This window comes from Actinomyces haliotis (genome assembly GCF_015355765.1).
Taxonomy (GTDB): domain Bacteria; phylum Actinomycetota; class Actinomycetes; order Actinomycetales; family Actinomycetaceae; genus Actinomyces; species Actinomyces haliotis.
In genome coordinates, this window is the sequence record NZ_JACWNA010000001.1 from 1 (window position 1) to 57,671 (window position 57,671).

Annotated in this window: 40 protein-coding genes and 1 tRNA gene; 17 read left to right on the forward strand and 24 right to left on the reverse strand. The window is 72.6% G+C overall.

What is annotated here, in order from left to right:
* On the forward strand, positions 1 to 109 hold a 109-nt coding region (locus tag IXW69_RS00005), incomplete at its 5' end, for an integrase core domain-containing protein (protein WP_194784358.1).
* A gap of 127 nt (positions 110 to 236) precedes the next feature.
* Here the strand turns inward: IXW69_RS00005 and IXW69_RS00010 are convergent.
* From IXW69_RS00010 to IXW69_RS00055, 10 genes are all read right to left on the reverse strand, one after another.
* The gene (locus tag IXW69_RS00010) at positions 237 to 1,034 is read right to left on the reverse strand and encodes a family 1 encapsulin nanocompartment shell protein (protein WP_194784359.1); all 798 of its coding nucleotides are present in this window, start codon (positions 1,032 to 1,034) and stop codon (positions 237 to 239) included.
* Between the two features lie 6 nt (positions 1,035 to 1,040).
* The gene (locus IXW69_RS00015; RefSeq protein WP_194784360.1) at positions 1,041 to 2,225 is read right to left on the reverse strand and encodes a Dyp-type peroxidase; all 1,185 of its coding nucleotides are present in this window, start codon (positions 2,223 to 2,225) and stop codon (positions 1,041 to 1,043) included.
* An 85-nt stretch (positions 2,226 to 2,310) separates the two neighbouring features.
* Positions 2,311 to 4,626 carry an ArnT family glycosyltransferase gene (locus IXW69_RS00020; protein WP_194784361.1) on the reverse strand — a complete coding sequence of 772 codons (2,316 nt, stop codon included), beginning with the start codon at positions 4,624 to 4,626 and terminating at the stop codon, positions 2,311 to 2,313.
* A 65-nt stretch (positions 4,627 to 4,691) separates the two neighbouring features.
* Positions 4,692 to 5,951 (reverse strand): bifunctional glycosyltransferase family 2/GtrA family protein, encoded by a 1,260-nt coding sequence (locus tag IXW69_RS00025; protein ID WP_228524375.1) that lies wholly within the window; start codon positions 5,949 to 5,951, stop codon positions 4,692 to 4,694.
* Between the two features lie 103 nt (positions 5,952 to 6,054).
* On the reverse strand, positions 6,055 to 6,654 hold the full coding sequence (locus IXW69_RS00030) for a hypothetical protein (RefSeq protein WP_194784362.1): 600 nt from the start codon (positions 6,652 to 6,654) through the stop codon (positions 6,055 to 6,057).
* On the reverse strand, positions 6,651 to 8,087 hold the full coding sequence (locus IXW69_RS00035; RefSeq protein WP_194784363.1) for a DUF58 domain-containing protein: 1,437 nt from the start codon (positions 8,085 to 8,087) through the stop codon (positions 6,651 to 6,653). The genes IXW69_RS00030 and IXW69_RS00035 overlap by 4 nt, the downstream gene beginning before the upstream one ends.
* The gene (locus IXW69_RS00040) at positions 8,084 to 9,097 is read right to left on the reverse strand and encodes an AAA family ATPase (RefSeq protein ID WP_323745082.1); all 1,014 of its coding nucleotides are present in this window, start codon (positions 9,095 to 9,097) and stop codon (positions 8,084 to 8,086) included. Before IXW69_RS00040 ends, IXW69_RS00035 begins: the two co-directional genes overlap by 4 nt.
* Positions 9,094 to 9,567 (reverse strand): hypothetical protein, encoded by a 474-nt coding sequence (locus IXW69_RS00045; protein ID WP_194784364.1) that lies wholly within the window; start codon positions 9,565 to 9,567, stop codon positions 9,094 to 9,096. The genes IXW69_RS00040 and IXW69_RS00045 overlap by 4 nt, the downstream gene beginning before the upstream one ends.
* A complete protein-coding gene (locus tag IXW69_RS00050) occupies positions 9,564 to 10,421 on the reverse strand; it encodes a DUF4129 domain-containing protein (RefSeq protein WP_194784365.1) in 858 nt (285 codons plus the stop codon). Before IXW69_RS00050 ends, IXW69_RS00045 begins: the two co-directional genes overlap by 4 nt.
* A 100-nt stretch (positions 10,422 to 10,521) precedes the next feature.
* Complete coding sequence (locus IXW69_RS00055; protein WP_194784366.1) at positions 10,522 to 11,301, reverse strand: hypothetical protein; 780 nt, start codon at positions 11,299 to 11,301, stop codon at positions 10,522 to 10,524.
* Between the two features lie 191 nt (positions 11,302 to 11,492).
* On the opposite strand from IXW69_RS00055, the gene IXW69_RS00060 reads away from it, so the two are divergent.
* A complete protein-coding gene (locus tag IXW69_RS00060) occupies positions 11,493 to 12,347 on the forward strand; it encodes a DNA-3-methyladenine glycosylase family protein (RefSeq protein ID WP_228524376.1) in 855 nt (284 codons plus the stop codon).
* Between the two features lie 11 nt (positions 12,348 to 12,358).
* On the opposite strand, the gene IXW69_RS00065 is transcribed toward IXW69_RS00060, so the two are convergent.
* The 4 genes from IXW69_RS00065 to IXW69_RS00080 all read right to left on the reverse strand — a co-directional run bounded on the left by IXW69_RS00065 (position 12,359) and on the right by IXW69_RS00080 (position 20,833).
* On the reverse strand, positions 12,359 to 13,201 hold the full coding sequence (locus tag IXW69_RS00065; protein WP_194784367.1) for a hypothetical protein: 843 nt from the start codon (positions 13,199 to 13,201) through the stop codon (positions 12,359 to 12,361).
* 292 nt (positions 13,202 to 13,493) lie between these two features.
* Positions 13,494 to 16,697, reverse strand: coding sequence for a DEAD/DEAH box helicase (locus IXW69_RS00070; protein ID WP_194784368.1), 3,204 nt, complete (start codon positions 16,695 to 16,697; stop codon positions 13,494 to 13,496).
* Positions 16,698 to 17,086: 389 nt separating this feature from the next.
* Positions 17,087 to 17,163 (reverse strand) — tRNA-Met (locus tag IXW69_RS00075).
* 178 nt (positions 17,164 to 17,341) lie between these two features.
* Positions 17,342 to 20,833: a UPF0182 family membrane protein gene (locus IXW69_RS00080; RefSeq protein WP_407646496.1), complete on the reverse strand. Its 3,492-nt coding sequence runs from the start codon at positions 20,831 to 20,833 to the stop codon at positions 17,342 to 17,344.
* 223 nt (positions 20,834 to 21,056) lie between these two features.
* Between IXW69_RS00080 and IXW69_RS00085 the strand changes: the two genes are divergently transcribed.
* Positions 21,057 to 21,656 carry a PPA1309 family protein gene (locus IXW69_RS00085; protein WP_194784369.1) on the forward strand — a complete coding sequence of 200 codons (600 nt, stop codon included), beginning with the start codon at positions 21,057 to 21,059 and terminating at the stop codon, positions 21,654 to 21,656.
* A 106-nt stretch (positions 21,657 to 21,762) separates the two neighbouring features.
* On the opposite strand, the gene IXW69_RS00090 is transcribed toward IXW69_RS00085, so the two are convergent.
* Positions 21,763 to 23,289 carry a zinc-dependent metalloprotease gene (locus IXW69_RS00090; protein ID WP_194784370.1) on the reverse strand — a complete coding sequence of 509 codons (1,527 nt, stop codon included), beginning with the start codon at positions 23,287 to 23,289 and terminating at the stop codon, positions 21,763 to 21,765.
* A gap of 171 nt (positions 23,290 to 23,460) precedes the next feature.
* Between IXW69_RS00090 and IXW69_RS00095 the strand changes: the two genes are divergently transcribed.
* Positions 23,461 to 24,945, forward strand: coding sequence for a YlbL family protein (locus IXW69_RS00095; protein WP_323745083.1), 1,485 nt, complete (start codon positions 23,461 to 23,463; stop codon positions 24,943 to 24,945).
* Between the two features lie 165 nt (positions 24,946 to 25,110).
* Positions 25,111 to 26,094, forward strand: coding sequence for a thiamine biosynthesis protein ThiF (locus tag IXW69_RS00100; protein WP_194784372.1), 984 nt, complete (start codon positions 25,111 to 25,113; stop codon positions 26,092 to 26,094).
* Between the two features lie 18 nt (positions 26,095 to 26,112).
* Here IXW69_RS00100 and IXW69_RS00105 read toward each other — a convergent pair whose 3' ends face one another.
* Both IXW69_RS00105 and nudC read right to left on the reverse strand, forming a co-directional pair.
* A complete protein-coding gene (locus IXW69_RS00105) occupies positions 26,113 to 28,233 on the reverse strand; it encodes an ATP-dependent DNA helicase UvrD2 (protein ID WP_194784373.1) in 2,121 nt (706 codons plus the stop codon).
* A gap of 48 nt (positions 28,234 to 28,281) precedes the next feature.
* Entirely contained in the window at positions 28,282 to 29,544 is a 1,263-nt protein-coding gene (gene nudC / locus IXW69_RS00110) for an NAD(+) diphosphatase (protein ID WP_194784374.1), read from the reverse strand.
* 22 nt (positions 29,545 to 29,566) lie between these two features.
* Between nudC and IXW69_RS00115 the strand changes: the two genes are divergently transcribed.
* The 4 genes from IXW69_RS00115 (at position 29,567) to mnmA (ending at position 33,969) form a co-directional block, all read left to right on the forward strand.
* A complete protein-coding gene (locus IXW69_RS00115) occupies positions 29,567 to 30,832 on the forward strand; it encodes a cysteine desulfurase family protein (protein WP_194784375.1) in 1,266 nt (421 codons plus the stop codon).
* A 373-nt stretch (positions 30,833 to 31,205) separates the two neighbouring features.
* Positions 31,206 to 31,760 (forward strand): DUF6318 family protein, encoded by a 555-nt coding sequence (locus IXW69_RS00120; RefSeq protein ID WP_194784376.1) that lies wholly within the window; start codon positions 31,206 to 31,208, stop codon positions 31,758 to 31,760.
* Between the two features lie 479 nt (positions 31,761 to 32,239).
* Complete coding sequence (locus IXW69_RS00125) at positions 32,240 to 32,662, forward strand: hypothetical protein (protein ID WP_194784377.1); 423 nt, start codon at positions 32,240 to 32,242, stop codon at positions 32,660 to 32,662.
* 188 nt (positions 32,663 to 32,850) lie between these two features.
* The gene (gene mnmA / locus IXW69_RS00130; RefSeq protein ID WP_194784378.1) at positions 32,851 to 33,969 is read left to right on the forward strand and encodes a tRNA 2-thiouridine(34) synthase MnmA; all 1,119 of its coding nucleotides are present in this window, start codon (positions 32,851 to 32,853) and stop codon (positions 33,967 to 33,969) included.
* A 186-nt stretch (positions 33,970 to 34,155) separates the two neighbouring features.
* Here the strand turns inward: mnmA and IXW69_RS00135 are convergent, their stop codons facing one another.
* Both IXW69_RS00135 and IXW69_RS00140 read right to left on the reverse strand, forming a co-directional pair.
* Positions 34,156 to 35,181, reverse strand: a complete 1,026-nt coding sequence (locus IXW69_RS00135; RefSeq protein WP_194784379.1) for an electron transfer flavoprotein subunit alpha/FixB family protein — start codon at positions 35,179 to 35,181, stop codon at positions 34,156 to 34,158.
* Between the two features lie 31 nt (positions 35,182 to 35,212).
* Positions 35,213 to 36,004 carry an electron transfer flavoprotein subunit beta/FixA family protein gene (locus IXW69_RS00140; protein ID WP_194784380.1) on the reverse strand — a complete coding sequence of 264 codons (792 nt, stop codon included), beginning with the start codon at positions 36,002 to 36,004 and terminating at the stop codon, positions 35,213 to 35,215.
* 172 nt (positions 36,005 to 36,176) lie between these two features.
* Between IXW69_RS00140 and glgX the strand changes: the two genes are divergently transcribed.
* The 6 genes from glgX to IXW69_RS00170 all read left to right on the forward strand — a co-directional run bounded on the left by glgX (position 36,177) and on the right by IXW69_RS00170 (position 50,625).
* A complete protein-coding gene (gene glgX, locus IXW69_RS00145) occupies positions 36,177 to 38,585 on the forward strand; it encodes a glycogen debranching protein GlgX (protein WP_194784381.1) in 2,409 nt (802 codons plus the stop codon).
* A 96-nt stretch (positions 38,586 to 38,681) separates the two neighbouring features.
* Positions 38,682 to 39,809, forward strand: a complete 1,128-nt coding sequence (gene trpS, locus IXW69_RS00150) for a tryptophan--tRNA ligase (protein ID WP_194784382.1) — start codon at positions 38,682 to 38,684, stop codon at positions 39,807 to 39,809.
* A 159-nt stretch (positions 39,810 to 39,968) separates the two neighbouring features.
* Complete coding sequence (locus tag IXW69_RS00155; RefSeq protein ID WP_194784383.1) at positions 39,969 to 42,056, forward strand: alpha-1,4-glucan--maltose-1-phosphate maltosyltransferase; 2,088 nt, start codon at positions 39,969 to 39,971, stop codon at positions 42,054 to 42,056.
* Positions 42,057 to 42,193: 137 nt separating this feature from the next.
* On the forward strand, positions 42,194 to 44,089 hold the full coding sequence (gene treS / locus IXW69_RS00160; RefSeq protein ID WP_194784384.1) for a maltose alpha-D-glucosyltransferase: 1,896 nt from the start codon (positions 42,194 to 42,196) through the stop codon (positions 44,087 to 44,089).
* Between the two features lie 1,568 nt (positions 44,090 to 45,657).
* The gene (gene glgB, locus IXW69_RS00165) at positions 45,658 to 47,868 is read left to right on the forward strand and encodes a 1,4-alpha-glucan branching protein GlgB (protein WP_194784573.1); all 2,211 of its coding nucleotides are present in this window, start codon (positions 45,658 to 45,660) and stop codon (positions 47,866 to 47,868) included.
* 393 nt (positions 47,869 to 48,261) lie between these two features.
* On the forward strand, positions 48,262 to 50,625 hold the full coding sequence (locus IXW69_RS00170; RefSeq protein ID WP_194784385.1) for a glycogen/starch/alpha-glucan phosphorylase: 2,364 nt from the start codon (positions 48,262 to 48,264) through the stop codon (positions 50,623 to 50,625).
* Between the two features lie 141 nt (positions 50,626 to 50,766).
* Here the strand turns inward: IXW69_RS00170 and IXW69_RS00175 are convergent, their stop codons facing one another.
* From IXW69_RS00175 to IXW69_RS00185, 3 genes are all read right to left on the reverse strand, one after another.
* Positions 50,767 to 51,711, reverse strand: a complete 945-nt coding sequence (locus IXW69_RS00175; RefSeq protein WP_194784386.1) for a tetratricopeptide repeat protein — start codon at positions 51,709 to 51,711, stop codon at positions 50,767 to 50,769.
* Between the two features lie 133 nt (positions 51,712 to 51,844).
* Positions 51,845 to 52,867, reverse strand: a complete 1,023-nt coding sequence (locus tag IXW69_RS00180) for a hypothetical protein (RefSeq protein ID WP_194784387.1) — start codon at positions 52,865 to 52,867, stop codon at positions 51,845 to 51,847.
* Positions 52,864 to 54,249 carry a hypothetical protein gene (locus tag IXW69_RS00185; protein ID WP_194784388.1) on the reverse strand — a complete coding sequence of 462 codons (1,386 nt, stop codon included), beginning with the start codon at positions 54,247 to 54,249 and terminating at the stop codon, positions 52,864 to 52,866. The genes IXW69_RS00180 and IXW69_RS00185 overlap by 4 nt, the downstream gene beginning before the upstream one ends.
* 280 nt (positions 54,250 to 54,529) lie before the next feature.
* Between IXW69_RS00185 and IXW69_RS00190 the strand changes: the two genes are divergently transcribed.
* Positions 54,530 to 56,215: a hypothetical protein gene (locus tag IXW69_RS00190; RefSeq protein ID WP_194784389.1), complete on the forward strand. Its 1,686-nt coding sequence runs from the start codon at positions 54,530 to 54,532 to the stop codon at positions 56,213 to 56,215.
* A 140-nt stretch (positions 56,216 to 56,355) separates the two neighbouring features.
* Here the strand turns inward: IXW69_RS00190 and IXW69_RS00195 are convergent, their stop codons facing one another.
* Complete coding sequence (locus tag IXW69_RS00195; protein ID WP_194784390.1) at positions 56,356 to 56,724, reverse strand: GntR family transcriptional regulator; 369 nt, start codon at positions 56,722 to 56,724, stop codon at positions 56,356 to 56,358.
* A gap of 61 nt (positions 56,725 to 56,785) precedes the next feature.
* Between IXW69_RS00195 and IXW69_RS00200 the strand changes: the two genes are divergently transcribed.
* Complete coding sequence (locus IXW69_RS00200) at positions 56,786 to 57,304, forward strand: hypothetical protein (RefSeq protein WP_228524378.1); 519 nt, start codon at positions 56,786 to 56,788, stop codon at positions 57,302 to 57,304.
* 71 nt (positions 57,305 to 57,375) lie between these two features.
* Here IXW69_RS00200 and IXW69_RS00205 read toward each other — a convergent pair whose 3' ends face one another.
* A complete protein-coding gene (locus IXW69_RS00205) occupies positions 57,376 to 57,666 on the reverse strand; it encodes a hypothetical protein (protein ID WP_228524380.1) in 291 nt (96 codons plus the stop codon).
* Between the last annotated feature and the right edge of the window lie 5 nt (positions 57,667 to 57,671).

Consider the following 57,671-nt stretch of genomic DNA (forward strand, 5'->3'; position numbering starts at 1 on the left):
CTCCAACCAGGAGCGCCGCGACGCCCTTGCCCCCTGGATCGAGCACTACAACACTGAACGCGGACACACCGCGCTCAACGGTCTACCTCCAACCAGCCGACTGTCATGAACCTGTCTGCCACCAACACCTAGGGGCGGGCCCATGGCCGCGCGCGCCGGGCGCCGGGTGAGGCGGCGCGCCCGGCCGGCACCCGCAAGCGGGGTCGACGGTCCGGACGCAGCAGTCGCCGCCTCGCTCAGCGCGTGAGCGGGACGCTCGCCTCCGCCGTGTACGGCAGGAAGGTGAGCGACTCCTGGAGGTAGAGCTCCACGGACTCGGCGTCGTGGGAGAGGTAGCCGATGGACAGGTCCTGGCCGAGGTGGAGCTCGAAGTCCCCGCCCCGGGTGGACAGGAGGAGCGCGCCCTCGATGGCCGGTGCCCAGATAACCTCGCCGTCGAGGATGCGGTCCAGGTGCTTGCGCACGGGATAGCCGTCGTCGGTCTCCTCCGTGACCGCGGTCCACAGCTCGGCGGAGAGCAGCAGCGAGTACGGGCCCTCGACGCCGGCCAGACGCAGCTCCTTGAGAGCCGCGGCGACGGCGTCGGGCAGCGCCTCGATGGCCGTGGGCAGGGCGACCGCCTCGTTCTCGCTCGAGCTGATGAGGCCCTCGATGCCCGAGGCCTCGAGACCCGTGAAGACCAGGGCGTCCTCGGCGCGCGCGATCGTCTCCGCGGCGTCCTTGACGGGCTGCCAGTCGGAGTCCTTAGCGCCGCGGTCGACGTCGTCGATGGCCTCGCGGGTCACGCGGAAGGGGACGCGCAGCTCGACGACGGGCCGGACCTCGCGCTCGTGGGCCTGGACGCCCTCGAAGGGGACGTCGACGCTCCGGCGGTGCCCGGTGCGGACGGCAGCGAGGTCCTCGCCGTCGGGGCCCTTGACGTCGACGACGCGGCGTCCGGCGATCCAGCGGGTGAAGGTCCGGCGCGCCTCCTCCTCGACCTCCGCCCAGGCGGCGGTGGAGACGGGGGCGAGCTCTCGGTGCAGGTTGTTCATGCGGTGTCAGCCTCTCAGGCTGCCGATCCCGAGGGATCCGTCAGCCGGTGCGGTGGTGGTCGGTGCGGTGGTGGTCGGTGCGCTCTGCGCGGGCGGGGCGGTCTCGGCGGAGCCGGCGTCGTCCGGGCCCAGGGGCTCTGCGACGTCCTCGGTGGACGCGGTGGGGTCCGTGAGCCCCAGCGCGGCCGCCTGGGGCAGTCCGAGGGCGGGCTGGGTCGGGTCCTCGGGCTCGTCGTCGTCCAGCAGGCCGGGGCGCGCGTGCTCCTCCGCGTCGTCGAGGAAGTCCGCCGGGGGCGCGAAGAAGAGGGCGCCGGTGACGGCGGTGGAGAAGTCGAGGATGCGGTCGTAGTTCCCCTCGGGCTCGCCGATGAACATGCGTCGGAGCATGAGCTCGGTGATGCGCGGGTCCGCGGCGTAGGACATGAAGAAGGTGCCCTGCTCCCCCGAGGCGTTGCCGAAGGCGAGGTTGTCCCGCACGATCTTGTGCTCGTTGCCCTCGGCGTCCTCGACGGTGTTGAGCGCGACGTGGGAGTTGTGGGGCTTGACGTCGTCGTCGAGCTCGACGTCGTCCATCTTGGTCCGGCCGATGACGAGCTCCTGCTCGCGGGTGCTCAGGGCGTCCCAGGCCGTGAGGTCGTGGGTGTAGCGCTGCTCGATGATGTACGAGCCTCCGGCCCACTTGCCTTCGGGGACGAGGGCCGACTCGACGGCCTCACGACCCTCCGGGCTCTCGGTGCCGTCGACGAAGCCGAGAGGATCCCGCGACTCCCGGTAGCGGAAGCCGTGGACCTCGTCCTCCGGCCGGACCGCGTCTCCGAGGGCTCGCGTGACCTCACGAACCACCTCGAAGCAGGTGTCGAAGGTCTGGGAGCGGACGTGGAGGAAGAGGTCCCCCGGGGTCGACGGCGCGCTGTGGCGGGAACCGGTGACGGGCTCGAGGACGTGGAGCCGCTCCGGCCGGGGCGTCTCGAAGAGCCGGTCCCAGGCGCGCGCCCCGATCCCCACGACGCAGCTGACGCCGGCCTCCGGCGAGCGGAAGGCGACCGAGTGCGTGAGGGACTCGATCTCGGGCAGGGTCTCCAGGACGCGCGCCTCACCGCCCTCGCGAATCGTCAGCGTGAGGAAGATGGAGGCCTTCGCAGGCGCGCCGAGGACGGCCTGCGAGAGCTCGATCGCGTTCGCGTCGGTCATGGCACCAATGGTAGCCGGGAGCCACGACACGGTCGCACGGTGACGGCTCGGAGCGGAACCGGGTCCGGCCCGACGCCGTAGCGGATCAGCTCGACGCTGAGGAGGTGAGGTCGTAGACCGTCACGCCGTCGACCGTCTGGGCCGTGAAGTTCTGCTTGACCCAGATCTCGATCTCGGAGGCCGAGGACTCGCCGGAGCCGCTCAACCCGCCCTGACCGGCGTCGGAGACGATGTAGTAGTGGATCTCTCCCTCCTCGACCCACTTCTCGAACTGGACGAGGGTGGGCGAGTCGTCGGTGCCGGAGAAGCCGCCAATCGGCATGACCGAGGTCTCGGAGGCCAGCTCGTAGGAGGCGGCCGACTGGGAGGCGGTGATGGCGGCCGTCCAGCGGTACTGGCTCGAGTCCTCCTGGAGCATCTTGACCAGCGTCGACGAGGTCGAGTTGCCCATGCCGAGCATGGCGCCGACGTTGTTGCCCCCGCCGGCCTGGCCGTCGGACTCGGTCGAGCCGGACTCAGAGTCGCTCGAGCCGGAACCGGACTCGGTCGAGCCGGACCCTGCTGAACCTGACTGACCGTCGCTCGAGCCGGACCCGGACGGGGCCTCGCCCGTCATGCCCTCAGGCGCCTCACCGCTCGGAGGCTGGTTGTCGCCGCCCTCGGGAGCCTCGCCTGCGCCGCCCTCAGGGGCCTCGCCGTCGGTGCCCGACGGGGACTGGCCCATCCCGTCGGCCCCGGCCTCGGTCGAGCCGGACTCGGTGGAGTCGGAGCTGCTGCTGGAGGAGGTGCTCCCCGCGGACGGCGTCGCCGAGCCGCTCGCCCCGGACTCGGTGGAGCCGGAGCGGTCGGAGCCCTGAGCGCCGTCGGGCTGCCCGCCGGGGCCACCCTGGCCTCCCTGGCTGCCGCCGGGGCCACCGCCCGTGCCGTCGCCGTTCGAGGTGGTCGGACCGGCGATCGGGATGGAGCCCGTGTGAGCGGAGTCGATGGTGTTCGCAGACCAGGCCACGGGGCCGAGGAGCGCGGCGACGATCGCGAGGGTCGCGGCAGCGCGGGTGATGAGGCGGCCGCGCTTGGTCCCGGGGTCGGCCTCGTCCTTGCCGTAGCGCAGGGAGCCCGCGACCGTGAGACCGATGGCGCCGAGCGCGCCGAGGGCGACGACGGCCCACTTGAGCCAGGCCAACCAGTTCGTGGCGGTGGACAGGAGGAAGGCGCCCCAGGCCGTCGTGACGACGGTGGTGCCGGCGAGGGTGAAGAGCACCCAGGCCTTGCGGGCGTTCTCCTTGGCCAACCCCACGCCGATGCCGACGAGGGCGGCGATCGCGGGGGTGAGGGCCACCGTGTAGTACTGGTGGAAGGTACCGGACATGAAGGAGAAGACGAGCCACGTGATGGCGAGCCAGCTGAACCAGACGACGACCTGGGCGCGGCGCCCGTCGGTGCGGCGGGCGCGGCCGATGAGGATGAGCGCCAGGACCGTGAGGACGATGGCGGCGGGGGCCAGCCAGGACACCTGGTTGGCGTACGTGCCCTTCCACAGGCGCAGCAGGCCCGTGGCCCCACCGATGTTGTTGTTGCCGGAGCCGCCGCCGGTGATGCGGTCGAGGCCGTTGTAGGCGAAGGTAAGGTTGAGGAAGGAGTTATCCGTCGAGCCGCCCACGTAGGGGCGCGAGCTCGCGGGCCAGAGCTCGACGAGGGCGACCCACCAGCCGCCGGAGACGATCATGGCGACGATGGCGAGGAGGCCGTCGCGGATGCGGCGCTTCCACGAGACGGGCGCCGCCCAGAACCAGACGAGCGCGAAGCCGGGCAGGACGAGGAAGGCCTGCATCTGCTTGGTGAGGAAGGCGAAGCCGATGGCGACGCCCGCCAGGACCATCCAGCGGCTCCGGCCCTCCTCGATCGCCCGCAGGACCGCGCCGGTGGCGAGGGTGAGCAGGAGGATGAGGAGCGCGTCGGGGTTGTTGAAGCGGAACATCATGACCGCGACGGGCACGGTCAGCAGCACGATGGAGCCGGCCCAGGCGGCGAAGGCCGAGAAGCGACGGCGGATGATGCAGTAGAGCGAGGCGATGGTGCCGACTCCCATGGCCGCCTGCGGTGCGAGGACGGTGAAGGAGGACAGTCCGAAGGCCCGGATCATGAGGGCCGAGGCCCACAGGGAGGCCGGCGGCTTGTCGACCGTGATCGAGTTCCCCGAGTCCGAGGAGCCGAAGAGCATCGCCTTCCAGGACTGGGAGCCGGCCCACTCGGCGGCGGCGTAGAACTCGTTGCCGTACTTGGAGACGGTGAGGTTGAAGAAGTAGACGAAGGCGGCCAGGACGAGGAGGCCGACGAAGCCCACCTTCTCCTTGCGGGACCAGTCGCGGGGCCTGGTGACGACGGGCCGGTGCTCGACGGTCATCGCGGCCGCTCCGGTCGCGGTTGCTGCAGTGGGTCCTGAGCGCTTCGCGTCAGGCGTTGGTGAGGTCACGGTCGGTCGGACTCCTTGGGGCCGGCGAAGACCCAGTGCTTGAGAAGGGTGAATCGGAGGATGGTGGCCACGAGGTTGCCGACGACGACGACCGCGAGCTGGACGCCTCGGGCGGCCCCGGGCCACAGGGCGTCGAGGACCACGAGGGCGCCGGAGGTGAGGCACCAGGCCAGCGCGAAGACGGCGAGGCCCTGCGCGTGGTGGCGGGCGAGATCGGTGCGGCCGCGCACTCCGAAGGTGAATCCGCGGTTCATGGCGGTGTTGAGGACCGCCGTCGTCGCCAGGGCCAGGGTGTTGCCGAGGACGGCGCCCATGGGGCCGGCCCACCACCAGAACAGGAGGGCGTGCGCCAGGGTGCAGATGACGCCGACGACGCCGAAGCGCAGCACCTGGTTGAGGAGCGCCCAGGAGGGGTCGAGCTCGGGGTAGCCGCCGACGAGACGGTCGCGGATCTCCCGCAGGGGGATGCGCTCCTGGTGCAGATCACGCGCGACGCGGATCATGCCCTCGACGTCGGCCTTGGCGGTCTCGTAGATGTTGACGCGGGTGTCCGGGTCGTCGGTCCAGTCGACGGGGACCTCGTGGATGCGCAGTCCCGCCTTCTCGGCGAGGACGAGGACCTCGGTGTCGAAGAACCAGCCGGTGTCCTCGACGTACGGCAGGAGCTCGCGAGCGGCGTCGGCGCGCATGGCCTTGAAGCCGCACTGGGCGTCGGAGAAGTGCGCCTGGAGCCCGGTGCGGAGCATGAGGTTGTAGGACCGCGAGATGAACTCGCGCTTGGCCCCCCGGCGGACGTGGGAGTCCGAGGACAGGCGGGTGCCGATGGCGACCTGCGAGTGCCCTGAGACGAGCGGCGTCACGAGCGGCAGGAGCGCTGAGAGGTCGGTGGACAGGTCGACGTCCATGTAGGCGACCACCTCTGCGTCCGAGGCGAGCCAGACCTGCTTGAGGGCGCGTCCGCGTCCCTTCTGGTCGAGGTGGACGGCGCTGACGCCGGGGACGGTGGCGGCGAGGCGCTCGGTGATCGCCCAGGTGGCGTCGACCGAGGCGTTGTCGGCGATGGTGACGCGGGAGCTGAAGGGCACCTGCTCGTCAAGGAAGGCTCGGACGCGGTGCACGGAGCCCTCGAGTGCGCGCTCCTCATTGTAGACGGGGATGACGACGTCGAGGACGGGGCCGGTACGACGTCTGCTCGAGGAGCTCATGGCGGGCACCGCCTCCGTGATCAGGGGCTGGTCGACTCGTGTCGTGGTCATGCCCTGATACAAGGACCGGGCGCTGTGCCCGGTGGAGGTCGGTGCTGTGGTGGACCTGTGAGGCGCGCGGGCCCGCCGTCAGCGCGGCGACGGGGCCATCCCCTCAGCGGCGGCGGCCGAGGCGCACGGCACGGCGCGGGCTCCGTGGTCGCGGGACCGTGAGGGCGAGGGCACCGCCGCCGAGGACCGCGAGCGAGACGAGGAGCGTCCACCCGGGGGCGCGCGTACCGGCCGGGGCGAGCTCGAGCAGCACCCAGGTGACGGCTGTGAGTAGGGCGACGACGACGGCCCGGCCCGCGGCCCGCCGGACGACCCGGCCCGGAACGGCGGCTCGCGCCGGTCCCGCGGAGGCGATGACGAGGCTCGTGTGCTCCGTGAGAAGCGCCAGGGCGAGCGCGAGCGATCCTGGCGTGGCCGGGTCGTGCCCGACCAGGGCCCAGGCGAGGACCACGACGCCGGCCGTGGCGGGCCATGCCGCCGACTCCGGCGCGACGGCCGCGCAGACGACGCCGAGGCAGACGAGGAGCAGGAAGGGCACGGGCGTGCCGACTGCGCCCGCGGTGGCGGCGAGGGTGAGGGCTCCGACCACGCGCACGAGGACCTGCGATCGTGACAGGTGCCCGGGGAGGTAGCGCACCAGGGTGCCCCGGATCCTGGGCCGGCGGTCGCCCGACGAGGGGGCCGGCCCCTTGCGGGTGCTCATCGACGGCTCCTCCTCGCACTCAGCGCCTCGAGCGTCGCGTCGAGGGTGCCGGGACCGCGCCAGGCGGCGACGGCGACGCCACGCCGTCGGAGCGCCTCCGCGGTGCGCTCGCGCTCGAGCCGGACGAGCCCCCAGGCGGCCAGCGCGACGGGGTCCTCGCCCGCCGGCTCGAGCGGGGCGGTGTCGATGACGAGGACGTCGAGGCCGGTCGAGGCCCGCTCCACGGCGGCGTCGACCAGGCGCCTCTCGGTGAGCGGCGAGAGGACGACGACGAGCGTGCCCGGAGCGAGGTCGAGACGCATGCGCTGCCCCTCGCCGGAGCGGTCGGAGTCGGGGACGGTGCGCGCAAGCGTGCCCAGGACGCGCGTGAGCTGACGGCGTCCGGCGCCCGCGGGGACCGGGGTGACGTCGGCGCCGAGGACCCGCATGGCGACGCGGTCCCCCGTGCGCGCGCACCAGGCGGCGACGGAGGCGGCGGCGTGGACGGTTCGGTCGAGGCTGCCCCCGTCGGCGCCCGGGAGGTCTCCGTACGCATCGACGAGGAGGAGGACCTCGGTGTCGTTCTCGGCGAGGGTGGTGCGCACGTGGAGCCGCCCCGTGCGCGCCGAGGTGGGCCAGTGGACGTGCCGGGGCCGGTCACCCGGACGGAACTCCCGGATGGCGTCGAACTCGACGCCGTCGCCCCTGCGCCGCCCACCGTGGGCACCGAGGAGGGTGGAAGGGTGCGGGACGGGCGCGTCGGCGTCGAAGGCGCCCGGTGCCGGGGCGACGGTGAGGCGGACGGGGTTGCGGCGGCGCCAGCGTGCGTCCCACGCGCCCCAGGCGCTGCGCAGGTGGAGCTCGCCGGTGGCGAGCTCGGTGGGCCCCCAGGTCCTGGGCTGGACCGTGAAGGACGTCGTCACGGCGCGGGCTGGGCTCTCGTCCGAGGCAGGGGTGACGCCCGTGGCCCCGGGGCGGCCGGGTCTCAGCGTGGTGGCAAGGTCGAGCACCCCCTCGGGGACGACCCGGAGGGCGGGTCCGGCACCGAGCTCGTGGCCGACGGTCTCGGCGCCCTCGGTCCCGGTCGTGACGGCGCGGACTCGGACGGCCTGTCCCTCGAGGACGTCCCCGGAGGTCCCGAGGACGGCGGCGGCCGGGTGCCCGTCCGGACGAGCCAGGGCTCCCCACGCGGCGACGAGCAGCATCGGGGCGGCGAGGACGACGAGGTCCGGGCGGTGGAGGAGGACGGCCGCCAGGGCCGTGAGGACCCCGACGGCGACGGCCGTGATGTGCAGGACCGTGAGACGCCACTCCCCCGCCGGCTCGGATCCCGGCGCGGCGGCGGACGCCGGCGGCGCGAGGCCGGGGGGCGCCGTCGGGTCGGCCGGCGCCGTGGGCGAGGACGGCTCCGGGAGCATCCCGTTGCCCGTGCCCGGGTCGAGGGGCTCGCTCACTCCCGTGCCCCGGGGACGGGCACGGTCTCGAGGGCCTGCCGGACGACGTCGGTACCGCTCACAGCAGTCATCCACAGCTCGGGCTTGATGGAGATCCTGTGCGCGAGGACGGGAACCGCCACGTGCTTGACGTCCTCCGGGGCGACGAAGTCGTGGCCGCGGACGACGGCGAGGGCCCTGGCGACGGTGACGAGGGCGAGGGAGCCGCGCGGCGAGGCCCCCATCTCGACCGCGTCGTGCTCACGGGTCGCGGCGGCGAGGGCGACGGCGTACCGGCCGACCGAGGGGTCGACGTCGACGGCCTCGACTGCTGCCTGGGCTGCGAGGAGGCCGGCGGCGTCGGTGACGGCGGGGACGATCTGGTCCTCGGTGCGTCGGGCGACGCGGCGGGCGACGACGTCCCACTCGTCCTCAGGCGACGGGTAGCCGAAGGAGATCCGCATGACGAAGCGGTCGAGCTGCGCCTCGGGGAGCTGGTAGGTGCCCTCGTGCTCGACGGGGTTGGCGGTGGCGATGACGTGGAAGGGACGCGGCAGCGGGAAGGTGGTGCCCTCGAGGGTGACCTGGTGCTCCTGCATGGCCTCGAGGAGTGCGGACTGCGTCTTGGGCGGGGTGCGGTTGATCTCGTCGGCCAGGAGCAGACCGGTGAAGATGGGGCCCTGACGGAAGGAGAACTCGCCGCGGCGCTGGTCGTAGAGGAAGGAACCGGTGAGATCGCTCGGAAGGAGGTCAGGGGTGAACTGGGCGCGGGCGAAGTCGAGGCCGAGGGCCTGGGCGAAGGAGCGGGCGGCGAGCGTCTTGCCGAGGCCCGGGTAGTCCTCGAGCAGCACGTGCCCGCCGGCGAGGATGCCGGCGAGGACGAGCTCGAGCTCCTCGGTGTTGCCGACGACGGCGCGGGAGACGGAGGCGAGGACCTGCTGGGCCAGGTCGGAGACCTGCGCGGTCGTCATCCGGGCGGGGGCGGCTCCGGGGTCGAGGGCGGGCTCCGGGCCGGTGTGCGTCGTGGTCACAGTGCGTGGATCCTCTCGATGAGGGCGGTGAGCGCCCGAGTCGTGCGTGGCGGGGCGGCGCTGCCGTCGACGAGGGCCCAGAGGCCCTCACCGAGGAGGGCGTGCGCAGCCTCGGGGTCGGTGGTGGCGTCCACGCCGTGGTGGTCGCGGAGGCGGTCGGCCGCGAGCTCGGCGAGCCGGGGGCGCACGCCCGTGGTCCACGTGCGCTGGTCGGAGGCGGAGCGGAGCATCCAGTCGACGTCGGCGAGGTGCCGGTCCCGAGGCGGCGCCGGCATGGTGGACGGCGGCTCGACGGGGAAGGCCGGGGAGGCGACGCTCAGCCGGCTCAAGCCGGTCCAGGTGAGGACCGCGACGAGGATGGCCAGGTAGGCGGCCGGGTGGACACGGGTCCCGACGGCGACGAGGAAGGCGAGCAGGCCCCACCCGGCGGCGATGAGGAGGGCGGCGTGGGACCAGGCGAGGGACTTCACGGGCGGTCCGTCCCATCGGTCCCGGCCCTGAGGCCTCGATGAGCGGCGTCGGAGGTAGAGCGAGCGGCAGGCTCTGGGAGAGCGTCCGAGGCGACCTCTGGGGCTGCGCCGGGGGACGACGCTCGGGGCCCGACGCCGAGCGCGGTGTGGACGCGCTCGAGGTCGGCGACGGCGCGGCGCCGGTGCGCCTCGGTGAGCTCGTGCCGGGAGAAGCGGGCCTCGCGGAAGAGGCCGGCAAGGTCCGTGAGGGAGTCCGCAGGGGCGCTGGCCGTCGACAGGACCCGGACGGCGAGCTCCGAGGAGGTCTCGGTGGGGAGGCGTACGACGCCGGCGTCGGCGACGGTGCGCTCGAGCTCGAGCCAGGTCGCGACGACGGCGTTGCGCGGGGCGCCCTCGGTGAGGAGGCGGGCCTGGCGGGCGGCGCGCTCCTGGGTGAGGACGGAGAGGTCGAGGGCGGCGTCGTCGACGAGGGCGTCGTCCTGTGGGTCCCTGGCCGCCCGCAGGCGGCGCAGGAGCCCACGGAGGATGAGGACGACGACGGTGAGCGCCGCGGCGACGGCGATGAGGGCCATGAGGACGGCGATGACGCGCCAGGCCGTGTCCGAGTAGCCGGGGTCCGTGACGTCCGGCGGGAGCGGGGCCTGGGTCTCGACGGCGGTGGCGGCGGGTGCCGGGACCGCCTCGGAGCCGGCGGTTCCGGTGGAGGAGGGTAGGGCGAGGATCGGGGCCTCGGCCAGGCTCGCCCAGGCGATGAGGGCGAGGCCGAGGACCGCTGCGAGGGCACCGAGGAGCCGCCCCGGGCTCGGTGGGGCGGTGCGACGGAGGGGGGACGCGCCGGAGCGCTGGGTGCTCATCCGGCCTCCTCCCGTGGGTGCCGCCATCCTATCGACGAGGCGCGCAGCGCCGGAGGATTCGGGCACCTGCGACCGCCGCTCCCGGCCGCGCCCGCCCGACTCAGTAGCCGAGGAGGGTGAGGAGGCAGCCGAGGGCGGCGAGGATGACGAACACCCAGTCGAGGAGCCGCAGGCGCCACACGGCCCAGCGTGCGTGCCGCTCGGCGCGCCGGAGCACCGGTTCCGGGGCATCGGCCTCGGCTGGTGTCGGCGGCGGGTAGCTCGCCGGGAGCGCGTCGGCCGCGTTGCCGTCCGCTGGATCCTCCGCGTCCGTCCCGGTCCCGGAGCCGGGGTCGGAGGGCGTGCGACCGTCCTCGGCCGTGTCGGCAGCGTCTCCGGCCGCGACGTCGGAGGCCGCGGGCTCGTCGTCGTTCTCAGCGGCGTCGGTCTCGACGACGGTCGGCTGCCCGGCACCGCGCAGGCGGCGCATCCCGATGACCGACCAGATGAGCAGGATGAGGTCGATGCCTCCGCCGACGGCAGGCGGCACGCGGAAGGCCACGGTGTGGAGCGAGACGGCCAGCCCCACCATGACGAGCATGCCGAGGAGGATGCTCGTCACGAAGACGCCGCGGTGCCGCAGGATCCGGCCGAAGAGCACGACGGTCGCGATGATCATGACGGCCAGGAGGCCCAGGGCGGCGAGCTGCCCCCAGAAGAACAGGAGGCTGCGTCCCTCGAGGAACGCCTCGAGCGCGGAGACTGAGCCGGGGACGGCGATGAGGCCGGCGACGACCGGTGCGAGCATGGCGACCCAGTCGCGGGCGCGCGGAGCAGTCGTCTCAGCGGCCGCGGCGGCCTCAGTGGCCTCGGTCCGCGGGGCGTCGGTGGGAGCTGTCATGGGGGTGCTGCGTTCTGGTCTGTCAGGGCTGGCGGGACAGGGCCGACGTTAGGTCGGGGTCCAGGGGACGGCGGCACGACGCGCCGCGATCCCGGCCGGCGCAGGTCACGCACCCCGCCCGAATCGGCCCGTCGCCGGTGCTGGGGCGCGCCGACGACGGCGCTCGGGCCGCGCGGTGCGAGGCTTCACGCATGATGCGCACGCACACCCTCACCCGGGAGGTCATCGGCCCCTGGTCATTGGTGACGAGCACGGCCTTCTGGGCCGGATTCACTCCCAACCGCCTCGCTGCGGATCCCGGACCGGACGCCCTGGCGACCGCCTTCGTGAGCGAGGCCGACTGGACGGCGGCGACCGCCGTCGTCACGCAGGAGGGGACGAGAGCACGCCTCGAGGTCAGCGGCTCCGGTGACCTCGACGCCGCGTCCGAGCAGGTGACGCGCTTCCTCGCGCTCGACGTCGACGCGAGCGCCTGGCCCGAGGTGGGCGCGCGGGACGGGGTGGTCGGCGCCGCCCAGCGGGCGCTGCCCGGCTTCCGGCCGTGCGGCTTCCACTCCCCCTACGAGGCGGCGACCTGGGCGGTGCTCTCACAGCGAGTCCGCGTCCCGGTCGCGGCAGCCCTGCGGCGCGGGATCGTCACGAGCCACGGCGAGGACGGGGCCTTCCCCTCACCGACTGCTCTCCTCGCCGCGCTCGGGACCGGTCGGCTCACGCTGCCGGGGCGGAAGGCCGAGTACCTGGCGGCCGTGGCGGAGGCGGCGCTCGACGGACCGCGCCTGCGTGCGCTCCCGGAGGAGGCCGCCCGCGAGGAGGTCCAGAGGATCCTCGGAATCGGGCCCTTCGACGCCGACCTCATCCTCATCCGCGGCTGTAACGCGACCGACTGGCTGCCGCGCGCGGAGCCCCGCCTCGAGAAGGAGGTCGCGGAGCAATACGGCGCCGGCGCAACCCTGGCCGAGGTCTCGCAGGCGTGGAGGCCGTTCCGGTCCTGGGCGAGCGTCTACCTGCGCGCCGCCCGCGAGGGCCGCCTCCACGAGATGGGCTGAGCGCCTGCGGATCAGTCCTCGAGCCGGTTCCCGGGATCCGCGCCGTCATCGGTGCCGTCGTCACCGTCATCCCCGACGCCGTCCCCGGCCCCACCGTCGTCGTCCGCACCCTCGGGAGCCTGCGGGGCGGCGAAGACGTCGATGACCTCGAAGGGACCGATGATCCCGACGTCGTCGAGAGCGTCGGCGACGTCGTCGATGAGGTGGGACAGCGTCAGCTCCTCGACGGGGCTCGCCGCGGCGCCGAAGCCGTCGACCGCCTCGTCCTCAGCCGCCTCGTCCAGGATGACGGTCTCGACGTGCAGGCCGTCGAGGCCCGCGGCCGACTCGGCGCGATCGACCTCGAAGCGCTCGCCGAGGCGCGTCTCAAGCCGCAGGAGGTCAGCAGGGGCGCCGAGGAACCAGCCGTCGACGTCGCGGTGCCGGGTCTCGGAGCGAGGCCCCATGAGGAGTCGTCCCAGGACCACGCCGTCGGCGGCGTCGTGCGCCCGCGAGTCGATCCGGCGGAAGACGTCGACGTGCTCCCCGAGCAGCTCGCCGTGGGCGAGGACGTGGGCGAGGCTGATGACGCCCCTCTCGGACAGGGCGTCCGCGAGGGCGGCGAGGCGGTCGTCGGCGAAGTCCTCGTCCTCGAAGTAGACGGCGTAGGAGGGGTCCTTGCTGCTGCCGACGACGTTGAAGCCCGCGTCCTGGGCGATGCGCGCGATGGCGGAGGTGGCCTCCTCGGGCCAGCAGCGGACCAGCGCGGCGTTGGCTCCGATCCGGCTGAGGAAGGCGTGCCGGTGGCCGTCGGCCTCGAAGCGCGCCCAGAGCTCGTCGTCGGGCTGCCAGGCGGCATCAACGGCATCGACCATGGCGCGTCCTTCCTGGGGGTTCCGTCCCACCCTAACGGCGCCCCACGACACCAGAACTGCAGAGGGTCTGACGCGCCGTGGACGCGAGGAGACCCGGAGGGTGGCCGAACCGAACCCGTTCGCCTTCGTCGCGACCGAGGCCCTTGCCAGGAAGGTGTGCGAGGACGGCAGCGTCCTCGACGCCGCGGTCATGGACGCCACGGGAGTCGACACCAGCAGACGACGCGGGTCCTGTGTGCCCCGTCGCCGCACCGGCGGTGGAGAGCTTCCCGAATCTGTCTGCCACCAACACCTAGGCCGTCGGCAGCTCGCCCGCATCGGCCATCGAGACGATCAGCGCCCGAGCGGCCGCCGAGTAGATCGGCGCCGTGTACGGACCGCGCTTCGACTCGCCGTGAAAGACCGCGATGCCCGCTGCGATCCCGTCGACTGTCGGGAGCAGGTCGCCGTTGACGCGCTGGAGCAGCCCGGCGGCGATGAGCGCCTCGTTGAGCTCGTGCGCTGTGATGCCGCCGATGCGGCTGGCGATGGCGGAGACGATCTCGTAGCCGGGCGTCTCACGGTCCACCACCGGTGGACCCTCGGGATTCTTCTGGCGCGCGTGCGCAGCGTGCGCCGTCACCTCGGCGGTGTCGGCGTCGGACGCCGGTCGTCCCTCGCTCGGGCTCGGTGCAGGGGCGCCCGCGTCGAGGGACGCAGCCTCGGCCACCTCATTGCCGCTCGGGCCGGTGCCCGGTTCGGAGTCGCCCACCCATGGTTCGTCGGGCTTCGCCAGCTCGCGCACGAGTGAGAACACGGGACCGGAGTCATTCCTCCGCCCCTCACCGCCGAACACTACGAAGAGGTCCTTCGCGCGGGACACGGCGACGTTCATGAGCTCCAAGGTGCTGTCGATGAAGGAGGCCTGCCCCGATGCGTCGCCGTATACCGAGGAGAAGAGCACCACGTGGCGTTCGGCGCCTTGGAGCTTGTGCGCGGTACCGACGGTCACTGTGCGCGCGAGGTCCTCGTCCTTGCGACGCAGGCACTCGTTGATGACGATCTCCTGGGCGTGGAACGGCGTCACGACACCGATGATGCCTCGCTCCTTGGTGTCGCTGCCCTCAGGGTTGTAGATCTGCCGCAGCGTGGCGATGTGATCGACGATCCACGTCGCGATGGCCTCCGCCTCGACGTCGTTGACCCGGCTGGACCCTTTCGTCCGGTCCTTCGAGCCCGCGACGAGGTGGAAGAGGAACGGTCCGGGAACGCGGTTCTTGAGGAGATAGTTCTCCACGGGGCGGCTCGGCTCGAGCAACCCTTTGTAGAGGAGCCGGTTGCAGTAGTCGATGATGTCCGGGTGGCACCGGAAGTGCTCGGACAGGAAGAGGCCCGGGTCGTCGTCCTCGCCGTAGCTCCAGCGACTGGCGTGGGACGCCGCGCGCATGAGCGAGGAGTGGTCGGACGCGGTCAGGCCGCTGGTCACGAGCTCAGACCATCGTGCAGACAGTCCGAAGGCCGCTGAGCCCTCCTCGTCGCTCACGGGGTCGATGCTCCACACGGGCGCCAGCTGACGCTCGTCCCCGACCACGAGCGCGCGCCTCGCGAGCGCCGCGGCGCAGGCTCCCAGCGAGGTGTCGACCTGGCCGGCCTCGTCGATGATGAGGAGATCGGCGCGGCCCAGATCGAACTCCGGCGCCTCACCGGGCTTCGTGTACAGGCTGAAGTACTTGGGGAGCTGGAAGACCGTCATGACGAAGCACGGCGTCAGTGCAGCGACCTGCGCCCAGTACCTGGCCTGGGTCTGCGAGGACCGCTGCCACCGCTGATCAGGGGGAAGGAGCTCGTCGCCGGAGATCGTCAGGAGCCACTGGGCCTCGTAGAGGTGCACGGCCAGCCAGAACTCCGCGTACCTCACGGTGACATCGAGCTGCTTCTCCAGGTCGAGGAGCGTTGGGGCGCTGAGCAGTCGATCCAGCCTCTCATCGGGCACGTGCCCGAGGTTCCTCAACCAGGTACGCGTCGGGGTGGCCTCCTTGGTGAAGGTGGCCCGGGCGCTCTCCAGCCTGGCTCGCGCTGCCGCACTCGCCGAGCGCGCACGATCCATCTGGGTCAGGACGCTCTTCAGGCGATCCTCGTAGTAGCCCCTCAGCTCCTCGCAGGACTGGAGCGAGTCGGGATCGTCCGCATCGCGGTTCATCGCCACGATGTACGCGGCCTCGTCGGGGTGCGCGACAGCGTCCTCGGCACGCTTGGTCCACAGTGCCCGCTTCTCAAACACTCGGTTCCACTCGATCGCGAGAGGTTCGACCGGGTCATCGAGGACCGTTGAGGAGATACCCGCCTCGATGTCGAGGCGGCTTCTGACGTCGATGAGCGTGCGCCGGGTCCTGTCCAGCTCGGCAAGGGCGGTCTTGAGGATCTTGACGGCGTCGTCAAGGCTCGTCGGCTCGTGCAGCCGGGCTTGCTCCGCGTAGGCCTGCACCTTGGTGAGGAACGTGTCCGAGGCGATCTCGAGGTACTCCGGCGTCGAGTACTCGGAGTAGACACCGGTCTTCCGTATGTCCTCGGTGAGGTAGCCGGACTCCTTCGCGGCGGATGTCTTGGCCTGCGACGGGCAGTAGGTGGCGAGACCTGAGAGCGGGACGGGGGCCGTTTCCGCCGCACTTCCTGCACGCGGGATCCAGCGGTGGTCGATGAGCCCAGGATCGTCCTTAGTCACCTTGGAGAAGGAGTCGATGATGTTCGTGACGGCCTGGTTCGTCGCCGAGGTCCCGACGATGAGTGGTGCCGGGGCACCGTCGAGAGCGTGCTGCACGACGAGCGAGGCGACGATGGCTTGCAGCATGGTCGTCTTGCCAGTTCCCGGCGGTCCGCTCACGGCGGTCACATCGCCGTCTCCGTCCTCCATGAAGGCGTGAACAGCGCGGCGCTGTGACGCCGTCAGCCCGTAGGAGTCGCTCATGCTGCCGCACACTCGCTTCGCGTTGTTGCACAGTCGCGTCACGTCGTCGTCGATGTGGTCCTCGCGGGTGCGCTCCGGATGAGCCAATGAGACGAGGCGCTCGTAGGGCGACGGCAAACCCAGCGTGTCCTGCCGCAGGATCGCATCGTAGAGATCGAGGGCGCCCCTGTTGGCAACGATCTGAGCGCCCGGGACGACATAGCACTGCTCCCGCTCAATGATGACCCCGGCACCGTCGGCCGACCTCGCGGGCAGCCGCGAGGCCACCGCATCGAACATCCTGTCGGCGTAGGCCACGGCGTCGGACCAGCCCTCGACCTGGGACGCGGCCTCAGGTGCGTCTGAGTGCCTCCACCGCCAGAACGCGGAGAGGTCCCCGACCATCACCTCCCGGTCCGCGACGCCCTCGGTATGAAGTCTGCTGGCCGGGATCCACGGCTCGTCAGCACCCGGATCCGAGGAGAGAGCGCCGTCCGGGGCGAGGGTGGCCGGGAGGACGAGGAGCGCGGAGCGCCGCCCTCCCTGGCGCAGTGTGACGAGCGAGATCAGCACGGGGACGGGAGCGGGCTCGGCTGCGCACTTGGCCCTCGTACCACGACGTTGAGCAGCAGCCTGATCAAGGATCCACGTCGTCGCGTCCCCATCGAGCTTCCCGGCGGTGATGTCGGCCCGGTCAACCCGTCGATGAGGCGTGCTTCTGTCAAGCTCGAGATCCGTCAGATTGGCTCTGCGCTGAGTCTCCGAGAAGTAGTTCGTCAGTTCGGACCAGGCTGCCATGTGTCGGGCCTCTTCCCTGCCGTTGGCGGTGCTGCTCATGGAATCGTAGGCGAGATCGTCCGGGCCCAGGTGGCATGGCACACCGTCCATGACCCGACGTACGTGAAGACATGTAAGAAAACCGCCCGGCTCCAACGATCTTTCGTTGGAACCGGGCGGTTCGGTGGTAGCGGGGGCAGGATTCGAACCTGCGACCTCCGGGTTATGAGCCCGGCGAGCTACCGAACTGCTCCACCCCGCGTCGGTGATGTGAACACTAGTCGCCCTCCCCCGGGGACTTCAAACCGAGGGGGCGTGCCCTTCCTCACCACCGTGTGAGGCAGGCGGCACGCAGGGCGCCACCGCGGCTCGGTCCCGAGGACGGCCGACGGGCGCCGGAGGAGCAGCCGCTCCCCCGACGCCCGCCGGTCACCGTCCGCTCACTTCTTGAGCTGGTTCTGCGCGTCCACCGCCCGCTGGACCGCGTCGTCGAGCCGCTTCTGCGCGTCGCCGTAGGCGGCCCAGTCGCCCTTCTCGCGAGCGGTGTCGGAGTCGTCCATGGCCGTCTGCGCGTCGGAGAGCGCCTGGTCGAGCTGAGCCTGCGGGTTGCCGGACGGCACCGCCGTCGCCGCGGTCCCCGCGCTCGGAGCGGCCGTGGCACTGGCCTGCGCCGTCGCGGCGTCGGTCGGCGCCGCCGTCCCCGAGGTATCGCCGACGGCGCCGGCGGCCGCGGCCTCGGCGTCGGAGGTGCCGTTGGCCGCCGCGGCGTCCCCGTTGACGACCTCCTCACCCGTGGTCGCGCCCGAGTCTCCGCCGAAGACCTGGTTGAGCGCCCCGGAGAGGGTGTCGTCGAAGCCGACCTTGTCGCCGAAGGACACGAGGACCTTCCGCAGCAGCGGGTACTGCGTGCCCGAGGAGGACTGGACGTACACCGGCTGCACGTAGAGCAGACCGCCGCCCACCGGCAGGGTCAGGAGGTTGCCCTTGATGACCTGGGAGCCCTGCTGGCTCAGGAGGTTGAGGGTCTGCGACGCCGTCGGGTCGGAGTCGAAGGTGTTCTGCACCTGGCCCGGTCCGGACACGTTCGAGGAGCGCGGCAGCTCGAGGAGCCGCAGCTTGCCGTAGTCCGGGTTCCTCACGCCGGCCTTGCCCGAGGAGGTCTCGGAGTCGACCGCGAGGAAGCCGGTGAGGACGTTCCTGTCCGTGTTGCCACCGATGATGTAGACGCTCGACAGGGAGAAGCTCGCCTTGTCCTGGTCCGGCATCTTGAGCGTGAGGTAGTACGGTGCCTGCGGCTCGTTGCCGGACTTCGTCGGGTCGTCGGGGACCTTCCAGAAGTCACCGCCGGAGTAGAAGTCGGCCGCGTTGGTCACGTGGTACTTCGCCATGATCGTGCGCTGGGCCTTGAACAGGTCCTCCGGGTAGCGCATGTGCGCCATGAGGTCGGCGCTCATCTCGCTCATCGGGGCGACCGTGCCGGGGAAGACGGCGGACCAGGCCCTGAGGACCGGGTCGTTGTCGTCCCACTGGTAAAGCTTGACGGAGCCGTCGTAGGCGTCGACGACCGCCTTGACGGAGTTGCGCACGTAGTTCGACTCGTCGGGCGCGCCGAGGAGCGTGGACTCCTGGTTCGTACCGTCGGCCGTGACGTCGGAGAGGGACTCGTGCTGGGAGTACGGGTAGTTGTTCGTCGTCGTGTACCCGTCGAGGATCCACACGACCCGCTTGGGCGTCTTGGGGTTGCCGTCCGTGTCGACGACCGCCGGGTAGGGGTTGCCGTCGAGGGTGAGCCACGGGGCCACCTTGGCGACGCGCTCCGCGGGGTCGCGGTCGTAGAGGATCTGCGAGCCCTTGTGGACCTCGTTGGAGAACAGGATGTTCATCTCCTGGAGCTTCACCGCGTAGAGGAGGCGGTTCCAGGGGTTCGAGATCGACGGACCGCCGTTGCCGGAGAACGTGGTGTTCACCTGGCCGGACTTGGCCGAGTCGTCCGGGTAGTCGAGCTCGCGGGGGCTGCCGCCGTCCTCGCCACCGACGATGGAGTACGACGGCGAGTCCTGCCCGAAATAGACGCGGGGCTCGTAGGTGCCCAGGTCGCCCTGGGACGGGATACCGCCCTCCCAGAAGGAGGGGTAGCCGCCAGAGGCCACGGTGTTGCCGTAGGCGGTGACGACGCCGTAACCGTGCGTGTAGACGGTGTGCTCGTTGACCCAGGTGCGCTGGCCGGAGTCGAGACCGTCAAGGTTGAGCTCGCGCACCGCGATGACGGTGTCGCGCGCGGAGTCCTGGACGCTGTAGCGGTCGACGTTGAGGTGGTCGGCGAAGGAGTAGTACTGCTTGTTCTGCTGCAGCTGCCGGAAGGTGGAGGACACGAGGTTCGGGTCGAGGAGCCGGATCGACGTCGTCGACTCGGCGTCCTCCTTGAGCTGGCCGGCCTCGGCGCTGGTCTTCGCGTTGTAGCTGGTCGTCTCGACGTCATCGAGGCCGTAGGCCGCCAGGGTGGCCTTGATGTTGCGCGAGATGTACGGCGACTCGGCGCTCTGCGCGTTGGGGTCGACGACGAACTTCTGGATGACGGCCGGGTAGACGCTCCCGATGAGCAGGGCCGAGACGATCGAGACGACGACGCCGGTCACGGGCAGCTTCCACGAGCGCGCCCGGATGGAGACGACGAAGAGCACGGCGATCGCGAGACCGATCGCCGCGAGGATGGCGTTCGCGGGAATCACGGCCTTGACGTCCGCGTAGCCGGCGCCGTCGAACTTGGAGTTCGAGGAGTACAGGGCCGAGTAGCGGCTGAGCCAGTACCCGATCGCCTGGAGGACGGAGAACACGGCGAGGAAGATCGCCAGGTGCCGCCGTGCCGGGCGCGTGAAGTGGGGGCGCCGGGAGACGGAGACGCCTCCGTAGAGGTAGTGGGTCACGAGGCTCGCGACGCCCGCGAAGACGGTCACGCGCGAGAGGTAGCCGACGATCGTCTTGAGCACCGGGAGGATGAAGACGTAGAAGGACACGTCGATGCCGAACTGGGGGTCCTTCACCCCGAAGGACTGCGAGTGCATCGCGAGGAGGATCTCGCGCCAGCTCGGCACGAGCTCCCAGGCGGCGCCGAGGAGGGCGAGCAGCGCCGGCAGGCCCCAGAGGAGGACCCGTCGCATCGGCTCGATCGCGGTGCGGTAGGACTCGAGGTTGCGGCCGGCCTCGTCATCGGGCAGGTGGATCTCGCGGTCCTTGTAGGCGCGGGACATGGCCAGGAAGACGGCCCCGAACATGAGGGCGAAGCCGACGACGAAGAGCACCGCCTTCGAGATCCACTCGGTCCAGATGATGCGCGAGAAGCCGAGCTGGTTGAACCAGAGGACCTCGGTCCACGTGCTCGACAGGAAGCCGAGGAGGACCGCGAGCGCGACGAGGATGCCGATGGTGAGCGCGAGAGGCCCAGGACGTCCTCGCTCGGCGCGGGCCCCGGCACCGCCACGGCCGCCTCCGCCGCCGTCACCGCCCCACCCGGTGGATCCGTTGCCGCCCCGGCCGGAGCCGGCGCGGGCCGTGCGCGCGGCGTCGGCGCGCCGGCGCACGCCCTCGAAGGGGTTGGAGCGGCCCGCACCGCGGCCCATGCCGAAGACGGCCGCAGGGTCGAAGGCGAAGGGGTTGTCCTCCTCGTCGTCGGAGGATCGGCGGGAGGAGCCCTGAGCACCCGCGGCGCGGTCGGCACCGCGGGATCGGTCCGTGCCGCCGGCCCGATCGGCCGGGCGCTCCTCCTGACCGTCCCCCGAGGAGGAGTGGTCAGGCCGCTGCGGGTCTCGGCCGGCGTCGGACTGGAAGAAGCCTCCGCGCACACGGCCCTCGCGGCTCGTGGCGTCGCCGGAGGAGCTCTCCTCCGCGCCGTCGTCGGGCTGGTCGATGGGCTCGTCGTCGGGCCTGTTCATCACGATCTCGCTCCGTGCTAGGGCCGGTGCGCGGGGCACGCACCGTGTCGTCACCGGCACCTGGGCGCCGGTAGCGCCATCGTCCCACAGGTCACGACAGCCACCCAAAACTCAGCCGCCTCCTGCCGGCGGGCGGAGCCAGCGGTTCACGGCGAGCGCAACGCGACGGCCCGCACCGGGCGCGTGGCGGGGCGTGCGACGTCCCGCCACGGGTGAGGATGACGGCATGAGCCGTCAGAGCCCCGAGTCCTCCCCCACCCAGCCCGCGCCCCGGTCCAAGCCCAGGGGTGCCCGCGAGACCGCCCTCTCGCGCGCCGTCGTCGAGCTCGAGGAGCACGTCGCCAGGCTCGGCTGGGAGGCGCCCGTCGGAGTCTTCGCGCTCGTGCGCACGGCCGCGGCCCTGGAGACCGACCCTGCCATCGCGGACATCCTCGACGACGAGGCCCTCGCAGCGGCGCGCACGGACCCCGAGTCCCTCACCGTCATCGAGCAGGAGGACCTGCCCGGCTCGGCCGACCTCGAGGACCTCCTGGGCCAGCTCGCCTGGCCGGAGTCCGTCGACGGCGTCGCCCTGTCCGTCGAGCGCCTCACCCTCCCTGCGGCCGCCGAGGCGGAGGCCGCCGCCATCGAGGACCCCGAGGAGCGCGTCGCCTTCCTCCAGAACCGTCCGGACCGCGACGACGTCCGCATCGTCGTCGGGGTCCTGCGCTCCGGCGAGTCCTGGTGCGCGATCCGTGCCCGTTCCAAGGACCACAAGCGCTCCGTCGCCCAGGGCGACACCCTCGTCCCCGGCCTCATCGAGGCACTGCGCGCCACGCTGCTCTGACTCCCTGACGGGCCGACGCCCGCAGGCGTCGGTCCTGCGTCACGACGACGGCCGCCCGGTCCCTCCCTCGCGGAAAGCACCGGGCGGCCGTTGAGGTCCGTGCCCGTCAGGCCGTGGGAGTCGGGCTGCCGCCCTCGTCCTCGTCCTCGCCGTCGTCGGACTCGTCAGTGGTGGAGCCGTCGTCAGGGTCCTCGACGGACGGCCCGTCACCGAGGCCCTCGGGGCTGTTCTCGTCGGCCTCCTGGGCGCCCTCGGCGTATCCGAGCGTCCCGTCCAGGAGCGAGGCGAGGTCGTCGTCGATCTCCGAGTCGAGGTCCTGCGCTGCGCGGCGCATGGCGAGGAAGTCCTCGGGGTTGGCGAGCTCCGACGGCGTCGGCATGACGTCGGGGTGCTGCCAGAAGGCGTCGCGCTCGGCGTCGCCGGCCTCGGCGCCGATCGTCTCCCACAGCTGCGCGGCCTCACGGACGAGCCGCGGGCGGAACTCGAGGCCGATGAGGCGGGCGAAGACCTGCTCGGCGACGCCGCCCTGGAGGCGACGGCGCCGCACCATCTCGCGCAGGGCGACGGCCCGCGGCAGGTGCGGGATCGTGGCCCGCGCGGTGACGACCTCGACCCAGCCCTCCACGAGCGCGAGAAGGGTCTCGAGGCGCTCGAGGGCCTCGGCCTGCGCCTGCGTCTCCTGCGGGGCGAACATGCCGCCCTCGAGGGCGGCGCGCAGCGCCTCCGGGTCGCTGGGGTCGACCTGGGCGACCGCCTGCTCGACGGCCTCGGTGTCGATGGTGATCTCGCGGGCGTAGGTCTCCACGGCGGCCATGAGCTGGCTGCGCAGCCACGGCACGTGGGCGTAGAGCCGCGCTGCGGCGGCCTCGCGGACTGCGAGGAACATGCGGACCTGGTCCTCGTCGGCCTCGAGGCCCTCCGCGAAGGCGGCGACGTTGGCCGGTACGAGCGCCGTGCCCGGCTCCTGGGTGAGAGGCAGGCCGACGTCGGTCGCGGAGACGGACTCCGCACCGAGCTGGCCGATGGCCTGGCCGAGCTGGAGCCCGAAGGCCGTCCCCGCCATGGAGCGCATGATCTTCGACAGCGCCCCCATCTGCTGCGTGGCGGCCGCCATCTCCGGCGGGAGCTGCTTCATCTGGCGCTCAAGGGCACCGGCCAGCGCGGTCGTGGCCGCCTCGGCCACGGGGGCGACGACCTCCTTCCACACCGGCAGGGTGCGCTCGACCCACGTCGAGCGGCTCCACGCCTCGCGACCGCCGGGGGCGGGCATGAGGTCGGTGGCGGTGTCGAGCCAGAGGTCGGCGACGGACAGGGCCTGGCGGACCTGCTCCGCGGACCCGGAGGTGACCGTCGGGTCTCCCGTGGCGCGGGCCGTCTGGAGGGCGAGGTCCTGCCCCATCTTCCAGTTGACGGGCTCGTCCGAGGACGCCGCGAAGACCTGCTGGAGCTGGGCGCGCATCGCCATGAGCTGGCCGGGACTCAGCTCGGACAGGTCGCCCATGCCGCTCATGCGGGCCAGCTGGGTGGGGTCGACGCCCGAGGAGCGCAGGGCGTCGACGGCGTCACCCGCCATCTCGGGGCCGAACATCGCGGAGAGCAGCTCCTCGATCTCGTCGAAGGGGTCCTCGCTCATGGGTCCTCCCGGGCCTCGGGGTCTGGTGCGGGCGCCCGGACGGCCGGGCCCCTGTAGAACAGGAGGATCGTGCCACGCATTCCTGGGCGCGAGCCATGCGTCACCCGGGACCGCTCGCGGCGCGCGGGTCCGCTGCGGGCGCATGACGGCGGGTGCCCCACAATGGCTCCCGTGACGCAGCAGAGCCCCAGCCCTCACCAGCAGCCCGCCGACGCCGCGAGGACGAGCGCCCCTGCCGAGGGCGCCTCACCCGAGGACGCCCCCGCCGACCGCGCAGCGGGTGGCAGCGGCAGCAGCGCCACGGTGAGCCCCGCAGCCGACGAGGAGGACGGGCCCGGCGCGGGCGGCGCCCGCGGCTCGCGCCGCCGTCACCGCCGTCGCCAGCTGACGACCCTCGGCGCCGGCGTCCTCGTCGCGGGTCTTCTCGTGGCCGGAGCCACCGTCCCGATCAACAAGGTCATCGAGGCGCCGGGCCCGACCTGGAACGTCCTGGAGGGCTCGACGAGCTCGACCCGCTCGACAGCGGGCTCCAGCGGAGCCGCGTCAGGCAGCTCCTCCGCGACGGGAGCCTCCGCGGGCGCCTCGGCCTCGGGCTCCTCCGCGATCCTCACGGTGACGGGCACGCGCACCTACGCGGCCGACGGCGCCCTGCGGATGACCACCGTCTCCATCATGGGGTGCCCCGGGTACAAGGTGACGGTCTTCAGCCTCATCGACGCCTGGCTCCACTCCGACCGGAAGGTCCTCGACCGCGACGCCGTCTGCCCCTCCTCGATGACCGCGGAGCAGGTCGACGCCGTCAACCAGGCTGAGATGACGAGCTCCCAGGACTCCGCCGTCGTCGCAGCCCTCATGGAGACCGGGCTCGCCAAGTCGATGGTCCTCACGATCGAGCAGGTCGCGGACGGCCAGAAGGACTCCGGTCTCAAGACCGGCGACGTCATCACCTCGGTCACCCCCGAGGGCGGGACGACGACGACGATCACCACCTACTCCCAGCTCCACGACCTCATGGAGACGATCGCGCCCGGCACGCGCGTGACCGTGGAACTCACGCGCGACGGCAAGGACACCTCAGCCACGCTCACGACCCTCGCCCCGTCGAGCGACGACCAGCGCAAGGGATCGATGCTCGGGGTGGCGCTGTCGGTGCGGGCCGACTCCGACGTCGACGCGACCTTCGGACTCTCCGACGTCGGCGGGCCCAGTGCCGGCACCATGCTCGCTCTCGGGATCATCGACGAGGTCACGCCGGGCGACCTCACCGGGGGCAAGGACATCGCCGGCACCGGCACGATCAGCGTGTCCGGGGAGGTCGGCGCGATCGGCGGCATCCAGCAGAAGATGGCCGGGGCGAAGGCCTCGGGCTCGGACTACTTCCTGGCACCGGCGTCCAACTGCGACGAGGTCGTCGGGCACGAGCCGGACGGGTTGAGCGTCTACGCCGTCTCGACGCTGCACGAGGCCGTCGAGACCGTGAAGGCGATCGCCGACGGGAAGACGTCGGGGCTGACCACCTGCGAGGCCGTCGAGGAGGAGTCGAGCGCAGCGGCGACCGCGAGCGCCGCCTCGTCCATGACACCGACCCCGTCGCCGACGGCGGCTGCCGGCGAGGCAGCCGTGGAGACCGCCACGGCGACAGCCACCGAGCACTGAGCACCGAGCGCCCTGCCCGGGCACGCACGAGGTCTGGGGAGGCCGCGCCGCCGCCCGGTTGTCCACAGGCCCCGACCGGGCTCTCGCGCCGGGCGCCGACCGGGTGCGAGGCTCGCGGCGGCCGCCCCACCGTCCCCAGCCGGCGGCCGGGAGGTTCCCGTGCGTGTGAGAGGCCAGTCCCCCGTCCTGTGGCGCTGCGAGGGCTCCAGCCAGATCGGCTCCGAGCCCGGGATCGCGCTCGTCGTCGAGGGCCTCGACGGCCCGGCCCAGCGCTTCCTGGACCGCCTGCCCGCCGAGGAGCGCGACGCCGGTCCGGGGTGGGTGCGGCTCGCTGCCCGGTGGGCGGGGCTCGCGGTGGAGGACGCCGAGGCGCTCGTCTCCGGGCTCCTCGATGCTGGTGCCCTCACCCGCGCGGAGGCGCCCCGGACGGCCGACGAGCGCTACTGGGACCTCCTGTGCGAGGAGCCGAGGGAGCGCAGCCGGGCCCTGGCGGGCTCGGTCGTGGGGCTGGTGGGCTCCGGGGAGCTCGCGCTCGAGGTCGCGTGCCTCCTGGAGGAGGCCGGGATCGGGTCTGTGCTCCCGCACGACCCGCCGCTGGCCGCCTGGCTGGAGGAGCATCGGCCGGGCCTCACCGTCCGTGCGCCGGCGTCGACGGTCCCGGACCTCGTCGTCACGCTGGATCCGCACGTCATCGACCCGGTGCGGGCGAGGGCCCTCGCACAGGCCGGCGCGGCGCAGCTCCCGGTGACGGTTCGGGCGGCGAGCGTGAGGGTCGGCCCCGTCCTGGGACCGGGGGCGCGGGTGTGCCACTCCTGCCTCGACCTGGCGGAGCGGGACGCGGACCCGGCGTGGCCGGTTGTCGCGACGCAGCTGAGGATGACGCCCGTCCCTGCGACCGAGCGCCTGCTCGTCCACCAGTCGGCCGCGCTGGCCACGCGGGCGGCGCTCGACGCGCTGCTGGGCGAGCCGTGGTGGGGCCGGAGCGTCGAGCTGAGCGGTCGCGACGCAGTGGGCCTCGAGCGGGAGTGGGAGCCGCACCCGGAGTGCCTGTGCTCGGCCGGGCTCGAGACGGCGGCTCCGGACCCTGGGGAGACGTCCGCGAGCCCGGGAGGACCCGGGCCCGGGCGGGCCGACTCAGCCGGGCTCTGAGGCCCTCCTCCTCGGCTGCTACTCGGAGGCGTCCGTGCCGCCGTGCTCGCGCACGATCCGCAGGACGTCGGCCCCGTACTCCTGGAGCTTGACGGCGCCGATGCCGCGGATGAGCGACAGCTGCGGAAGCGCCGTCGGCTTCACGACGGCGACAGAGCGCAGCGTCGCGTCGGCGAGCACGGTGTAGGCGGGCTTGGACCGCTCCTTGGCGACGCCGGCGCGCCAGGCCCGGAGCTCCTCGAAGAGGGCGACCGTGGCGGGGTCGTTCTCCTCCTCGAACTCGGCGGCGAGCTGCTTGGAGCGGGCCCGCTGGCTCGTGCCGGTCGAGCGGGTGCGGGAGGCGACCACTCCGGGGTCGTCGGCCGGCCAGATGCCGTCGAGGAAGCGGGAGGGCTTGCGCGAGGCGCGGCCGCCGGCGTTGCGGGCACGCGCGTAGGAGATGACGAGGTGCTCCCGGGCGCGGGTGACGCCCACGTAGAGCAGACGGCGCTCTTCCTCGATGGCGTCCGGCCCCTCGGCGAGCGAGATGGGCAGAAGGCCCTCGGAGGCGCCGATGAGGAGGACGGCGTCCCACTCCAGGCCCTTGGCGGCGTGCAGGGAGGACAGCGTCACTCCCTCCACGGTGGGGGCGTTCTGGGAGTCGGCGCGCTCCTGGAGCTCGGTGACGAGGCCGTCGACGTCCGCGCCGCGCTGCTTGGCGAGGTCGTCGGCGAGCTCGACGATGGCGTTGAGCGAGTCCCACCGCTCGCGCACGGCACCCCGGGCGCTCGGCGGCTCCTCGTTCCAGCCCTCGCGCGAGAGCACCATCCGCGCGTCCTGACCGAGGTCCCCGGTGAGGCTCGCGCGCTCGGTGCGGGCGGCGGCCCGCAGGACGACCATGGCGCGCTTGACCTCGGGGCGCTCGAAGAAGCGCTCGCCGCCGCGCACGAGGTAGCCGATCCCGGCGTCCGAGAGCGCCGACTCGACGGCCTCGGACTGCGAGTTGGTGCGGTAGAGGACGGCGATCTCGGACAGGGGGACCCCGGCGGCCTGGAGCCGCTGGACCTGGGTGACGACGCCCGCGGCCTCGGCGACGTCGTCGTCGTAGGACTCGTAGCGGACGGCGGGACCGGAGGGGCGCTGGGCGACGAGCTCGACGGCGCCCGCCGGCAGGGCGAGGCGCCCGCCCCCGCGACGCGAGCGCGACAGCACCCGGTTCGCCAGGGACACGACCTGCGGGGTGGAGCGGTAGTCACGGGAGAGGCGGACGGTGCGCGCGCCGTCGTAGCGCTGCGCGAAGTCCGTGAGGAAGCGGGGCGTGGCGCCGGTGAAGGAGTAGATCGTCTGGGAGACGTCGCCGACGACGCAGAGCTGGCGGCGGTTGCCGAGCCAGAGGTCGAGGAGGCGCTGCTGGAGCGGGGAGACGTCCTGGTACTCGTCGACGACGAAGTGCTTGTACTGGCCTCGGACCTGGGAGGCGATGTCGTCCCGGTCAAGGAGGACCCCGACGAGCAGAAGGAGGACGTCCTCGAAGTCGATGACGCCGCGCTCGGTCTTGGCCTCCTCGTAGGCCTCGAGGACGCGGGCGACGGCGGCCGGCTCGAGCCCGCCGACGTCGGTGCGGCCGGCGGACTGCGCTGCCTGCGCGTAGTCCTCCGGCAGGATCATGGAGACCTTGGCCCACTCGACCTCGGCGGCGAGGTCCCGGACGACCGCCTTGTCCGAGGGCATGCCGAGGCGCCGTGCGGCAGTGGCGACGAGGCCGGCCTTCCAGGGCTGGATCTCGGGCAGGCCGCCGCCGATCGCCGTGGGCCAGAAGTAGCGGAGCTGGCGCAGGGCGGCGGAGTGGAAGGTGCGGGCCTGGGCGCCGTGGACGCCCAGGTCCTTGAGGCGCGAGCGCATCTCCCCGGCGGCGCGGGAGGTGAAGGTGACGGCGAGGACCTGGGTGGGCTGGTAGGCGCCGACGGCGACGCCGTGGGCGATGCGGTAGGTGATGGCGCGGGTCTTGCCGGTGCCGGCGCCGGCGAGGACGCACAGCGCGCCCTCGAGGTGCTCGGCGACCTCCCGCTGGTCCGGGTCGAGCGCGTCGAGGAGCTCCGCGGGGCTCGGCGGTGCGAGGCGCGGGGCGGACGGCTGCTGGTTCGGGGAGGTCTGGCTCATCGTGGTCCCAGCCTGCCACGGCCCGACGACACGAACCGACGCGTTCCCTCAGCCGCGGATCTCCTCGCCGTACCAGTCCTCGATGAGCATCCGCGCGATCGAGGTCGACCCGGGCAGGACGACGTCCCCGGCCTCGACGGCAGCGGCGAGCTCGGCGCGCGAGAGCACGATAGCGCCCGTGACCTCCTCCTGGTCGGGACGGGCGACGTGCTCGCCCGGGGCGAGCCGGGCCCGGTACCCGAGCATGAGGGAGCGGGGGAAGGGCCAGGGCTGGGTGGCGACCTGCTCGACGGACGCGACGCGCAGGCCGGTCTCCTCCCCCACCTCGCGGACGACGGCGGCCTCGGCGGCCTCCCCGGCCTCGACGAAGCCGGCGACGGTCGAGTAGCGACCGGCGTCCCAGGCGGCTCCGTGGACGAGGACGATCCGGTCGGCGTCGTCGGTGACGGCCATGATGACGGCCGGGTCGGTGCGGGGGAACTGGAGGGCACCGCAGCCGGTGCAGCGGCGTGCCCATCCCGACTCGACGGGCTCGGTGCGCGACCCGCAGGAGGGGCAGTAGTGGTTGCGGGCGTGCCAGGCGGCGAGGGCCGCGGCGGGCGTGGCGAGCCCGGCGTCGTGGGCCGTGAGCTCGTCGCCGACGGCGCGCAGGGCGGACAGCGGGTAGCGCTCCAGGGCGTCGGCGAGGTCGGGATGGGGGCGGGAGGCGCCCTCGGCGTCGTCGGGCTCCGCGGCGGCGGCGCCGTCCGCGGGGACGACGACGGCGAGCCACGACGTCCCGGCGCCGTCGCCCGGCTCGCTGCCCAGGTAGAAGGTCTCCAGGCCCGTGGGGTCGACGTCGGTGGCCGTGAGGGGGGCGAGGTGGGGTCGTGGGCGTGCGGGACGGTCCTGGAACCCGGTGCGCTGGTCCTGGCGCTCCTGCTCCTCCTCGCCGGTGTCGGCGCCCTCGACGACGTCGTGGGCGGCCGCGCCTGGCGTGCCCGTGGGCAGCGCGTCCACCGGCCATGAGGGCGGCGTCAGGCCGTTCTCGGGCAGCTCCGGGTGGGAGGCGGGCACGTCGAGCGCGACGCGTCCGCGGGCGTCGACGAGGACGAGGCGGGTAGCAGGGTCGGCGGCAAGGCTGTTGAGCAGGCCTGGCTCGCGGCGGCGAGCGGCGTCGCGGTCGACGGTGAGGCGGGACAGGGAGCGGCGGCCGAAGGCGTCCTCGTCCCATCGCTCGGGCTCGTCGACGCGCCACGGGGAGCGGCGCAGGGCGCTCGTGGGGGTGCTCGTGGCGGCGGCGTCGGTGAGGTCGTTCCGTGAGGTGCTCATGGCCTCACCCTAGGCTGCGACCATGACCGCCTCCCCCAGCGTCCGCCAGGTCCCCACGGCGCCGGTGCGCGCCTACCTCGACCACGCGGCGACGGCTCCGCTGCGGCCCGAGGTCGTGGAGCAGATGACGCGAGACCTCGCCGACGGCCTCGCGTCGGGCACGCGGCCGCGGGCGAACCCGGCGGCGCAGCACGCCTCCGGGCGGCGGGACGGGGCGAGGCTGGCCGAGGCCCGCGCCAGGCTGGCCGCAGCACTCGGCGTCGACCCGCACGAGGTGCTGCTGACCTCGGGCGGCACGGAGGCGGACGCCCTCGCCGTCACGGGCAGGGTGCTCGCCGCCCGCTCGGCCGGTGTCGAACGGCCCGACGTCGTCATCTCGCCGACGGAGCACCCGGCGGTGCAGGACACGGCACGCGTCTGCGAGGCGGTGCACGGCGCGCACGTCACCGAGCTCGCGGTGGACGCCGCTGGGCGCGTCGAGCCGGGTTCGGTCGAGGACGCCGTCTCTACGGCGGACGTCGCCGTCGTGTCCGTCATGACGGCGAACAACGAGACGGGGCTCGTGCAGGACGTCGCGGGCGTCGTCGAGGCGGTGCGGCGCGCCTCCGGCGTGACACGTCCCGGGGAGGCGGGCTACGTGCCGGTGCACTCTGACGCTGTCGCCGCCGTCGGGCACGTCCCCGTGGACGTGCACGGCTGGGGCCTGGACGCGCTCACGCTCACCGGTCACAAGCTCGGGGCACCGGTCGGGACCGGGGCGCTCATCGCGCGGCGCGACCTCGCCCTCGTCTTCCCGACCGGGGGCGGGCGGCAGGAGCGCGGGCTGCGCTCGGGTACCGCGGACGTCGCCGGCGCGCGGGCGCTGGCACTCGCCGTCGAGCTGGCGATGGCGGAGCGCGAGGCGGAGGCGGCTCGCCTCGAGCTGCTGCGGTCCGAGGTACTGGCGAGGGCGACGGCCCTGCCCGGTGTGCACGCGACGCTGCCGGACGACGCTCCCCACCTGCCGGGGACGGCGCACCTGTGGTTCGAGGACGGCGACACCGAGGCGCTCCTCATGGGGCTCGACATGGCGGGGGTCGACGTCTCGGCGGGGTCGGCGTGCCACGCCGGCGTCACGCAGTCGAGCCACGTGCTCCTCGCGATGGGCTTCGACGACGAGGCGGCGCGCTCGACCCTGCGGGTGACGATGGGGCCGACGACGACGCACGGTGACGTCGAGCGCCTGCTGGCGGCCCTGCCGCGGGCGCTGGAGATGGCGCGACGGACGCAGGCGGCGAAGCGGCGCTGAGGGACCGTGCTGCCGGCAACCGGCAGGAGACGGAGTGTGGAGCCCTGCGCTCCGCAAGGGCCGCAGGTTCTCCACAGGGAGCCGGTAGGCGGTGGCTGCGGGCCGGAGGGTCTCGATATGGTCACGGAGGCGCGGCCGGCCGCTGGCTCTCCTGGCTCTGGCGGCGGGTCGCGCGCCCCACACCGCCCGAGATCCCCAACGTCGGAGGTCCCCCGTGCTCCCCGTCTCCCCCTCAGCCTCACACGCGCAGGCCTCCGCCAGGCCAGTGCTCCGACGTCGTCTGGGCGCACTCACCGCTGCGGCGGTCCTGATCGTGAGTGCGGTGGCGTGCTCCGGCGGTGGGACGAGCGCAGGGACAGGGGCGAGCCCCACCGTGGACCCGTACGACGTGGCGGCCTCCATGCGGGCGGATGACGGTGCGACGGCAACGTCCTCGGTCTCCTTGTCCCCTCAGGACGCCGCTGCGCGGGCGACGGCGCTCGCGATGGAGGCACCGGAGAAGCCGGCGAGAATGAGCGAGAACTCCCCTGAGGGAGCAGTAGCCGCGGCCGAGTACTTCATCAGCCTGTACCCCTACGTCTACGCGACGGGCGACCTGGCCGAGTGGGACGCCATGAGCGAGGAGAGCTGCGTCTTCTGCTCCTCGGTCCACGACAACGTCACGGAGCTGCACGACAGCGGCGGATGGGCCGAACCCGGTACCGCAGACGTAAACAGCGCAACCGTCGAACCGCCAGCAGATGGATACGAGTACTCGGCCGTCACCCTTCTGACGACCACGTCACCAAACCAGTTGCACGACATGAGTACTTCATCGACGTCGAAATCGTCTGCCGGAGCGACCTCAGCTCCCACACAGTCGTCGATCACCGTTGCGATCCGATACTCGGAGCAGCACTGGTCCATCGGAGGCGTCCAGACGAAATGAGGAGATCGTCGGGGCTCGTACTTGGTCTCGTAGTGGTTGCCGCGCTGACTGGCTACAGTCCATCCGCTCAAGCATCGACCGATGGCGAAGCCTTTTTCTCGACAGAAGCCCAGGATGACGCCATGACCATGACCGGCCGCGTAACCAAAGAGATCCCGGTTTCGGCATCGGAAGTAGCCGGGCCCCCCGCAGCGGCCCACTCAGGAGCGCCTGCCTCATCCACTCGTCACGCTGCCTCGGGGACCCGCTACGTCGGCCCACGCTCGTCCATCAAGTCGACCATGTCGCCGGCGGGCCTCCCCTGCCTGACTTCCGCTGAGATCAAGGCCTCAGCCTCCGCGCGCGGCGGCGGCTGCTCCCGCGTGGTCCCGGCCGCGACGCCCGTTGACCCAGCGTCCCCGGCTCAGCCAGCGCGAGCGGCGGCGGCCGCACCAGCACCGGAGCCCATCGTCATCACGAGCACCGACGTCACGCGGCTGATGGTCGACGGCTCCGGCATCACCCGCCAGCCACCCGGCACCGAGGTCCTCATCAACCTCGACGCCATCGTCTACACCTCCGACGACCCCCGCACCCTCACCACCGAGGTCAACGGCACCCCCGTCACCGTCAAGGCGACCCCGACAAGCTACACCTGGTCCTGGGGCGACGGCTCCTCCACGACCACCACCGACCCTGGCGCCGCCTATCCGAACCAGACCGTCACGCACCACTACGCCTCCACCGCCCAAGACGTCTCGATCAGCCTCACCACCACCTGGGACGCGACCTTCACCCCCGAGGGCCAGGACACCCAGCCCGTCACCGGCACCATCACCACCCGGGACACCACGCCGCCCTTCGACGTCGTCCGCACCATCTCCTACCTCACCGACGACGCCGAGGAGGCTCAGGGCCACTGACCCGGCGCAGCGCCGACACGACCGACCCTGACACAACCGGTCCCACCACGCCGAGCTCCACCGCGGCACCGTCCTCGTACCGTCCCGCCCTGTACCCAAGTCCTCCTCCAACCCTCGACCGCCCCGAGCGCCCGGCGTTAGGCTGCCCGGGCCCGTCAGCCGACCGTGCCCGGGCAGGAGGGATCCCCGTGCGCGTCCTCGCGGCACTGTCCGGCGGAGTCGACTCGGCCGTGGCCGCAGCCCGCGCCGTCGACGCCGGCCACGACGTCGTCGGCGTCCACATGGCCCTCACCCGCAACCGCGCCCAGACCCGCTCCGGCTCCCGCGGCTGCTGCTCCATCGAGGACGCGGGCGACGCCCGCTGGGCCGCGGAGATCCTCGGCATCCCCTTCTACGTCTGGGACCTGTCCGAGGAGTTCGAGGAGCGCGTCGTCGACGACTTCCTCTCCGAGTACCGCGCCGGCCGCACCCCCAACCCGTGCGTGCGCTGCAACGAGCGCGTCAAGTTCGACGCCCTGCTCGAGCGGGGCCTCGCCATGGGCTTCGACGCCGTCGCCACCGGCCACTACGCCCGTCTCACCGGCGGCGCCGCCTCCGGCCGCCCGGGCGACGAGACCGGCCTCACCCTCTCGCGCGCGGCCGACCACGCCAAGGACCAGTCCTACGTCCTCGCCGTCTCCGGGCCCCGGGGTCTTGCCCGTGCGCTCTTCCCACTCGGCGACGCTCCCTCCAAGGCGGAGGTGCGCGCGGAGGCCGAGCGCCGCGGCCTGCCCGTCGCCTCGAAGCCGGACTCCTACGACATCTGCTTCGTGGCCGACGGCGACACTCGTGGTTTTCTCCAGCGCTCCCTCGGCGTCCAGGAGGGTGCCATGGTCTCCCCCGACGGCGAGGTCCTGGGCACGCACGGCGGCTACTTCGGCTTCACCGTCGGCCAGCGCAAGGGTCTCGGCCTCACGCACCCGGCCCCGGACGGCCGCCCGCGCTACGTCATCGAGACGCGACCCGAGACGAACGAGGTCGTCGTCGGCCCCGAGGAGCTGCTCTCACGCACCACGGTCGACGCGAGCTCCCTCGTTCTCCTCGCCGAGCCCGGTGACGTCGGCGGAACGACGGGCTGGCCGGACGTCACCGTGCAGGTCCGTGCGCACGGCCGCCCGGTGCCCGCTGAGGTGAGCGTCGACGTGACCGCAGGGACGCTCCACGCCGACCTCCGCCAGCCGCTCCGCGGACTCGCGGCCGGCCAGAGCGTCGTCGTCTACGGGGGCGAGTCCGGCGAGCAGGTCCTCGCCCAGGCGACCGTCGCCTGACCGCACGTCATCCCGCGCGCGCCGGACTGGACAGGCCGCCCGCAGCACCCGGTCCCGGGTCACCGAACGAGATCGACCGTCAATGCACCGCTCGACCGTCCGATTTCCGGAAATCAGGCGGTCGAGCGGTGCATTGACGGTCGACGGGCGGGGGCCGGGCGAGCGTGAGCCGCGCCCGGCGCATGCTCAGGCGCGCAGCGCGGCGAGCTCCTCGACGAGCTGGGGCACGACCTCGGTGACGTCGCCGACGACGCCGAAGTCCGCCATCTCGAAGATCGGGGCCTCGGAGTCGTCGCAGACCGCGACGATCGTGCCGGCGCCCTGGATGCCGGAGGTGTGGTGGACCGCCCCGGAGACGCCGAGACCGATGTAGAGGCGCGGCGCGACCGAGGAGCCGGTCTGCCCGACCTGCGCGCTGCGCTCGATCCAGCCCTCGTCGCAGGCGACGCGGGTCGCGCCGACGGCGGCACCGAGCGGGTCGGCCAGCGAGTGGACGAGGTCGAAGTCGCCGTCGACCCCGCGCCCGCCGACGACGACGGTGCGCGCCTCGGTGAGGACCGGCCCGGAGGCGGCCGCGGTGGCCTCGCGCGAGACGAGGCGGACGGCAAGGGCCTCGGGGCTGAGGACGACGTCGAGGGGCTCGACCGCCAGCGGCGCCGCCCCCTCCTCGACGCGCGCCTCGAAGGCGCCGGGCCGGACCGCGACGACGGGAGCGCGGCCGGCGTCCGGGGTCACGGAGATCGTCGTGGACCAGGAGCCGGAGAGGACCAGCTTGCCGGCGCGCAGCTCACCGTCCGCGACCTCGAGCTCGGCAGCGTCCGAGGTGGCGGCGGAGTCGAGGAGGACGGCGGCACGGCCGGCGAGCTCCTTGCCGCGGTAGTCGGAGATGACGAGCGCGGCGGCGGCGCCGGTGGCGCGCGCGGCGGAGACGAGGGCGTCGGCAGCGGCGGCCGCCTGGGTCTCGTGGCCGTCGAGGTCGGCGATGAGCAGGCGGGTGGCGCCGGCGCCGGCGAGCTGCGAGGAGGTCGTGGCACCGGGCGTGCCGAGCACGAGGGCGATGACGTCATCGCTCGTGAGGGTCCGGGCGGCGTTGAGGAGCTCGAGCGAGGGGCCGGTCGGTCGGGCGTCAGTCGCGGCCGCGGCGTCGGCGTGCTCCCCCTGGCCCTCGATGTCGACGAGGACGAGCACGGGTGCGGACAGGGTCTCAGTCATGTTGTTGCGTCCTTCAGGCTTTCGTGCGCGCTCAGGCGAGCTTGTTCTCGACGAGCCAGGCGGCGAGCTCGCGCCCGGCCTCCCCGGCGTCGGTGCGGATGATCCCGGCCTCGCGGGCGGGGCGCTCCTCGGCGGAGACGACGCCGATGGCCGGCGTCGCGCCCTCGAGGGCGAGGTCGGCGAGGCTCCACTCGTCCAGGGGCTTCTTCTTCGCCGCGCGCATGGCGGCGAAGTTGGGGTAGCGGGGCTCGTTGGCCTGGTCGGTAACGGAGACGAGCGCGGGCGTCGGGGCGGTGAGCACCTCGCGGGTCGTGCCGACGGCGCGGGTGACGGTGAGGCTGTCGGCCCCCTCGACCTCGATCCCGGTGGCGAGCGTGAGGGCAGGGACGCGCAGCGCCGCGGCGAGGGCCCCGGGCAGCATCGAGGTCATGGCGTCCAGGGAGGCCATGCCGGTGATGACGAGGTCGACGTCGCCGAGCCCCTCCTCGCCCGGCTCGACCCCGCCGACGCGGCGGATCGCCGCGGCGAGGGTGCGGGCGGTGGTCACGACGTCGGATCCCGCGAGCTCGTCGTCGCTCACGAGGACGGCGGAGTCGGCGCCCATCTGGAGGGCGCGGCGCAGACCGTCCTCGGCGTCCTCGGGACCCATGGTGAGGGCGATGACCTCGCCGCCGAGGTCCTCGACGAGGGAGACGGCGGCCTCCACGGCGTTCTCGTCGAGCTCGTTGAGGACGTCGTCCTCGCCGCGGACCAGCCGCCCGTCCTCGAGGCGGCGCTCGGACTGCACGTCAGGGACGTGCTTGATGCAGACCACGATTTTCATGCGTCCAAGGTTGCCATATACGGCGAGGCGCTCGACCGGCGTCTCCGGCGGTGAGACGGACGGAACGGCGACGTCCCTGCGTGCGCGGCGGGAGGGCAGGGCTGAGGCCTCCCTGTGACGCACGTGCGTCTCTCGCGTTGCCCGACGCGCGATCGCTCGTGAGAATGCCCCCATGCCCGCCCAGACAGCCGTCGAGCCCGCCGTGACCGGACCCGAGGACGCTCGAGACCTCACGCGCCTCGGCGCCACCCCTGTCGACGGCGGGACCGACTTCGTCGTCGTCTCCCCCCACGCCGACGCCGTCGACCTCTGCCTCCTCGACGTCGACGCCGAGGGCGAGGTCGTGCGTGAGCGCCGCACGGGGATGCACCGTCACGGGCGGGGCAGCTGGAGCGTCCACGCCTCCGGCGTCGGGCCCGGCCAGCGCTACGGCTATCGCGTTCACGGGCGCTGGGACCCCGCCGAGGGACTCCTGTTCAACCCGCGCAAGCTCCTCCTCGACCCCTACGCCCGGGCGATCGACGGCGCTCCGGAGCTCGGCCCGGAGCTCTATGCCCACGCCGTCGACGACTCCCTCGCCCCCACCACGGAGCCGCTCGAGCCCTCCGCGCTCGACTCCCTCGGGCGCGTCGCGCTCGGCGTCGTCACCGACGAGCCCTTCCCCGTCGTTCCAGGGCCACGCGTCCCGCCAGAGCGCGTCGTCGTCTACGAGACTCACGTCAAGGGCCTCACCCTCAACATGCCCGACGTCCCTCCCGAGCTGCGGGGCACCTACGCGGGCCTCGCCCACCCCTCGACCGTCGAGTACCTGCGATCCCTCGGCGTGACGACCATCGAGCTCCTCCCGATCCACGCCGCCTTCTCCGAGGCCTTCCTCCTCCAGAACGGGCGCCGCAACTACTGGGGCTACTCGACCCTGTCCTACTTCGCCCCGGAGCCGTCCTACGCGACGGCGGCCGCGCGCGCGGCCGGCCCGCAGGCCGTCCTCGACGAGGTCCGCGGCATGGTCTCGATCCTGCACGAGGCCGGCCTCGAGGTCGTCATGGACGTCGTCTACAACCACACCTGCGAGTCCGGCGTCACGGGACCGACCCTCTCCCTGCGAGGCCTGGACAACCTCGAGTACTACCTTCACGCCCCGCAGCGCCCCGCCCAGTACGTCGACACGACCGGCACCGGCAACACGGTCGACTTCCGCTCCACGCGCGCCGTCCAGCTGTGCCTCGACTCGCTCCGGTACTGGCACGAGCACGTCGGCGTCGACGGCTTCCGCTTCGACCTCGCGGTGACCCTGGGCCGCAACGCCGCCGAGTTCCAGGCCCGACACCCCCTCCTCATCGGGATGGCGACCGACCCGGTCCTCCAGGGCGCCCGGCTCATCGCGGAGCCGTGGGACCTCGGCCCGGGCGGCTGGCGCACGGGAGAGTTCCCCGACCCCTTCCACGACTGGAACGACCGCTACCGCGGCACCGTCCGCGACTTCTGGCTCCACGACGCCTCCAAGCTGTCCAAGGGCCGCCCTGGGACGGACCTGCGCGACCTCGCGACCCGGCTGGCCGGCAGCGTCGACCTCTTCGGGCACGGCGAGTACCCCGGCGGACGTGGCCCGCTCGCCAGCGTCAACTTCGTGACCGCGCACGACGGCTTCACGCTGCGGGACCTCGTCTCCTACGACTACAAGCACAACCTCGCCAACGGCGAGGACAACCGGGACGGCACGGACGACAACCGCTCCTGGAACCACGGCTTCGAGGGCCCGGTCACCGACGCCGCCCTCGAGCTCGGCATGGACCTCGGCCCCATCGAGGTGCTGCGCCGCCGCTCGTCCCGCAACGTGCTGGGCACGCTCCTCGTCTCCGCAGGTACCCCGATGATCCTCGGCGGCGACGAGCTGGGCCGCTCCCAGGAGGGGAACAACAACTCGTACTGCCAGGACTCCCCGATCTCCTGGTACGACTGGAACCTCGCCACCTGGCAGCGCGACCTCATCGCGACGACCCGCTACCTCAACCGGCTGCGCTCGAAGCACCCCGTCATGCGCCCCACCGAGTTCGCCACGGGCCGCGTCGCCGAGGGCGACGCCATCAGGGACCTCGCCTGGTACCGCGCGACGGCCCAGGAGATGGACGCCGAGGGCTGGCACGACCCGTACACCCGCGTCGTGCAGATGCTCCGCTCGGGCAAGGGCGCCGACGACGACCTCCTCGTCATCATCAACGGCTCCCTCGACCAGTGCGACGTGATCCTCCCCGAGGGACGGGGCACGGACTGGCACCTGGCCTGGGACTCGACCTGGGCGGTCCCGCGCCCGCACACCTCGGCCTTCGCGCTGGCCCGTCGCGTCCGCCGCGGGCACCGGGCGGCCGACGTCCCGGTCAATCCCGAGCGCGCCCGGGCGGCCCGGTCCGGCGCCACGGACTGCCGCCAGGACCGGCCCGGCGACACGACGACGATGGACCCGCTGTCGATGCGGATCTACCTCTCCGGTGAGGAGCTGCGCGCGCCCGAGCCACCGGCCGCCGCGACGGCGACGACGACGGCTCCTGCCTCAGACGCCGCGAGGAGGACGACCGCACGCTGAGCGCGCCGCCGCGGGCTGCGGGCCGGGTCCGCACGCCCGGGCGGGCCGGGCGCCGGGCCGTCGGGCCCCTCGGCGCCCTCCCCTAGGATGGGCGCCATGACGCAGTCCCCCGAGACCCCCACCTCCTCCCAGGCCGAGGAGACGCTCGCCAACGCGACGAACGACGCCTCCCTCGCCCGCTCCATCGCCCGCTCCGCCGAGATCGAGGCCGACCTCGACGTCAACCCCGGTCGCTACCGCATGCTCACGGGCGTGCGTCCCACGGGCAACATGCACCTGGGCCACTACTTCGGGACGATGCGCTCGTGGCAGCTGATCCAGGACCGCGGCGTCGACACCTGGATCCTCGTGGCGGACTACCAGGTCATCACGGACCGCGACGGCGTCGGGCCGATCCGCGAGCGCGTCCTCTCCCTCGTGGCGGACACCCTCTCCGTGGGCGTGGACCCGTCCCGCTCGACGATCTTCGCCCACTCCGCGGTGCCCGCCGAGAACCAGCTCATGCTGCCCTTCCTCTCACTCGTCACCGAGTCCGAGCTGCACCGCAACCCGACCGTCAAGGCCGAGCTCGAGGCCACCGACGGCCGCGCCATGAGCGGCCTCATGCTCACCTATCCCGTCCACCAGGCCGCGGACATCCTCTTCTGCCAGGCGAACCTCGTGCCCGTCGGCAAGGACCAGCTCCCCCACCTCGAGCAGGCCCGGCTCATCGCCCAGCGCTTCGACAAGCGCTACGGCCGCGCCGACAAGAAGCACCCCGTGTTCCGCCGCCCCGAGGCGCTCCTGGGCGAGGCCCCGCTGCTCCTGGGCCTCGACGGGGAGAAGATGAGCAAGTCCCGCGGCAACACCATCGAGCTGCGCATGAGCGCCGACGAGACCGCCAAGGCCCTCAAGAAGGCGAAGACGGACTCCGACCGCGTCATCACCTACGACCCGGAGAACCGCCCGGAGGTCTCCAACCTCCTCATGCTCGCCTCCCTGTGCGGGGCGGGCACCCCGGAGGAGATCGCCGAGCGCATCGGCGACGGCGGCGCGGGCAGCCTCAAGAAGGTGACGACCGAGGCCGTCAATGAATTCTTCGCGCCGATCCGAGCCAGGCGCACCGAGCTCGTCGCGAACGAGGACTACCTCCTCTCCGTGCTCCACGAGGGCAACGCCCGGGCCAACGCGGTCGCGAACGAGACCCTCGATGCCGTGCGCACCGCCATGCACATGAGCTACTGAGCCGACTCCCTCCGGCTCGACGAGGTCGGCCCTCCTCACCGCCACCGGGCGGCGCCGAGGGTCGACCTCGTGTTGCGCCACGGGCGATATGCGGCCGCGGAACGGGATCCTGCGCCGCCTCGGTGTGACTCCCAGTGCCCGGCCCCGTACCCTGGGCCTGTGACCCCGAACACGACAGACCCCCAGTCCGAGACTACCCGAGCCACCCAGGAGAGCCTCGCGCAGGCGCCCGCGCCCGCCCCCTTCTCCCTCATCGGCCGCATCCCCGTGACCGAGGTGTCGCCCGTCGTCGAGGACGGACGCTGGGCCGCCAAGGCCGTCCCCGGCGAGGTCTTCCCCGTGCGCGCCACCGTCTTCCGCGAGGGCCACGACCGCTTCGGCGCCACCGCCGTCCTCGTCCGCCCCGACGGCACCGACGGCCCCACCGCGCGCATGCACGAGTACGCCGTCGGCCTGGACCGCTACGAGGCCCGCCTCGCCGCGGACGAGCCCGGCGACTGGGGGATCCGTGTCGAGGGCTGGTCGGACCCCTACGCCACGTGGGAGCACGACGCCGGCATCAAGGTCCCCGCCGGCGTCGACGTCGAGCTCATGCTCGAGGAGGGCGCCCGTGTCCTCGAGCGCGCCGCCGCCGTCCCCGGCCGCGGGGAGCAGGACGCCTCGCTCCTCAACCGCGCCGCCTACACGCTGCGCGACGGCCGCCTCAGCGCCGGCGAGCGCCTCGCCGCCGGCCGCTCCGCCGAGGTCGCCGAGGTCCTCGACCGCCTCCCGCTGCGCGACCACGTCTCGCCGTCGGCGACCTACCCGCTCCAGGTGGACCGTGAGCGAGCCCTCTACGGCTCCTGGTACGAGGTCTTCCCCCGTTCGCTCGGCGCCACCCGCGCCGAGGACGGCACGATGGTGCCCGGCACCCTGCGCACCGCCGCCGAGCGGCTCGACCGCATCGCCGCCATGGGCTTCAACGTCCTCTACCTCACCCCGGTCTCCCCGATCGGCGTCACCAACCGCAAGGGCCGCAACAACACCCTCAACGCCGAGCCGGGCGACCCGGGCTCGCCCTACGGGATCGGCTCGCCCGACGGCGGTCACGACGTCATCCACCCCGACCTGGGCACCTTCGACGACTTCGACGCCTTCGTCGAGCGCTCGCGCGGCCTCGGCATGGAGGTCGCCCTCGACCTCGCCCTCCAGTGCTCCCCGGACCACCCGTGGGTCGCCGAGCACCCCGAGTGGTTCACGGTCCTGGCCGACGGTTCCATCGCCTACGCGGAGAACCCGCCGAAGAAGTACCAGGACATCTACCCGCTCAACTTCGACAACGACCCCGAGGGCATCTACGAGGCGATCCTCGAGGTCGTGCGCACCTGGATCAGCCACGGCGTGACGATCTTCCGCGTCGACAACCCCCACACGAAGCCCCTCGTGTTCTGGCAGCGGCTCCTGCGCGAGATCCGCCGCACCAACCCCGAGGTCCTGTTCCTCGCCGAGGCCTTCACGCGCCCGGCCATGATGCGGACCCTGGGCAAGATCGGCTTCCACCAGAGCTACACGTACTTCGCCTGGCGCAACACGAAGGAGGAGCTCACCGACTACCTCGTCGAGCTCTCCCAGGACACCGCCCCCGTCCTGCGCCCCGCCTTCTGGCCGACGACGCACGACATCCTCACCCCGTTCATGACGAACGGGAAGGTGCCGGCCTTCAAGCTGCGTGCCGTCCTCGCTGCGACGCTGTCGCCCACCTGGGGCATCTACTCGGGCTACGAGCTCGCGGAGTCCACCCCGCGCCCGGGCTACGAGGAGCAGATCAACAACGAGAAGTACGAGATCAAGCGCCGCGACTTCGGCGCCGCCCGCGCCAACGGCATCGAGGAGCTCCTCACGCGTCTTAACGCCTCGCGTGCGGCGCACCCGGCCCTCCAGCAGCTGCGCGACATCTGGTTCCACGGCACGAGCGACGACTCCCTCATCGCGTACTCCAAGCGCGTCGACGCCGAGCACTCCCCCACGGGTGAGGAGGACGTGGTCCTCACGGTCGTCAACCTGGACCCGCACAGCGCCCACGAGGGCGGCGTCTACCTCAACCTGGAGCAGCTCGGCCTTCCTGCCGGCACGGACGGCTCGCAGCCGGTCATCCGAGTGACGGACGAGCTGACGGGCTGGGTCTTCGACTGGTCGGGCAGCAACTACGTCCGTCTCGACCCCTCTGAGGGCCGGGTCGCCCACGTCTTCCACGTCCAGCGGCTCTGAGGCCGCCCAGACCGGGTACCCCGCTCCGGTCCGACAGCGGTTTCCCCTCCCGAGGGCCTCGCGCACCGAGAGGCGCTCTCGGGTCGGGTCACCGCACTCCTCACCGACCGCACGCCACCCACGAGAGGCACCTCCACGTGACCGCACCTGACAGCACCCCCACCAGCACCCCCGAGCCCCTGCCGACCGCCTTCGTCCCCGCACCCGCGGTTCACGAGGGCGAGGCCTACGGGGCCGCCCCGGCCGCCCTGCCGCGCGTCATCCCCGGCATCCCGGCCGTGCCTCCTCAGCCGCACCCGGGCCTGTCCGCGGACCGCGACTGGTACCGCACCGCCGTCTTCTACGAGGCGCTCCTGCGCTCCTACGCCGACTCCACCGGCGACGGCACCGGCGACTTCGTCGGCCTCACGACCCGCCTCGACTACCTCGCCTGGCTCGGCGTCGACGCCATCTGGATCCCGCCCTTCTACCCCTCGCCCATGCGCGACGGCGGCTACGACATCTCGGACTACACCGGCATCGACCCCAAGTACGGGTCCATGGAGGACTTCCGCGAGCTCGTCCACCAGGCCCACCAGCGCGGCATCCGCATCGTCATCGACATGGTCCTCAACCACACGAGCGACCAGCACCCCTGGTTCCAGGCCTCCCGCTCCGACCCCGAGGGCCCGTACGGGGACTTCTACGTGTGGTCCGACAACGACACCCGCTACGACGGCACCCGCGTCATCTTCGTGGACACCGAGGAGTCGAACTGGGCGTGGGACACCGAGCGCCGCCAGTTCTACTGGCACCGCTTCTTCTCCCACCAGCCCGACCTCAACTTCGACAACCCCGCCGTCGTCGACGCCGTGCTCGACGTCGTCCGCTTCTGGGCGCGCACGGGCGTGGACGGCTTCCGCCTCGACGCGATCCCCTACCTCGTCGAGCGCGAGGGGACGAACTGCGAGAACCTGCCGGACACCCACGACGTCATCGCGACGATCACCGAGATGCTCCACCGCGAGTTCCCCGGCACGATCACGCTCGCCGAGGCGAACCAGATGCCCGACGACGTCGTGGAGTACTTCGGGACCGAGGACCGCCCGGAGTGCACGATGTGCTTCCACTTCCCCGTCATGCCCCGCATCTTCCGGGCGCTGCGCGAGGAGTCCGGCGTCGCGATCCGGGACATCCTGGCCGAGACCCCGGACATCCCGGCCCACGGCCAGTGGGGCACCTTCCTGCGCAACCACGACGAGCTCACCCTCGAGATGGTGACCGACGAGGAGCGCGACCTCATGTACGGCTGGTACGCCGAGGAGGACCGCATGCGCGCCAACATCGGCATCCGCCGGCGCCTCGCGCCCCTCATCGACGCCTCCCGCGCCGAGACCGAGCTCATCAACGCGCTCCTGCTCTCCCTGCCGGGCTCGCCCTGCCTCTACTACGGCGACGAGATCGGCATGGGCGACAACATCTGGCTCGAGGACCGCGACTCCGTGCGCACCCCCATGCAGTGGGACGACTCGCCGAACATGGGCTTCTCCACGGCCGTCGACCCGGGCGCGCTCACCCTCCCGCTCGTCCAGCGCCCCGGTTACGCGCACCAGAGCGTCCAGACCCAGCTGAGTCGTCCCGACTCCCTCCTGCACTGGACCCAGCGGATCCTCCACGTGCGCCGCCGGCACCCGGTCCTCGGACGGGGGGCCTTCCTCGCCCGCGACGTCTCGGACGACGCCGTCCTGGCCCACACCCGCAGCGACGTCCTCCCGGTCCCGGCCGGGCAGGAGCCCGAGACCATGCTCTGCGTCGCCAACCTGGCGAACGCGCCCCGCTCCGTGACGATCGACGTCCCGGACCTGGCCGGCCGGGGCACGCGCGACGTCATCGGCGGCGCCGCCTTCCCCGCCGTCGGCGACGACGGCCGGATCACCCTGACCCTGGGTGCCCGCGGCTACTACTGGCTCTCCGTGAGCCCCGCGAGCACCAACCAGCCCGGGACCGCCCCGGGCGAGCACGAGGCCGCCGCCGCGGCCGGAGAGGAGGCCTGATGACCTCGACCAACCCCGTCCCCTGGCCCTCCACCGAGACGCTCCTGCGCAACCTCCACCCGTGGCTGCTCGAGCGCCGCTGGTTCCCGCTCAAGGGCGACGCCGCCCCCACCCCCGGCACGCTCAACCTCATCGCCGACCGGGACCTCGGCGACGGCGTCCACGACCTCCTCATCGAGGCGCCCCGCGGCGACGCCGCCGGTACCTCGGTGCTCGTCCACGCCCCGCTCGTCGCCGTGCCCATCGGCTCGCTCGCCGGGTACCGGGTCGACGGAGAGGCGCCCGAGAACGCCGGACTCGTCCTCGATGACGCGAGCGCCGAGCTCGTCGACGGCCCGCACCACCCGGGCTTCTGGCAGGCGTGGGCCGCCGCGGCCGAGGCCGCCGGCACCGTCATGCGCCCGGAGCACGCCCGCGCCATCGCCCAGCGCGCACACCGCCTCAAGGTCACCACCGGCGAGCAGTCCAACACGAGCGTCATCCTGCCCGCGCCCCTCGAGGACGCCCCGACCGGCGGAGCCGAGGACGAGGGCACGACCGACCTCATCGTCAAGGTCTTCCGCGTGCTCGCCGCAGGCCGCAACCCCGACGTCGAGGTCTCCGTCGCGCTCGCGAAGGACGGCTGGGACCGCGTCCGCACGCCCGTCGCCTGGTCGACCCTCACCTGGATCAACCCGACCGGCGCCGAGGTCGAGGCGGACTCCGCCGTCGCCACCACCTTCGTGCCGCGCGCCGACGACGGCTTCGAGCTCTTCTGCGAGCTCGCCCGCTCGGACGACGGCGCGGACGGGCCCCGGCGCAGCCAGGCCCGCGGGCTCGCCGCCGACCTCGGCATCACCACCGGCCAGATGCACGAGCACCTCGCCGCCGCGCTCGGGACGAGCGAGCCCGCCACTCCCGCCGAGCTGGCCGCCGCCCTGCGCGGCCGCGCGGACTGGGCGCTCGCCGAGGTCCCGGACCTGGGCGTGCGCGTCCCCGGCCTCGCCGACGGCGTCCGCGGCATCCTGGCCGAGCTCGCCGCCCTGCCGCGCCTGGACCCGGCGACCCGCGTCCACGGCGACTACCACCTGGGGCAGACGCTCCACGAGGTCGGCGGCGAGGGCCGCTGGTACGTCCTCGACTTCGAGGGCGAGCCCCTGCGCCCGCTCGCCGAGCGCTCCGAGCCGGACCAGCCGCTGCGCGACGTCGCCGGCATGCTGCGCTCCTTCGACTACGCGGCCGCCGTCGGGGGCGCCCAGGACCCGTCGTGGCTCCAGGAGGTCCGCGACGCCTTCATGCGCGGCTACCGCTCGGCCGTCCCCGGTGACGAGGACGGGACCGCCCGGGTCGAGCTCGCCGCGCTGGAGCTCGACAAGGCCCTCTACGAGGCCGTCTACGAGGCTCGCAACCGCCCCGACTGGATCGGCATCCCGGTGGGCGGCCTGACCGCGATCCTCGCGTCCACCGCGTCCGGCGGGGGTACCGCCGAGCCCACGAGCGCACCGCGCAGCGCCACCGACGACGCGCCCGGGCAGGCCCCGTCAGCAAACGCCCGCCAGTCCGACCCCGCGCATGGGAGAGTTGCCAGCATGACCGACGTCACCCCCTCCCCGACCCCCTCCGCTGTCCACGTCGACCCCTGGGTCCTCGCGGACGTCGCCTACGGGCGCTACTACAACCCCCACGAGGTCCTCGGCGCCCACGTGGGCGAGGGCGGCGTCACCGTCCGCACCGTCCGGCACCTCGCCGACGCCGTCGCCGTCGTGACCCCGGACGGGACCTTCCCCGCCGAGCACGAGCAGGACGGCGTCTGGGTCGCCGTCCTGCCCGGCGAGACCGTCCCCGACTACCGCGTCCAGGTCACCTACGGCGAGGAGACGACCACCGTCGACGACCCGTACCGCTTCCTGCCGACGCTCGGCGAGATGGACACGTACCTCATCTCCGAGGGCCGCCACGAGGAGCTGTGGGAGGTGCTCGGCTCGCACGTCAAGCACTACTCGGGCGACATGGGCGAGGTCGAGGGAACCGCCTTCGCCGTGTGGGCCCCGAACGCGCGCGCCGTGCGCGTCGTCGGTGACTTCAACTACTGGGACGGCACCGCCACCCCGATGCGCTCGCTCGGCTCCTCCGGCGTCTGGGAGCTGTTCATCCCGGGCGTCGGCGCCGGAGCCCGCTACAAGTACGAGATCTGCTACAACGACGGCTCGTGGCACCAGAAGGCCGACCCGCTCGCCCGCGCCACCGAGGTCCCCCCGGCCACGGCGAGCGTCGTCACGGACTCCGAGTACGCCTGGGGCGACGACGAGTGGATGCGCGCCCGCACCGAGCGCGACCCCCACAACGGTCCGGTCTCGGTCTACGAGGTCCACCTGGGCTCGTGGCGCCAGGGACTGGGCTATCGCGGCCTGGCCGAGGAGCTCGTCCCCTACGTCCAGGAGACCGGCTTCACGCACGTCGAGTTCCTCCCGGTGGCGGAGCACCCCTTCGGCGGCTCCTGGGGCTACCAGGTCTCCGGCTACTACGCCCCGACCTCGCGCTTCGGGACCCCGGACGACTTCCGGTACCTCGTCGACCGCCTCCACCAGGCCGGCATCGGCGTCATCCTGGACTGGGTCCCGGCCCACTTCCCCAAGGACGACTGGGCGCTGGGCCGCTTTGACGGCACCCCCCTGTACGAGGACCCGGACCCGCAGCGCGGCGAGCACCCGGACTGGGGCACCTACATCTTCAACTTCGGGCGCAACGAGGTCCGCAACTTCCTCGTCGCCAACGCGCTGTACTGGCTCGGCGAGTTCCACGCCGACGGTCTGCGCGTCGACGCCGTCGCCTCCATGCTCTACCTCGACTACTCGCGCGACGAGGGGCAGTGGCACCCGAACCAGTTCGGAGGCCGCGAGAACCTCGAGGCCATCAGCTTCCTCCAGGAGGCCACGGCCACCGCGTACCGGAGGAACCCCGGCACCATGATGATCGCCGAGGAGTCCACCGCCTGGCCGGGCGTCACCGCCCCCACCGAGTACGGCGGTTTGGGCTTCGGCCTCAAGTGGAACATGGGCTGGATGAACGACACCCTGCGCTACATGGCCGAGGAGCCCATCAACCGCCGCTACCACCACGGCGAGCTGACCTTCTCCCTCGTGTACGCCTTCTCCGAGCAGTTCGTCCTGCCCCTCAGCCACGACGAGGTCGTCCACGGCAAGGGCTCCCTGCTCTCCAAGATGCCGGGCGACGCCTGGCAGGAGCTGGCGAACCTGCGTGCCCTGTACGCCTACCAGTGGTCGCACCCGGGCAAGCAGCTGCTCTTCATGGGCCAGGAGTTCGGCCAGGGCGCCGAGTGGAACGCGGACAACTCGCTGGACTGGTGGATCCTGGACGACCCGGGCCACCAGGGCCTGCTCAAGCTCGTCACGGACCTCAACGCCCTGTACAAGGACTCCCCGGCGCTGTGGGCGGACGACTTCTCGCACCGCGGCTTCGAGTGGATCGAGGCCGGCGACGGCGACCACAACGTCCTGTCCTACCTGCGCAAGGGCACGGGCCCGGACGGGCACGGCGACCTCGTCGTCGCGATCGTCAACTTCGCAGGCGCCCCTCACGAGGGCTACCGCGTCGGGCTGCCCTTCGCGGGCGGCTGGGACGAGGTCATCAACACCGACGCCCCCGAGTACGGCGGCTCCGGCGTGACGAACCAGGGGCACGTCGAGGCCGAGGAGCTCCCGTGGAACGGTCGTCCGGCCTCCGTCTCCCTGCGGGTTCCCCCGCTCGGCGCCGTCTTCCTGCGGCCGAGCCGCGACTGAGGCACGGCGGACGCCGTCGGCGACGCTCACCACGAGCCGGGTCTGACCGGCTCTGACGGCACCGACGGGATCACGGCCCCGGGGCGGGCACCGCGGACCACGCGGTGCCCGCCCCATCGTCTGCGACGAGGCTCCGTCATGCGCGAGGCGCCGCCTCCGCCGCGGACGCACGCGTGCCGGTCTCCTGTGCGGCTCGTGTGCGGGTCATGCGTGGCCCGGATGACAGCCGGCGCTCAGCCCCTGCACAGCACCCTTCGCTAGGCTCAGGACGTACGCGCGATGAGATGATGGGACGGACGGCCTTGAGTGCGTCCACCCCCCGCGTCGTATGCTGTGATCGTTGCTGCAACAACTTGCAGAGCGAGTCCCCGAGCCCATGACAAGGGAAGAACAATGACGCAGAAGCTGGCCACCACGGTCCCCTCCCAGGTGCGCGCCGTCTCCGGCCGCCCGGCCGAGGTCTCCACCCCGATGGAGGTGTGGCAGGGCCTGTCCGCCGCCGTCGTCGACCGCATCGCGGACGACTGGAACGCCACCACCGAGAAGTACCGCGCCGGCCGCCGGGAGCACTACTTCTCCGCGGAGTTCCTCGAGGGCCGCGCCCTCCTCAACAACCTCACCAACCTCGGCATGGTCGACGAGGCCGAGGAGGCCGTGGGCGCCTTCGGCCAGAACCTCTCCGACGTCCTCGAGCAGGAGCCCGACGCCGCGCTCGGCAACGGCGGTCTCGGCCGTCTCGCCGCCTGCTTCCTCGACTCCTGCGCCACCCTCGACCTCCCGGTCCAGGGCTACGGCATCCTCTACCGCTACGGCCTGTTCAAGCAGCTCTTCAACGACGGCTTCCAGACCGAGCACCCGGACTCCTGGATGGAGGAGGGCTACCCCTTCGTCATCCGCCGCGAGGAGGCCCAGCGCATCGTCCGCTACAACGACCTCACCGTGCGCGCCGTCCCCTACGACATGCCCATCACCGGCTACGGCACGAAGAACGTCAACACGCTGCGCCTGTGGAAGGCCGAGAGCATGGAGGAGTTCGACTACGACGCCTTCAACTCCCAGCGCTTCACCGACGCCATCGTCGAGCGCGAGCGCACCGCAGACATCTCCCGCGTCCTCTACCCCAACGACACCACGTACGAGGGCAAGGTCCTGCGCGTGCGCCAGCAGTACTTCTTCTGCTCCGCCTCCCTCCAGGAGATCGTCGACGACTACGTCGCCGAGCACGGCAGCGACCTGCGCTCCTTCGACGACTTCAACTCCATCCAGCTCAACGACACCCACCCGGTCCTCGCCATCCCCGAGCTCATGCGCATCCTCATGGACGAGCACGGCCTCGGCTGGGAGGACGCGTGGAAGGTCGTCTCGCGCACCTTCGCCTACACGAACCACACGGTGCTCGCCGAGGCCCTCGAGACCTGGGACATCTCCATCTTCGAGAGCCTCTTCCCGCGCATCATGGAGATCGTCCGGGAGATCGACCGTCGCTTCCGCGAGGACCTCGCCGCTCGCGGCGTCGAGCAGGGCACCATCGACTACATCGCCCCGATCTCCGACGGCAAGGTCCACATGGCCTGGATCGCCTGCTACGCCTCCTACTCCATCAACGGCGTCGCCGCGCTCCACACCGACATCCTCAAGCGCGACACGCTCAAGGACTGGTACGCCATCTGGCCTGAGCGCTTCAACAACAAGACCAACGGCGTGACCCCGCGCCGCTGGCTGCGCCAGTGCAACCCGCGCCTGTCCGCCCTCCTCGACGAGGTCACGGGCTCCGACGCGTGGGTCCGCGACCTCGCCCTCCTCGAGAAGTACTCCGACGCCGCCGATGACGCCGTCCTCGACAGGCTCGCCGAGGTCAAGCACGCCAACAAGGTCGACTTCGCCGCGTGGGTCCTGGACCGCGAGGGCATCGAGATCGACCCCGACGCCATCTTCGACGTCCAGATCAAGCGCCTCCACGAGTACAAGCGCCAGCTCCTCAACGCGATCTACATCCTGGACCTCTACTTCCGGATGAAGGAGGACCCGAGCCTCGAGGTCCCGAGCCGCGTCTTCGTCTTCGGCGCCAAGGCCGCCCCGGGCTACGTCCGCGCGAAGGCCGTCATCAAGCTCATCAACGAGATCGCGAACCTCGTCAACAACGACCCGGTGGTCTCCAAGACCCTCAAGGTCGTCTTCGTCCACAACTACAACGTCTCCCCCGCCGAGCACATCATCCCGGCGGCCGACGTCTCCGAGCAGATCTCGATGGCCGGCAAGGAGGCCTCGGGCACGTCCAACATGAAGTTCATGATGAACGGCGCCCTCACCCTGGGCACCCTCGACGGCGCTAACGTCGAGATCCTCGACGCCGTCGGCGACGACAACGCCTACATCTTCGGCGCCACCGAGGACGAGCTCCCCGCCCTGCGCGAGAGCTACGACCCCAAGGCCGCCTACGAGACCGTCCCCGGCCTGCGCCGCGTCCTGGACTCCTTCACGGACGGCACGCTCGACGACAACGGCTCCGGCTGGTTCGCCGACCTGCGCCGCAGCCTCCTCGAGCCCTCCTACGAGCCCGCCGACGTCTACTACGTCCTGGGCGACTTCGCGAGCTACCGCGAGACGAAGGACCGCATGGCCGCCGACTACGCCGACCAGAAGGCTTGGCAGCGCAAGGCCTGGACGAACATCACCGCCTCCGGCCGCTTCTCCTCCGACCGCACCATCAGCGACTACGCGGAGGTCTGGAACCTCCAGCCCGAGCCGGTCGCCTGACGACCATTCCGTCCCCCGGTCGGTCGACCGGTCGGGTTGGTCTCGGAATCACGACGGAGCCCCGTCATCCTCGCAGGAGGATGACGGGGCTCCGTCGTGTGCCGGGGCAGCGGCCCCGAGACCGCAGTCAGAGCGCCAGGCTCAGAACAGGAGGCTCGCGAGCTGGCGGCGGGCGCGGGCGACCTCGGGGGCGCCGGAGCCGATGACGTCGAAGAGCTCGAGAAGCCGCTTTCGCGCCGTCTCCCGCTCCTCGTCACGATGGGTGCGTACGGCCTCGAGGGCGCGTCCCAGGGCAGCGTCGAGGTCGCCGAGGGCGAGGGAGACGTCCGCCGCCGCGAGAGCCTTGTCGAGGTCGGCCGGGTCGGCGTCGGCGGCGGCGATGAGAGCGGCAGGGTCCTGACCGTCCATCCGGCGCATCATCCGGACCTGGTCACGCGCGAGCCGGAGCTCGTCGTCGGCCGGGTTCTGGGCGATGGCGTGGTCGTAGACCTCCTCGGCGGCGGCGTAGTCGCCGCGCTCGAGCGCCTCACGGGCCGCGCGCTCCACCTCGGTCTCCTCCGGCTCGGCGGGCTCCTCGGCCGCCTCGCCGTCGGTCACGGCCAGCCGTCCGTTGACACCGTTCTGCGCGGCGACGTCGAGCAGCTGGTCGATGAGCGAGCGGAGCTGGTCGTCGGGGATGGCGCCCTGGAACATCGGCACGGGCTGCCCCGCGAGGAGGGCGACGACGGTCGGGACGGCGGTGGCCTGGAGCGCCTGGGCGACCTCCGGGGCGGCGTCGACGTCGACGCGTCCGAGCTCGAAGCGGCCCGCGTACTCGCGGGCGAGGGTCCCGAGCTGGGTCGCGAGGTCCTCGCTCACCTGGGAACGGGGCGTGTGCAGGACGATGACGACGGGGACCTGCGTGGAGACCTGGGCGACGTCGCGCAGGGTTGACGCGTCGACGTCGACGACGAGCGGCGCCGGGACGCCCTCGCCCGCGGCTCCCTCGGGTGCGGGGGTACCGGGGGCTCCTGGGGCGCGGCCAGGCGCCTGCGCATCATCGCGCGGGACGAGGGTGGACAGGTCGACGGCGCCGAACATGCTCATGGTGAGGCCTTTCCGGGCGGTGCCCGATGGATCGGTGCGGGGCGGCGGAGGCCGACCCGCGGGAGCGGTGAGAACCCGAACGGCGCGGCGCACGGGGCGCCGCGCCGTCGGACGGTGGGTCTGCTGGGACGACTCAGTTGTCGGAGTCGTCCTTGGGGGCCTTGGAGTCGTCCCGGTCGACCTTGGCCAGGACGAGCTCGCCGCCGAGGACGACGGGCTTGTCCTTGCTGCCCTTGACCGGGATGGAGAAGGCCACCATCGCGTCGTAGTGGGCGGTGACGGTCCCCTTGACGGACTTGTCGTCGCCCATGAGGAAGGAGACGGGCTCGCCCAGGTCGATCGTGGAGCCGGCCACCGTGTTCCGGTACTCGGTGTTGAACGAGAGCGTCGTCATGACGATGGCGCCGTCGTCGGTGGTGGCCAGGCCCTTGAATCCGTCCTTGCCGGCGGTCGCCCTGACGGTGACCTTGCCCATCCCGCCGAGGTCGACGGCGCGCTCGGCCGCGACGCGCTGGCGGATCGGGTCGTCCGCGAAGGACTTGCCGTTGCTGCCGTCGGGGTTGTTGAGGGCGTCCACGTAGGCGGCGAGGACCTCGGCCGGGGTCTTGATGAACCCGGTCGTGTCGGCGTCGACCTGGGCGGAGCCGACCGAGGCGTTCGAGGTCGCGGGGACCTCGACACCGGCGTAGAGACGCGCCCAGCCCCAGAGCTCGAAGTCGTCGCGGGCGGAGTCCTGGGTGAGGGCCAGGAGGTAGGGGACGCTGTCGTCCTTGGTGCCCTCGGTGATGGTGAGGGCGGTGCGCGGGAAGCCCGAGGTGAGGCCGACGGCACCCGCCTGGCTCGTCGTGTCGAAGGCGTGGACGTGCGAGTCGTCCTTCGACTTCGTCGCGAGGGTGTACTCCTCGCCCCGCACGCGCTCCGCCGGGCCGGTGAGGTAGCCGTTGAGCTTCTTGGCGTCCTTGGCCTTGTCGGCGGCGTCGAGGCCCTTCTGGACCCTGCCGAGCACGGTCGTGAGCCGGTCGGAGTCGAGCGCCGGCTGGGCGGCCGGCGTACCGGTCTCCTTCGGGGTGGTGGGCAGGTCGGAGGAGCACGCGGCCAGGGTCGTGGCCACGGCGGCCGCGAGGCCACCGGCGAGGAAGGTGCGGCGGGTCGTCATCGGGCGTCCTCCTCCCCGTCGTGGGCATCGGCGTCCGAGGCGTCGGCCTCGGTCCGCGCGCCGTCGACGGGCTCGGTCTCGGTGGTGTGGTCAGTGGTGGAGGCGACCGTCTCAGGCGAGCCGGAGCCGGCGGCGTCATCCTCGGTCCCCAGGACCGGAGCATCGACGGGCTCGATGACGGTGGTCTCGGCGGAGGCAGCGTCCTCGGGGGCCGGCGCGGTGGCGGCCGCGGCCGGCTCGTCGTCGGACGCGATCGCGAAGGGGGCGTCGTCATCGAGCTCGCGGCCGGCGCGGTGGGCCGCGACGCTCTCCTCGTCCAGACCGGGCACGACGGCGGCGCCGCGGGCGGCACCGACCGAGGCCTCGGCGTCCTCGTCGGAGAGGGACTCGAGCTGCTCGGAGGCCGGGGCGGCCGGGACGTCAGGCGCCTCGACACCGGCGAGGTAGACGCGTCCGGTGCGCGGGTCGATCCACTCCTCGCCGGCCCTCTCCGCGCGCTCCTTGTCCCGCTTCTCGCGGCGGGTGAGCGGGCGGTCGGGGTCGCCGACGGCGGGGATGCCGGCGGTCGAGGTGGAGTCGGCGCTGGACAGGCGTGCGGCGCGCTCCGCGGCGGCGGCACGGCGCTGCTCGTCCTCGCGGCGGGCCTGAAGGTCCATGAGCAGCATGAAGACGCCGACGAGGAGGAGGAGGCCGCCGACGATGAGTCCCGGGACGAGCCAGGGCGTGGAGACGTTCCGCGGCCAGCTCAGGCTGAGCTGCGGGGCGTCCGAGGAGCCGTCGGTGGCGGCGAGGACGACGAGGTCGGGGTCGGTGGCGTCGATCTCGAGGCTCGCGGAGCCCTTCCCGGTCTTCGTCGCGAGCCACAGGTCCGCGGAGTCGGCAGGGTCGGCGTCGGAAGCCTCGAGGACGGTGCATCCCTTGGCGTCAGTCGTGGCGGTCGCCGAGGCGGAGGGCTTCGAGGAGGCCTTCGCGGACGCGGCGGCCGACGGGGTGCCGGAGGCGCTCCCGCTCGCCGAGGCGGAGGCGGTCGAGCTCGCGGAGGCGCAGCGCTTGGTGACGTCGGTCGAGGACAGCTGCGTCCACGAGCTCAGCCCGGTGACGGAGACGTAGGGGTCGTTCTCGAGCCACGCCTGGACGTCGGAGGAGTGGGCCACGTAGAGCGTGACGTCCTCGTTCTTGGAGCCGGTCGCCTTGATGGTGACGTCGGAGTCGACGAGGCCCAGCACGCCAGGCTCCGTGACCACGTAGTGCTGGTGCGGGGTCGTGGCGAGGGTGGCCTCGGCGGTCGAGCTCGGTCGCCACACGGTGGCCGAGCACACGGCCAGGGCGATGACGATCAGGCCGACGAGGGCGGTGATCGCGCTCAAGATACGTCGGTTCACGACGTTGGTCTCCTTGGTGTCGCGGACGGGTCCGCCCCTCGGGTGCCGCACCGTGGTGCGGGCCGCAGCGGACGCTGCTCCGAGCCGGGCTGAGCAACCAGGGTCGCACGGCCTCCGGCGGGGCGCACCGGTCCCGGTCCAAGATCACAGAGACGTGCGCCACCGGCGCAACGCCTTCGGGTGCCGCCACGCCCGGCGCGGAGGCGCCTTCCGGCGGCTCCCCGCCGATACTCTTGGAGCCGGTCGGCGCGCTGCGACGCGCCAGGACGAGAGGACAGACGTGGCAGAGGGCACCGAGGACTTCGCGATCACCATGCGCGGCTACGACCGCGCCCAGGTCGACCAGCGCCTGGAGGTGCTCGGCCGGCAGCTCGCCGACGCACGGCGCGAGGTTGCCAGCCTCGACCAGCGCGCCATGACGCTGGCCGGCGAGCTGGCGGACGCGCAGCAGAAGCTCAGCGAGACCGACAAGCCGACCTACGCGGGCCTCGGCTCGCGCATCGAGCAGCTGCTCCGCAGCGCCGAGGAGCAGAGCGCGTCCGTTCTCGCCAAGGCCAACTCCGAGGCGGACTCCCTCCTGTCCCGGACCCGGACGAACGCCTCCCAGCTCTCCAACCGCTCGGAGTCCGAGGCCGCGACGCTCCTGGCCGACGCCCGCCGCGAGGCCGCCGAGCTCCGCGACACCGCCGAGGGCGAGGCGTCGACGACGCTCGAGAACGCTCGGGCGCGCGCCCAGGAGATGATCGACTCCGCGGAGCGCGACGCCGCCCGGATCCGGTCGGACGCCGAGTCCGCCGCCAACGCGCAGCGCTCCAGCGCCGAGCGCGACGCCCGCACGACCATCACCCGCGCGCAGACGACGGCCACCGAGATCGGCGTGGCCGCCGAGCAGGAGGCCGACGCCCTCCGTCAGCAGGTCGCCGCGGAGACCGACGCGCTGCGCCGCCAGACCGAGGACACCACCCAGGCCCAGCTCGCCGACGCGAGCCAGAAGGCCCACACGACCCTCGAGGCCGCCCGCAGCGAGGCGGCCGAGCGCCGTCGCCAGTCCGTCCAGGCCGCGGAGGACCTGCACCGCACGTCCACCGAGGAGGCGGAGGCCCTGCGCCTGTCGTCCACCCAGGCCGCCGAGGAGCTGCGCGCCACCTCGACCGCTGAGGCCGAGGAGCTGCGCGCCACGTCCACGGCGGCAGCCGAGGCGCTGCGCCTGGCCTCCACCCAGGAGGCCGACGAGCTGCGTCGCGTCTCCACGGAGCGCGCCGAGGCACTGGTCTCGCACGCCGAGGAGCAGGCCGCCCGCACCCTTGCGGAGGCCCGTGAGGAGGCCGACCGACTCGTGACGGGGGCCCGCCTCGAGGCGGAGGAGCTGCGCCGCGCCGCCCACGAGGAGGCCGACGCAGCCAACGCCGAGGCCGCCACGACGCGTCACCAGCTCGAGCTCGACGTCGCGGCGGCGCACGCGGCCGCCGCCCAGGAGGACGCGGACGCCCACGAGAGCGCCGTCATGCGGATCCAGGAGATGAACGAGACGGCCCAGCTCCAGGCCGCAGACGCCGAGGAGCGCCTGCAGGCCGCCATCGACCGCGCTGAGACGGTGCGCACGCAGACCGACGAGGCCGCGCGAGCCCGCACCCAGGAGGCCTCGCGCCAGGCGGAGGAGATCCTCCGACAGGCCCGTGAGGACGCCGGAAGGATCGTCGAGGACGCCCGCGACGACGCCCAGGCGCGCACGACCGCCGCGGAGCACGAGGTCGCCGAGCTGGGACGCCAGCGCGACGCCCTCGCCTCCTACCTGGAGGAGATGCGGGGCGTTCTCGCCTCCTCCGGCTCCCTCGAGACCGTCCTCTCGGACGCCATCACGACCGCACCGGGCACCGACGACGCCGACGCGCGCGCCGAGGTCGAGCGAGCCGAGGCGGCCCTCGCGGACACGGACGCCGAGGAGGACGCGCCGGGCGCCGAGTGAGTCGCCTCCCGGCGTCGTGACGGCGCGGGGCGCTCCCCAGGCACGAGAACGGGGCGGGACCGCTGAGGAGCGGTTCCGCCCCGCTGACGTCCGGGAGAGGGCCGGGCCGGGGCGTCAGCCGAGGCGCGCCGGGGCGAGGCTCAGGACCAGGCCCGGCGCACGAGGGCGAGCGCCTGCTCCTGGGTCACGCCCAGGGAGCGCATGGCGGTAACGAAGCGGAGCGCCTCGCGCTCCCCCGCCGTCCCGGACTGGTCGACGACGAAGGTGCCCTGTCGTCCGCGCCCCTCGATGATGCCCTCGATCTCCAGCTCGCGGTAGGCCTTGGCGACGGTGTTGACAGCGACCGAGAGCTCCGCGGCGAGGGCCCGCGTCGTGGGCAGGCGCGAGCCGGCGTCGAGACTGCCGTCGGTGACCGCGTCGCGCACGGAGGAGACGATCTGGGCGAAGACCGGCTCCGTCGAGGCGGGGTCGAGCGTGATCGTCATGCTGCGTGAGGTCGGGCTGGCCATGACACCAGTCTGCGATACATCTCCGTTCGGGGCATCCTGAAACAGCCTCTATGCTGCAGGAATGTCGCCCGATTCATCCTCGCCGGTTCCCTCCTCCCGCCCGTCTGAGCCCTCCGCGCGGCCCTCGGAACCGTCTCCGTCGGGAGCGGAGCACGACTGGGCGGCGCAGCGCCGCGAGGCCGCCGTCGAGCGGGCGAGGCTGCTCCAGGACCGCCAGGACGCCGAGCACGCCCGCGCCGCGCGAGTCGTGTCCCTCTTCCTGCAGGTCGCGCGGTCGGAGGGCCTCGAGGCCCAGCCGCTGCGCGTGCGCGGCTACTCGGGAGGCACGGCGCGCACCGCCCTGCGAGGCTGGTACCTGCGCGCGGACGAGTCCGTGGCGCTCGATGACGAGGGCCGCTTCTACGTGCTGCGAGAGTCCCTCGGGCTGCGTGAGCGGCTCATGGGGGCCTCGCCCGTGGCGGAGCCCGTGCCGATGACCATCGGCGAGGGAGGTCGCGACGGTGACGTCGTTCCCCTGCGCTTCGCGCTCGACCGGCTGCTGCCCGGGTGGGAGGAGCGCTCGCCCGAGCCTCTCGCCTGACCGGGCCCCGCGCCCCGCGACTGGGCGGTGCGGGAGGACGCGCCCGTGCCCGCCCCGAGCGCGCGGCATCCTCACCAGAGGTGGCGCTCCCAGCAGGAGGTGTGCCAGTGGCGGCGCTCCTCCAGGCCGCGGTCGACCCCGAAGAGGGACTCGTTGGACCAGGCGACGACGTGGGGCGTGCCGGGCGGGATCTGCCGGTGGCAGGCGGGACACGTGTACGGCTTGTCCCCGCCGCGCAGGTGGCGCACCGTGAACTCAGCGCCACCGGGTCCCGTCTGGGTGCGGGGCATGGAGGCGAGGCGGCTCATGTCGAGGGGAACGTGAGCCGCGCTGTAGGGGCGTTTCGAGCTTCGCCGGGCCATGGGGC

Coding starts and splice junctions, on each gene's coding strand:
- trpS (WP_194784382.1), top strand. CDS start 38,682: ATGACGCAGTCCCCCGAGACCCCCACCTCCTCCCAGGCCGAGGAGACG.
- IXW69_RS00180 (WP_194784387.1), bottom strand. CDS start 52,867: ATGACGACCCGCCGCACCTTCCTCGCCGGTGGCCTCGCGGCCGCCGTG.
- IXW69_RS00025 (WP_228524375.1), bottom strand. CDS start 5,951: ATGACCACGACACGAGTCGACCAGCCCCTGATCACGGAGGCGGTGCCC.
- IXW69_RS00085 (WP_194784369.1), top strand. CDS start 21,057: ATGAGCCGTCAGAGCCCCGAGTCCTCCCCCACCCAGCCCGCGCCCCGG.
- glgX (WP_194784381.1), top strand. CDS start 36,177: ATGCCCGCCCAGACAGCCGTCGAGCCCGCCGTGACCGGACCCGAGGAC.
- IXW69_RS00015 (WP_194784360.1), bottom strand. CDS start 2,225: ATGACCGACGCGAACGCGATCGAGCTCTCGCAGGCCGTCCTCGGCGCG.
- glgB (WP_194784573.1), top strand. CDS start 45,658: ATGACCGACGTCACCCCCTCCCCGACCCCCTCCGCTGTCCACGTCGAC.
- IXW69_RS00200 (WP_228524378.1), top strand. CDS start 56,786: ATGTCGCCCGATTCATCCTCGCCGGTTCCCTCCTCCCGCCCGTCTGAG.
- IXW69_RS00115 (WP_194784375.1), top strand. CDS start 29,567: ATGACCGCCTCCCCCAGCGTCCGCCAGGTCCCCACGGCGCCGGTGCGC.
- IXW69_RS00195 (WP_194784390.1), bottom strand. CDS start 56,724: ATGGCCAGCCCGACCTCACGCAGCATGACGATCACGCTCGACCCCGCC.
- IXW69_RS00030 (WP_194784362.1), bottom strand. CDS start 6,654: ATGAGCACCCGCAAGGGGCCGGCCCCCTCGTCGGGCGACCGCCGGCCC.
- IXW69_RS00020 (WP_194784361.1), bottom strand. CDS start 4,626: ATGACCGTCGAGCACCGGCCCGTCGTCACCAGGCCCCGCGACTGGTCC.
- IXW69_RS00050 (WP_194784365.1), bottom strand. CDS start 10,421: ATGAGCACCCAGCGCTCCGGCGCGTCCCCCCTCCGTCGCACCGCCCCA.
- IXW69_RS00105 (WP_194784373.1), bottom strand. CDS start 28,233: ATGAGCCAGACCTCCCCGAACCAGCAGCCGTCCGCCCCGCGCCTCGCA.
- IXW69_RS00010 (WP_194784359.1), bottom strand. CDS start 1,034: ATGAACAACCTGCACCGAGAGCTCGCCCCCGTCTCCACCGCCGCCTGG.
- IXW69_RS00055 (WP_194784366.1), bottom strand. CDS start 11,301: ATGACAGCTCCCACCGACGCCCCGCGGACCGAGGCCACTGAGGCCGCC.
- IXW69_RS00125 (WP_194784377.1), top strand. CDS start 32,240: ATGGTCGACGGCTCCGGCATCACCCGCCAGCCACCCGGCACCGAGGTC.
- IXW69_RS00170 (WP_194784385.1), top strand. CDS start 48,262: ATGACGCAGAAGCTGGCCACCACGGTCCCCTCCCAGGTGCGCGCCGTC.
- IXW69_RS00175 (WP_194784386.1), bottom strand. CDS start 51,711: ATGAGCATGTTCGGCGCCGTCGACCTGTCCACCCTCGTCCCGCGCGAT.
- nudC (WP_194784374.1), bottom strand. CDS start 29,544: ATGAGCACCTCACGGAACGACCTCACCGACGCCGCCGCCACGAGCACC.
- IXW69_RS00135 (WP_194784379.1), bottom strand. CDS start 35,181: ATGACTGAGACCCTGTCCGCACCCGTGCTCGTCCTCGTCGACATCGAG.
- IXW69_RS00065 (WP_194784367.1), bottom strand. CDS start 13,201: ATGGTCGATGCCGTTGATGCCGCCTGGCAGCCCGACGACGAGCTCTGG.
- IXW69_RS00140 (WP_194784380.1), bottom strand. CDS start 36,004: ATGAAAATCGTGGTCTGCATCAAGCACGTCCCTGACGTGCAGTCCGAG.
- IXW69_RS00205 (WP_228524380.1), bottom strand. CDS start 57,666: ATGGCCCGGCGAAGCTCGAAACGCCCCTACAGCGCGGCTCACGTTCCC.
- IXW69_RS00060 (WP_228524376.1), top strand. CDS start 11,493: ATGATGCGCACGCACACCCTCACCCGGGAGGTCATCGGCCCCTGGTCA.
- IXW69_RS00090 (WP_194784370.1), bottom strand. CDS start 23,289: ATGAGCGAGGACCCCTTCGACGAGATCGAGGAGCTGCTCTCCGCGATG.